Below are 57,671 nucleotides of genomic sequence, written 5' to 3'. Positions count from 1 at the left end.
CGTGTCGGCGGAGCCGCCGGGCGCGAAGCCCACCAGCAGGCGCACCGGCTTGGTCGGTTTCCAGGCGTCGGCGGCCAGGGCCGGCGCGGCCGCCAGGGCGCTGGCGGCGAACAGTGCGCCCACGGCGCGTTGCAAAGTACGGCTGAACATGAAGTCGATTCCCTTATTCCAATATTTGCGCGAGCGCCTGCGCGACCAGGCGGTTGGACAGCAGGACCGGGCGACCCGATGCCTGTGCCACCGCCTGCCGCATGCGTTCGGCGTAACCCATGCAGTGCATGACGACGAAATCACAGTCGGCCAGATCCTGGCCGGCCTGCGTGAAACGTTCGGCCGCGCGCCCGGCGTCGGCCTCGTAGGGGGAGGCGTGCACCACCGAGGTCGCGCATTCCAGCGGCACGGCCATGTGGAAGGCGTCGACCTGGGCTTCCAGCGGCACCACCAGGCCGACCTTGCGGCAGTGCTGCGCCAGGCCCGCGACCAGGTGGTCGACGACCTGCTGCGGCTCGACCACCAGCGTGCGCATCGGCGCGATCGCGGTGCCCGTGCACAGCGGCACCAGCACGTCGTAGCCGGCCGCATCGGCCTCGCGCATCACCTGCGCCAGCCGGGCCTCGGCGGCAGCGGCGTCCAGTTCGATCTGGCTGCCGTCGCGCATGCGCGTGGCGAAGCGATATTCGCCCGGGCGCGGCGCCAGCGCGGCCAGCCCGGCGGCATCCAGGCCGTCGAGCGCGCCGAACTCGTCGATGCGCACGTGTTCACCCAGCAGCGGCGCCATTTCCGGCACCACATCGCTGCGCGGCGACTGGCCGATAGTGAAGAACGCCACGCGGCGTGGGCGAAGCGCGCTCATTGCGCCGCCCCCGGCTCGCGCCCGGTGGTCTGCAGGTGCGCCATGGAGCCATAGCGGCCTTGCAGCGCCGCCCATTCGGCGGCGTCGAAGAATGTCATGGCGCCCTGCCCGAAGAGCTTGGCGATCTCGATGCAGAAACGCATCGCCACGTCGGCGTCGACGGCATTGGTCACGCCCGTGGCGCAACCGGGCACGGTGGTCTGCGCGGTCAGCGCCACGCCCACCACCGGCGCATCGGTGACGATGGCCGGCTGCATCAGCGAATTGACGTGCCACAAGCCATTTTCATAGGGCGTGATGTCCTGCGTGGTCAGCGGCAGCGTCGATGGCAGCTCGCCGCTGACCCAGCCCATCACGTCCAGCATGGTCTCGGGAATGCGCAACAGATAACCCTGTTTGGCAACGGGCGTCAGCGCCACGCCGCGCCGGTTCACCAGGCGGTTGCCCCGGGTCGTATCCACCGACAGGATCGCATCCATGCGCGGGTCGACTTCGTGCGACATCATTTCGCGCATCGGGAACGGCGACCGCATCATCGGCACCGGATGGTGCGGACGGGTGCCGGCGCGCGGGCAGATGTGGGTGCGGATGCGCACGGTGCCGGGCAGCACATCGCCCTGGCGCGCCATGGCCATGATCTTGAGCGCCGAGGCGATGGCGACCACCGCGCCATCGCTGTCGGACACCAGGCCAGTAACGGCCGGGCGCGCGCCGATGCCACCCAGGCGGCCGACGATGCCCAGTTGGGGCGCGGCCGGATCGGCGCCGGGAATGACGATGGACAGGAACTCCGTCGCCGCGCCGTCTCGCGCCAGCGGCGTGACTTCGACCTCGCAATCGCCGGCCGCGCGCAGTACCTGCGCCACCGCTTCGCCCGTGATATGCGCGGAGGACAGCAGCTCGATGGTGTCGATGACCTGCTTCATGCCGGGATCTCCAGCGGGCCGGGCGCGAACACGCGCGGCTCGGCGCTGCCGACGAACAGCGGCGCATCATGCGGACCGACCAGCGTGATGGCGGCATCGCGCACGCGCAGCGCGCTGCCTTCGGGCAGGCCGAGCACCGGGGTAGTCGGATTCAACGTGCAGAACTCGGCCAGGCGTTGTGCGCGGGTTTCGCCGCGATGGCCGGGCGGGTGGGCATTGGTGTAGTGCGGATTGATCTGGAAGGACAGCAGGCCGAGCGCGTCGAAGCCGCCGGGATCGGTGATCGGCATGTCGTTGGTGGTGCAGATGCTGGGACACGCCAGGTTCGAGCCCGCGCTCCAGCCCAGGTAGGCCGCGCCCTCGCGCACGCGGCGCGCCACCACGCTCAGCAGCCCCTGACGGCGCAGTTGACCGAGCAGGTTGAAGGTATTGCCGCCGCCGACAATGATGACGGCGGCCTTCTCCAGCGTGGCCGCCGGGTCGGCAGCGCGGTGCAGCGGCTGGATGTCCAGGCCGGTGTCGGCCAGCGCCGTGGTGACCAGCGTGGTGTAGTCATCCCAGTTGCGGGTGACACCCGCGTACGGCACGAACACCGCCGGCGCGCCGGCGGGCAGCGCGGCGATCAGTTCGCGGATATCGGGCAGGGCATGGACCAGGTAGCCGGCGTCGCTGCTGGAATTGCTGAGAAGCAGGAGATTCATGAGTGGGGTTCCGTGGAATCGGGAAAGTCGGAGCGCCGCGCGCAGGCGGCCGGATGGGGCAATAGGGTCAATCGGTGGGAAGCCGGGCCATCAGGCCAGCCAATAGGGATCGTTCAATTCGCGCCCCAGCGCCGCGACCTGTCGCATGAGCGAATCACGCAGCGCGGCCACACGGGCGGCGTCGACCTGGAAGGAAACGAAAGACAGGCACAGGCCGCGCAATTCGCCGCTGTCCGGATCGCGCACCGCCGCCGCCACGGCGCCGATGCCGGGCATGGCCTGGTCGATGGCGACGCCGTAGTGGTCGGCGCGGGTCTGGGCCACGCGCTGCGCCAGCTCGCCTACGGTGGCCGGGCAGTCCTTGCCCTCCACCGGCAGCGGCTGGGCCGGATCGGCACCGTACAGCGCGTCGAACTCATCCTGGGTCAGGCGCGACAGCAGGGCGCGGCCCATTGCCGTGCCCGAGGCGGCACGGCGCGAACCCGGCGGCGACAGCACCTGCACCGGATGCGAACCGTTCAAGCGCTGCAGCACCACCGTCTCACGCTGATTCAGGGTGGACAGGTACGCAGTCAGCCCGCTGTCGTCGGACAGGCGCGCAAGCACCTTGCGGCAGGCTTCATCCAGCGGCGTGGCGGCCTGGCTCGCGCGCACCGCTTGTGACAGCAAGGCGCCGGCGCGATAGCGGCGCGTGGCCGCGTCCTGGTCAAGCAGTCCGTAATGCTGCATCTGGTTCAGCAGGCGCGACGCGGTGCTCTTGGGCATCGCCAGGCGCTGCGCCACGTCGGTGAAGCTCAGTTCCACGGCGCCTTCCGCGTAAAGCGCCAGCACGCGCTGCACGCCATCGAGAATACTCATTTTGTTCCAATAAACGGAACTACTGTTCCTTAATATCGAACAAGAATAATGCAACGGCGGATTTATGGTCAATACGGGACGGCCCCAGGTCACGCCCCCCCGGCGACGACCGCGCCGCCCCTCGCCCACCTGGCTGGACGAAAAAAAAGCCCGCCGAAGCGGGCGGGCCTGCCAGACAGCGCCACGCGCCGCGGTCAGCGCGTCGCGGTCTGCGCCCATTGCGCCAGCGGCAGCGGCGGTTGCGCATGCAGGATGCGCGCCAGCACCAGCTTGAATTCGGCCCAGCCGCCCCGGGCGCCCGGCCAGCCCGACGGGGTCACGGGCCGCCAGCCGCCGTCGGCGTCGCGCTCGGCCATCTTGAAGCGAAAGTTGTAATGTCCCGCCACGCCCATTCGCAGGTCGGTCACCACCAGCGCGTCGCCCACGGCGTCATAGCGCAGCCAATCATCGGTGAACCAGCGCAGGCGCCGCAGCAGCGGCATGTCCGCCAACGCATGGCCCAGTTGCGGATTGAGCGGCAGGCGCAGCCATTCCGGCGGGTCACGGTCGAACCAGCTGCTGACGGCCTCGTAGTAATGGCCATCGGGCGTCTTGGCGATGACACGCCACAACAGCGTGTTCAGCGGCATGGGCACGGCGCGCAATTCGGTAACGGCGATGCCCTGCGCCTGCATGGCCTCGCGCACCCGATCCTCCGCGGCGATGCGGCCGGCCAGTCCGAAGCCAAGGTAGGCCGTGCTGAAGACCAGCGCGGCGGCCAGCAGGCGGCGAGCGCCCGGCGTCAAACCCGCGATCAGCGCGTAGACCGCCGCCAGCAGCAGCGGCACGGTATACACGGGATCGATGATGAAGATCGCCGACCAGCTTTCCGGAATCGACGGCAATGGCCAGAACAACTGCGTCCCATAGACCGTGAACGCGTCCAGCACGGGATGCGTCACCAGTACCAGCCACAACGTCAGGAAGAGGCGGCCCGCGCTGTACTGCGCCTGCGGCCAGTACTTGCGGATCAGCCAGGTCAGCAGCGCCGCCAGACCGGTCAGCACGAAGATCGAATGCGAGAAACCGCGGTGGTACGTCATCAGTGAGACGGGGTCGGGGTAGCGCATCAACACATCCAGGTCCGGCACCGTCGCCAGCGCCGCGCCGTAGATCAGCGCCCGCCGGCCCTGCACGCGCCCCAGCAGCGCCCCCTGTATGCCCGCGCCCAGCACGGCTTGTGTAACCGAATCCATAGAACTCCGACGATAGCCTTCGATAGAGCGCATGTTTCACGCGGCTCCACCATGCAGGCGTTAAGATACCCGATTACGTTCAGCTAATTTTCAACTTCCGCCTCATGGACCAATACATCGACAAGATCGGCGTGCTGATCGAAACCAACCAGGCGTGGGCCGGCCCCATCACTTTCCTGCTCACCCTGGGGGAATCGATGGTGTTGCTGGGCCTGTTCATCCCCGCGACCGCGCTGATGCTGCTGACTGGCGGCCTGATCGGCGCGGGCACGCTCGATCCGTGGAGCATCCTGGCCTGGGGCATCGCCGGCGCCATCGTCGGTGACGCCCTGTCGTACGCGCTGGGCCGCTGGGCCGGCCCCAGCGTGCTGCGCCGCTGGCCGCTCAAGCAGCAGCGCACCGCCGTCGCCCGCGCCCGGCTGTTCTTCTACCGCTATGGCTTCGCCTCGGTGCTGATCGGCCGCTTCCTGGGCCCGATCCGCTCGACCATTCCGACCGTGGCGGGCGTCATGGGCATGGCCCATGGCCGCTTCCAGATGGCCAACGTGCTGTCGGCCGTGTTGTGGATGCCACTGATGCTGGCGCCGGGCTACATCACCGCGCGCAGCCTGGGCGCCGCCGAGAACGCGCAGCAGATCGCCATGATGATCGGCGCGGGCTTCTCAGTGCTGCTAGGATGCGGACTTCTGGTCGCGATGATGCGCAAGCGCCGGCAGCCGGCGCGCATCCGTCGCGGCAACTAGCGGAGAACGGCATGGCCATCGACCTGGAGCCCAAAGACGGCGACTTCGCGCGCTACATCGAGAATCTGTCACGCGCGGGCGGGGCCACGCCCGGCCGGGTGCCGGGCAAGGCCGAGGCCAAGCGCCAGGGCGCCGCGCCAGTCGCCACGCCCGCGTCGACGCCCGCGCCCGTGGCGAGCCAGGGCTCCCTGAACGACCTGACCTGGGGCAAGACGGCCCCGCCGCCGCTGCAGTCGCGCCGCGCCGACAGCGTGGCGCCCACCGTCGCCCCCGGCCAGACCGACGCCGAGGCGGTCTCGCTGGCCAAGCGCGCGCGCCAGCGCAAGCAAGGCATCTTCCTGACCATCGCCGGCGCGGTGGCCGGCTGGGCCGCGGTCAACGTCGCTTTCAAGGCGCTGCACGCGCCGCGCTTCGACCTGGACGACTTCATGCCGGCGGTATTCCTGGGCTTCTTCGCGCTGATGCTGTTCAAGGCGGCCAGCGGCGCCCGCGACCCGCGCAAGCGGCCGCTGGAAAAGCTGCCGCCGCTCAAGACCTCGTCGTACCGCAAGGATGCGTGAGCGGACGCGGCAGCGGCGGCAATGGTGCTAACATTTCCGCCGCTGTCGAACAGACCCCACGAATACCGGAGTGAAAGTGAATAACGTTGTCGGATTGAACCAGGCCCAGGCGGCCACGATGCTGAAGCTGCAAGGCGACCTGAACAGCATGATCAATCCGGACTGGATCAACGGCGGCGCCCGCTTCCTGCGCGCCGCCTTCGTCGAATCGGCCGAGGCCCTGGAGCACTACGGCTGGAAGTGGTGGAAAAAGCAGACCATCGACCTGCCGCAGGTGCAGATGGAACTGGTCGACATCCTGCATTTCTACCTGTCGCACACCATCGTGCAGGCCAAGGGCGACGTCAACGCCGCCGCCGCCGCGCTGGTGGCCGACCTGGCCGGCCCCGCCTCGATCACGCTGGACGGCAAGAGCTACGCGCTGGCCAGCCTGAACGTGCCCGAACTGCTGGAACTGATCGGCGGCCTGGCGGTGTGCGGCCGCGCCAGCTTCAAGCTGCTCGAGCAGAGCATGACCGCCTGCGAGATGAGCTGGAACGATGCCTACACCCAGTACGTTTCCAAGAACGTGTTGAACATCTTCCGCCAGCAACATGGCTACAAGGAAGGCACCTACATCAAGATCTGGAACGGCGAAGAGGACAACGTGGTGCTAGCGCGCCTGCTGTCGCAGCACGACGCCGCCCGCGCCGACTTCGCGGAGATCCTGCATCGCGAACTGGAAGCGGCGTATTCGCGCCTGTAAGCGCGCACCGTCCGCCCATGAAAAACGCCGCGTCACGCGGCGTTTTTTGCTTGGACGACGGTCGCGCGCTAGCGCTGGCCGAAGCGCGTCTCGCCGAACAGTTCCTTCAGCTCGCGCGGCTGCGACCGCCAGTATTGGCGCGGCGCGGCGACCTGCCCGCCCAGTTGCGCGGCGGCATGCCAGGGCCAGCGCGGGTCGTACAGCATGCCACGCGCCAGCGCCACCATGTCGGCCTGGCCTTGCGCCAGGATGTCCTCGGCCTGTTGCGCCTCGGTGATCAGGCCCACCGTGATGGTGGGCAGGCCGACCGCGCGCTTGAGGGCGTCGGCGAACGGCACCTGGTAGTTCGGCCCCACCGGGATCTTCTGCAGCGGCGACACGCCGCCGCTGGAGACGTCGATGAACTCACAGCCCAATTCCTTGAGCCGCAGCGCGAACGCCTCGGTCTGCGCGGGGTCCCAGCCGCCCTCGACCCAGTCGGTGGCCGACACCCGCACGCCCAGCGCCACCGAGGACGGCGTCACTTCGCGCACCGCGCGGAACACTTCCAGCGGAAAGCGCATGCGGTTCTCCAGCGAACCGCCGTATTCGTCGTCGCGCTGGTTGGCCAGCGGCGACAGGAACTGATGCAGCAGATAGCCGTGGGCCGCGTGCAGTTCGATGGCATCGAAGCCCAGGCGGATGGCGCGGCGGGCGCTGTCGACGAAGGCGTCGCGCACCCGCGCCAGGCCGGCGGCGTCAAGCGCGCGTGGCGCCGGCTCGGAGGCATTGTGCGGCAGCGCCGACGGCGCCCAGCCCTGCCAGCCGCCCTGCTCCGGCGGCACCAGTTGGCCGCCCTCCCAGGGCGCATGGCTGGACGCCTTGCGGCCGGCGTGGCCCAGCTGGATGCCGAGCTTGATGGGCGAATAACGGCGCACCGCCTGCACCACGCGGCCCAGGGCGGCCTCGGTCTCGTCGGACCAGAGGCCCAGGTCACCCGGGGAGATGCGGCCGTCGGCCTCGACCGCGGTGGCTTCGGTAAACAGCAGCGCCGCGCCCGACAGCGCAAGATGGCCCAGGTGGATCATGTGCCAGTCGGTGGCGCGGCCCTCGTCGGCCGAGTACTCGCACATGGGCGCGATGACGATGCGGTTGGCCAGTTCGACATTGCCGACTGACGTGGGACTGAAAAGATGACTCATGCGTAAGGCTCCGGGCGATGGACGCGGATGCACAGCATAGCGCCGGCATCCGCCCGCGCGGCCAATCCCGACGCCCGCGTGGGGATTTAGGGCGGGACGAGGCCCGCCCTTTAGGCCCGTCCTTTAGGCCCGCCCCTTATTACCGCGGCTTATTGCCCCTCGATCACGCTGTCCAGGAATTGCCGGGTGCGCGCCTCCTTCGGATCGCTGAACAGCGTCTGCGATTCGGCGTCCTCAACGATGTTGCCCTGGTCGAAGAACAGCGTGCGGTCCGAGCTGCGCTCGGCGAACTTCATCTGGTGGGTGACGATGATCATGGTCATGCTCTTGCGCGCCGACAGGTCGCGCAGGATCTGCAGGATGCCGCCCACCAGTTCCGGGTCGAGCGCCGAGGTGACCTCGTCGAACAGCATGATCTCCGGGCACATCGCCAGCGCGCGGGCGATGCCGACGCGCTGCTTCTGGCCGCCCGACAGCTGCGCCGGATAGACGTCGAGCTTGTCGCCCAGGCCGACCATTTCCAGGTATTCCACCGCGCGCTCACGGGCCTGGTCGCGCGACAGCCCCAGCACGTGCACCGGCGCCTCCATGGCGTTGCCCAGCGCGGTCATGTGCGGGAACAGGTTGAAGTGCTGGAACACCATGCCGATCTTGCCGCGCACCTTGCGCAGGTGCTCGGAATTAGGGCCGGCCGGGCGGCCCTGGGCGTCGGTCCACATCGGCTCGCCGTCGATCTCGATCTCGCCGCTGCTGGGCTGGTCCAGCGTCATCAGTACGCGCAGCAGGGTCGATTTGCCGGAGCCGGACGGCCCGATCACGGCCACCGTCTGGCCCGCCGGGATCTCCAGGTTGATGCCTTTGAGCACCTCCAGCTCGCCATAGCGCTTGTGCAGGTTCTTGATGGTGATGCTGGAACTCATCGCTTTCCTCCATATCGTTGCAGGCGGGCCTCCAGGCCGCGCACGCCCCAGGCCGCGATCAGGCTCAACGCCAGGAACAGCACGCCGACCAGCGTCAGGGGCTCGGTGTAGCGGAAGGTGGTGGAGCCGATCATCTTGCTCTGCTGCAGCAGCTCGACCACCGTGATCGCCGACAGCAGCGGCGTGTCCTTGAACATGGCCACCAAGTAGTTGCCCAGCGCCGGCACCACCGGCGGGATCGCCTGCGGCAGCACCACGCCCACGGCCGTGCGCCACGGCGACATGTTCAGCGCCCGCGCCGCTTCCAGTTGGCCGCGCGGCACCGCCTCGATGCCGGCGCGGTAGACCTCGGCGCAATAGGTGGCGTAGTGCAGCCCGAGCGCCACGATGCCGGTCGCCAGGGGCGACATCTGCACCCCGGTCAGGGGCAGCACGTAGAACAGGAAATACATCTGCACCAGCAGCGGCGTGCTGCGCACGAACTCGATCACGAACGCCGTGGGCAAGGACAGCAGCGCCAGGCGCGAGCGCCGCAGCAGCGCCAGCGCCAGGCCAAGCGTCACGGCCACCAGCATGCCCAGCACCGTGGCCTGGATGGTGATGACCAGCGCCGAACCCAGCGTGGGCAGGATCTCCAGCGCGAAGGACCAGTCGAATATCGGTTTCATCGGACGCGGACCCTCCGTTCAAGCAGCCGCACGCCGGCCGTGATCAGCAGCGCCACCGCGAAATACAGCAGCAGCATGAGCGTGAAGATCTCGGTGGTGCGCAGGGTTTCGCTGCGCAGCAGCTGGCCGCGGAAGGTCAGGTCGGTGATGGTGATGAGCGACACCAGCGCGGTGTTCTTGAGCAGTTCGATCAGCAGGTTGCCGGCCGGCGGCAGCATGGCAGGAATGGCCTGCGGCACCACGATGCGGCGCATGATCTGGCCGCGCGTCAGGTTCAGGGCCACGCCAGCCTCGCGCTGGCCCGGCGGCACCGCGCGGATCGCGCCGCGCACCACCTCGGCGCCATAGGCGCCGGCATTGAGCGCCAGCACCACGATGCCCACCAGCATGGCCGGCAGCTGCACGCCGAACAGCGGCAGCACGAAATAGAACCAGAACAGTTGCACCAGCGCCGACGTGCCGCGGAACACCTCGACGTAGATGGACGCCAGCCAGCGCACGGGGCGCACGGTCGACAGGCGCCCCACCCCGGCCACTAGCGCCAGCGGCACCGCCAGCACCACGGCGCCCGCCATGATTTCCAGCGTCACCACCAGGCCCTCCAGCAGCGGCGGCACCAGCTCGGCGATATGTTCGGATATGAGCTGCATCGGCGCCCCCTATTGCCCGGCGCAGAGCTTGGCGGCCGTGACGTCCTTGGGCAGTTCCTCGGGCGTGAAGCCGAACGGCGCCACCAGTTTCTTGTGCTCGTCAGTGCCGATGAACTTGGCCAGTTCGGCATTGAAGGCATCGGCAAAGGCCTTGTCGTCCGTGCGGAAGGCATAGGCGCCGTAGCCGCGCACGCCCTTGCCGTCGATCACCGGATCGGTGAACGGTTCGGCTTTTTCCAGGCCGCTGCCGTCGTTGGTCTTGCCCATCAGGTCGTTGACCGTCAATGCCGTGGCCGCGTAGGCGTCGGCGCGGCCGGCCTGCACGCCGGACAGCGCGCTCACGGCATCCGGGAACACCACGATCTGGCCGGCCGGCACTTTCACCTTGGATGCGTATTCGGCTTCGATGGCGCCCACCACCACGCCCAGCCTGGCGTCCGGGTTCTTGACCACGTCCTCGTAGCTGTGCAGGTTCTTCGGGTTGCCCTGCTTGACCAGGAACGCCTGGCCCACGCCATAGGTCGGGTTCGAGAACGCCACCTGGCCGCAGCGCTCGGGCGTCACGTACATGCCGGCCGCGATGATGTCGAATCGCTTGGCCTGCAGGCCCGGGATCAGCGAGCCGAACTCGGTCAGCACCCCCTCGACCTCGTTGATGCCCATGCGCTTGAGCACCACCCGCGCGATTTCGACCGATTCACCGGTGACCTTGGCTTCCTTGCTGTCCATGAAGGCGAACGGCGCCTCGTTGGCGTAGCCGATGCGGATCTTGCCGGCGGCCTTGGCGGCGGCCAGCGTGTCGCCGCCAGCGGCGGGCGCGCTGGCCCCCTGTGCGGGCTTGTCCGAGCCGGAGTCGGAGCAGGCGGCCAGCAGGCCCAGGCTCAGGGCCAGCAGGACGCGGCGGGTGCGTTGGACGATCATGGTCTTATTTCTCCCGGATTTATTTCTAGGTACATGGCTTCGCTAAAAATGATACGACATTAAATCATTTCACCTCTAATGATATGGACGAAAAAAAGCAGGCCGAAGCCTGCTTTTCCCTGTCCCGCCCTATGGCGGGTGAGCACTCGTTACGAACCGTACGGGACTATGTCGTCCCTATTTTTTCTCCGCCGCGTCCGCGTAGGAGAACTTACCATTGCGCACCACGCCCATCACGCGGGCGCGCTCGTCGAAGCCCTGGTGGTTGTCCTTGGAGATGTTGAGCACACCGTTGGGCACGATCAGGTCGCGGGTGTTCTCCAGCGCGTCGCGCAGGGCGATGCGGAATTCGGGGGTGCCTGGCTTGGCGCCGGTCTTGAGGGCGCGCGCCACCGCCGAATCCAGCAGCATCCAGGCGCCATAGGCGTCGCCGGCGAACTGCGTCAGGGTGTTGGCGCCATACTGGCGCTCGTACTTGTCGGCGAATTCCACCGCGACCTTCTTGACCGGATTCGAATCCGGCAGCTCGCGCGCCACCACGCCGGGGCCGGTGGGGAACAACGTGCCTTCGACGTCGCGCCCGCCGACCTGCAGGAATTCCAGCGTGCCGATGCCGTGGGTCTGGTAGATGGCGCCGGTGTAGCCGCGCTCGAGCAGTGTCTTCTGGGGCAGCGCCGACGGCGTGCCGGCGCCGGCCACCAGCACCGCGTCCGGCTTGGCGGCGATCACCTTGAGCACCTGGCCCACCACCGACGCGTCGGTGCGCTGGAAGCGTTCCTGCGCCACGATCTTGATGTCATTGCCGGCGGCCGCGGAGAATTCCTTCCACCAACTGTCGCCGTAGGAATCGGCGAAACCGATGAAGGCGACATTCTTGAAGCCCTTCTTCTTCATGTCCTCGACCAGCACGGTCGCCATCAGCGAATCGTTCTGGGGCATCTTGAAGGCCCAGGCGCGCTTGGGATCGGACAGCGGTTCGACGATCACGCTGGAAGCCGCCAGCGCGATCATCGGCGTGCCGGTCTCGGCCAGCACATCCAACCCGGCCAGGGCGGCGGCGGTGGTGTTGGGGCCGACGATGGCGTCGACCTTGTCTTCCGAGGTCAGCTTGCGCAGGTTCTTGACCGCGCGGCTGACGTCCGTGCCGTCGTCCAGCACCACGTAGCGCGCCGGCTCGCCGCCCAGCGTATTGGGCCACAGGCGAATGGCGTTGTTGGTCTGGATACCGATCGCCGCGGCCGGGCCGGTGGTGGAGACATCCACCCCGATCACGATCTCGGCATGGACGGACAGGGCGGGAACGGCCAGCGCGAGCGCGCAGGCGTAGCGGACGAAGAAGCGGGACATGACGACAGCTCGCAAGAAAGAAAAACGGCGGATGGCGTTATTTTGCCTGACCGCCGCAGGCCTCGTAGACCAGCGCGGCCAGCGTCAGGTCCTCCAGCGCGCTGCCGACCGCCTTGAACACGGTCACTTCATCCGCCCGGGTGCGGCCCGGCGCCTGGCCGCGCACCAGGTCGGTGAGGTTGCCGCGGATGTCCTCGCGCGCCAGCACGCCGGCCTCGAACGCGGCCAGCAGGTCGCCGGCCTTGGTCGGCGCCTCGTCGGTATCCACGTAGACCGTGGTGCCGTCGAAGCACGCCGTGTCGGTCTCGATCATGTCGGGCTTGAAGCTGCCGATCAGGTCCAGGTGGGCGCCCGGGCGCAGCCAGTCGCCCCGCACCAGCGGCACGGTCGACAGCGTCGCGCAACTGACGATGTCGGCCTGGCGCACGGCCCGCTCCAGATCGAGGGTGCTGCTGGCGTCCAAGCCCTGCTCGCGCAGCGCCGCCGCCAGCGCCTCGGCGCCGGCCGGCCGCACGTTCCAGACCCACACCTTGTCGATCGGCCGCACCGTGCGCATGGCCTGCGCCACCAGTCCGGCAATGCGGCCCGCCCCCACGATGACCAGCACCCGCGCATCCTCGCGCGCCAGATAGGACGCGCCCAGCGCCGCCGCGCCGGCGGTGCGGAACACCGTCACCAGGTCGCCGTCCACCTGCGCCAGCGGCACGCCGGTGCGGGCGCTGTACAGGTTGTAGGTGGCGTGCAGGCCCGGCAGCGACTGGCGCGTGTTCTCGGGAAAGATGTTGATGACCTTGACGCCGAAGTAACCCTGCTCGTTCCAGGCCGGCATGATCAGCGTGGTCCCGTGCGCGCCGCCCGATTCGATCGCGTGGACATGGCGCGCGGGCACCTGGGCGCCCTGGCGGAACGCCTCGCGCAAGGCCGGAATCGCCGCGTCGAACGACAATGCGCGGCGGGTTTGTTCGGTGTCGATCACTACCATCTGTATCCAATGCCTGTTCGGGTTGAGCCAGGGGCGAAGTGTGACGGCGCCGCGCGGCGCTGGCAAGGCGCCGCAAGCGGCGGTTACATCGGCTTGCCGGATGCGGGCGGCCGACAGGCGACGCCCCGCCGCGCCCGCCGTATCATGGTCCATGCCCCTTCCGGCAACGCGCGCCGCCATCGGGCCGGCCGCGCGCTCCCCCAACCGGACGCGTCCGTTTCGGGCGCGTTCCCTCAACAGGAGTCACGCATGAAGAAAACCGCAACCGCCGCCTGGTCGGGCGATCTGAAGACGGGCAAGGGTACGATTTCCACGCAGAGCGGCGCCCTCAAGAACCAGCCCTACGGCTTCAACACGCGCTTCGGCGACACCCCCGGCACCAATCCCGAGGAGCTGCTCGGCGCCGCGCATGCCGGCTGCTTCACCATGGCGCTGTCCAACATCCTGGGCGAAGCCGGACTGACGGCGCAGAGCCTGGACACCAAGGCCGAGGTCACGCTCGACAAGGTCGAGGGCGGCTTCGCCATCACCGCCGTCCACCTGACCGTGGAAGCGGTGATTCCCGGCGCCAGCGCCCAGGCCTTCGAAGACGCCGCGCGCAAGGCCGAAAAGGGCTGCCCGGTCTCCAAGGTGCTGAACGCCAAGATCACCATGGACGCCAAGCTCAAGTCCTGATCCGGCGCGGCAAGCCCGGGCGAGATGGGGCGGCGCCATTGGCCCGCCCTATCCGGGCCTTGCCGAAAATCAATTTGACGGTCGCGCCGGAGCCATGGAAAATGAGAACCATTCTCATGGAGTTGACATGACCCGGTTCATCTACGCGATTTCAGGCGGCAAGGCGGCGTACCCTCAGGACGCCCAGGTCTCGGCCAACCTGCGCCGGGTGGTCGGCTCCGGCATCCTGGTGGCGGTGGGCTATATCGACCCGGGCAACTGGGCCACGGACATCGCCGGGGGCAGCGGCTTCGGCTACGGCCTGTTGCTGGTGGTGATCGCCTCGGCCATCCTGGCGCTGGGCTTCCAGGTGCTGGTGTCGCGCCTGGCACTGGCCACCGGCGAAGACCTGGCCACCCTCACCGCCCGTCACCTGTCGCCGCGCACCGCCAAGGCCGCCTGGCTCGCCGGCGAGGCCGCCATCCTGGCCACCGCGCTGGCCGAACTCATCGGCGGCGCCATCGCGCTGCGCCTGCTGTTCAACCTGCCGCTGCTGGGCGGCGTGGCCGTCACCGGCGTCGGCACCTTCGCCGTGCTGGCCCTGACGCGCGGCAACGCCGACCGCCACGAGCGCGTCATCGCCGTGCTGCTGTCAGTGGTGGCGGCGTCCTTCGTGTTCCTGCTGTTCAAGGCCAACCCTGCCTGGACCGACGTGGCCCATGGCATGACGCAGACCGGCCACGCGCTGCGCGACCCGCAAGGCTTCCTGATCGCGCTGGGCATCCTGGGCGCGACGTTGATGCCGCACAACCTCTACCTGCATTCCGGCTCGCTGGCGCAGCGCGCCCGCGTGCTGCCGGCCGACGCCCGCGACCTGGCCATGCGCGTGGCGCGCAACGACACCGTGGTGTCGCTGGGCGTGGCGATGTTGATCAATTCGGCCATCATGATCGTCGCCGCGGCCTCGTTGTCCGGCTCCGGCATCATCGTCTCCAGCCTGGACGACGCCCATGCCGTGATCGGCCAGACCTTCGGCATGGGCGCGGCCATCGTGTTCGCGGTGGCGCTGTACGCGGCCGGGCAAAGCTCCACCATCACCGGCGTGCTGGCCGGCCGCATGCTGTCGCAAGGCTTCCAGATCAACAGCGGCTGGTCCGATCGCCGCCGCGCGCTGGCCACGCGGCTGATCGCCGGCACCGTGGCCGCCGCCCTGCTGGCCTTCACCGGCGGCCAGGACCCCGACCAGCTGCTGGTGCTGAGCCAGGTCATCCTGAGCCTGGCCCTGCCGTTCGCGCTGGGGCCGCTGGTGGTGCTGGCCTGCCGCAAGCCCCTGATGGGCCCCCATGCGCTGCGCGGCGCCTGGGCCTGGGCAGCCGTGGTCGCCACCGTTGGCATCATCCTGCTGGACGGCTACCTGCTGGTCGACATGGTGGTGTGATCCGCGGCTTGCGCGGATGGCTCGTCCGGCCAGCCCGCGCCCAGGGACTTGTAGAGCGCGATCACCCCGCGCATTTCCTCCCATTGGCTCAGGGCCAGCGCGTCTCGCGCCTGGTTGACCGTGCGTTGCGCCACGAGGACCGGCAGATAGGCGCTCAGCCCGCGCGCATAGAGCCGGGTGGACTGGTCCAGCGCCTTGCCGCTGTCGGCAACGGCCTCCCGCAGCGAGGCCTGCCGCTGGCGCTCGCTGGTCAACGCCGTCAGGGCGTCTTCCACCTCGCGCAGCGCCACCCGCACGTCGCGCTCATAGGCCAGACGCGCCGCGTCGGCATTCGCCTGCGCCGCCGTCACGCCGGCGCGGGCCCGGCCGCCATCGTACAGGCGCTGGCTGGCCTGCGCCCCCACCGCCCAGGCCAGGCTGGCGCTCGAGAACAGGCTGTGAATGAGGCTGGCCGTGGTGTCGATGCCCAAGGGGATGCGGAACGTGGGCAGGCGTTCGGCCTCTGCCACGCCGATGCGCGCAGTCGCGGCCGCCAAGCGCCGTTCGTCCGCCCGCAGATCGGGCCGCTGGCGCAGCACCTCGGATGGCAGTGACAACGGCAGGCGGACCGGTTCGGGCAGGACGGCCGCGGACTCTGCCAGGGCGGCATGCCAATCGCCGGGAAAGCCCCCCGCCAGGACGCCGATGGCGTGGCTGAATCGGGCAATGTCGGCCTCCAGCAAGGGCGGCTGCGCCTCGGCTGTCTCGCGTTCGGTGCGCGCCTGCATCACCTCCGCCTGGCTGCCCAGGCCCCTGCGCCAAGACTGCTGCGCCAGTCGTTCCGCCTCGCGCAGGGTGCGCAGGTTGTCATGGGCGATGGCCAGGCGCATCTGCGTGGCGCGCAACCCCGCGTAGCGGGACACCAACTCGGCGACCAGGCTCACCCGCAACGCCCGATGGTCATCGGCCAGCGCCTGGATATCCGCATCGGCCGCTTCGACCGCCCTGCGCGTGCCGCCAAACAGATCCAGCTCCCAGCTCGCATCGAAGCCGACCTGCCAGGTGCGCGACTCACCGCCGGGCAGCGGACCGAGCGCCTTGCTGCCGCGCCGGGCCTCGCCCGCCGCGCCCACCCCGAGCGCCGGCAAGGACGCGGAGGCGATCTGGATGCGTTCGGCGCGCGCCTGCCGCAGGCGCGCCAGCGCGATATCGAGATCCTGGTTCCGTTCCAGCGCCTGATCGACCAGGCGGTCGAGCATCGGATCGTCGAACGCACGCCACCAGGCGCGCAGCCCCTCCGGGTCGCGCGGCCTCAGGGCGTTACCGGCCTCGACCCACTTGGCAGGCACCTCGACGGCGGGCGGGTGATAGTCGGGACCCACGGTCGTGCAGCCGGACGCCGCCATCACCAGCGAGGCCATCAGGGCCGCGCGGCGCAGGCCGGATCGCGGACGATTCGATTCTTGCTGCATCGTCGCCCCTCACATCCAGTGGTATAGCAGCGACAGGAGGCGGCCCTGGGCAGGCGCGTCGCCTCCCGCCGTCGCCACCTCGACACTGGCTGTCATGCCGGCGGCCAGCACCAGGTCCGGCGGCAGCTGCTCGAACGCGACGCGCACCGGAATGCGTTGCGCCAGGCGGACCCAGCTGAAGGTCGGGGCCACGCTGGGCAGGCCCTGGGCATCGGCCTGCTGGTTGGCATCGGCGATGCCGCGCCCGATGCTCACCACCCGGCCGGCAATGATGTCATCGGACCCCATCAGGCGGATGCGCGCCGCCGCGCCGGGCCGGATGCCACGCAGCTTGGTCTCCTCGAAATAGCCGATGATCCAGAAGCTGTGGGCGTCCACCAGCGCGATATTGGGCTGGCCCGCCACCGCGTAGTCGCCCTGGTTCAGCTTCAGCCGTGTCACATAGCCGTCCACCGGGGCGCGCAGGACGGTGCGCGCCACATCCAGTCTTGCCATGTCCACGGCGACCCGCGCGCCGCGCTGCTCGGCCTCGGCGATGGCCACCGCCTGGATCGCACGTTGGATTTCTTCGGCGGGCACCAGGTTCTCCATGCCCCGCCGGCGTCGCGCGTCCTCGGTTTTCTGCCGCAACGACGCATCAGCCGCCGCCAGCCGCGCCTCGGCCTGCGCCAGCGCCAGCTCGAAGCGGGCCGGATCGATGCGATAGAGCACTTCGCCCCGCTTCACGTACTGGTCATCCGTCACCGGCACTGCCAGGACCGTGCCGGTGACCTCCGGGGCGATGCGGACGCTCTGCGCGCTGACGCGGCCATCGCGCGTCCAGGGCGCCACGACGTAGGCGCGCCAAAGCGCGCCGACCAGCATGACGGCGGCGGCCACGGCGCACAGCGTAAGGCCGACGCGCGCCAGCAGCCTCAAGGGCCATAAACGATCGGGCAAGGAACGATCAGACATAGAGAATCAACACCGAAACGAGGCAAAGGGAAATGGCGAACTCGAACAGGCCGGGGTGCCAGACCCGGCGCAGCACGCCGCTGCGCGCGAGCGCCAGGCGAACGCCGAGATAGAGCGGCAGCGCCGCGCACGCGTAGACGAAAAATGGCGGCAGGTAGATGCCTGCCACCGCGAACTCACTGAGCATGAAAGGGCCTCCCGGGGCGTCGAGAAAAATAATCCGCGTGCGCTTCGAGCAGCGCCGCGATATCGAGCAGCATGGCCCGCGATCGCCCGATGTCGGCGGACGGGAGGCAATCCGCCATCGGCAAGCGCGACAGGGACTGCGCCGCCCGGCGGGCATGCCTGGCGGCCAACCGGGGATCGCCGGCCCGTCGCCGCATGTGGCGCAACGCCACCGCGAGCAGGCGGCGCGGCCTGGCGTCCGCGGGCATCCGCCGCCATCCCTCGCGCAGGCGCAGCAGCTCCCGGCCGAGATGGATACTGGCCAGGGCATCGGCGATGGCCCGGTCCATCGCGTCGGGCCGCGTCCTGAGCAGCGCGCCGAGTTGCGCCGTGCGATGCTGCTGCCGCCATTGCCACGCGCGCGCGTCGGCGCGGCCGCCCTGCAAGAGGGCCAGCGCGTCGTCGCGAATGGCCAGGCGCAGGCGCGCCATGTCGCGTGACGGATTGCGCGGCAGCACGATCCGGAACCCGAGCAGCGTGAAAAAGGCCACCAGTATCCAGGCCACCGCGCCATTCAGGAACGAGACGACGTCATAGCGCATGGGGTTGTCCGTCGCCACCAGCGTCGTGAAGGCGACGAGATAGGCGACGCCGGCCAATCCGTAGCGGGGCATGGCGCTGGCATAGACCCCGGGCAACCAGAACAGCGCCAGGACCGCCAGCAGCAGCGGCAGCCCCGAGACCTCGGGCAAGACCAGAAAGGCGCACAGGAACGCCATCACCACGGCGGCGACGGTGCCCTGGATCAAGGCCACGGCGCCGAGCGCCGGATTCGGCGCGGTGGACAGCAGCCCGCAGGCCGCCGCCAGTCCCGCCAGCATCAGGTTGCCGTTCGACCAGCCGGTCGCGATCCAGAAGGCGCCGCCCAGCGTCACGGTCAACAAGGCGCGCAGGCCGTTCTGCAGCGCGGCCCCCGTGTCGCGGTGGAACGGCACCAGGACCGGCGCCGCCGCCGGCAGCCCAGGCTGATGCAGAATCGCGATGCCATCGAGGACCTCGAGGTATTCGTCGAGCTGCTCGATCAGCCGGTCGCCCGCGATCATCAGGATGGCATGCGCCCGGGGATCGCCGGGCGTTGTCGCCGACAGGGTTTGCGCCAGTTGCGCACGCATCGCGGACAGGGACCGCGCCGCCAGCATCAATCCGCCGGGCCCCGGATCCCGCGCCAGCGCCTGGCTGGCTTGCCGCCACGCCTGCTCCCAGGCCGGCTGTAAGGCCGACAGGGCCTGCAGGCTGGCATCGCCCAGCCGCATCGACGCCACGCCGCCGACCAGCGCGGAAAACAAGGACACCATGGCGCGCCGCACCGCGGCGGCGCGTCGCGCCAGGTCGGCGGACTCGGCCTTGCCCAGCGCCAGCAGGTCATCCACGGCGTAGATGTCGACGATGAGGCCGCGCCTGTCCGCATCCAGCGCCTTGCCGCCCTGCCGGCCCGCGCCTTGATGCGCCTGGATATCCTGCGCCAGGACACTGGCGGCGGACGCCGCCAACCGGTGCAATTGGGCCGTCAGGCGGCCGCGTGCGCCGCGGCGGCTGAACAGCGCCGACACCACGCCCAGGCTCGCCACACCGATCAACACGGACGCGCCCCGCCCCATCACCTGATCGAAGGTCAGCTGCGGATTCTGCATGGCGCCATAGGCCGCCAGCCCCACGGTGTATCCCGCCAGCGTCGCGCCATAGGCCCGGAAATGGCGCAGTAACGTCATGGCGGCCACGCAGGCCCCGAGCCACAGGCCGAACCCCAGCAGGAACAACCAGGGCATCTGGCCAAAGGCGCTCATCAGGACGAAGGCGGCCAGCATGCCGACCAGCGTGCCGATCACCCGCCATATGCCTTTGCCGATCACCGCCCCCTGCACCGGATTGATGACGAGAAGCACGCTGGAGGCCGCCGCGTAGGGCGCGTGCAGATCCAGCAGAAAGGCCAGGACGAGCGCCAGCCAGGCCGCCAGGATCGAGCGCATCACGTAGGTGGCGCGGGGCGTCGTCAGGTCGAGGTATCGCAGCCCGCGCACCGCCCCTGCCCGGAGCGACTGGAGGCTGGGGTACGGCCGGGCTGACGCCGCGGCGGATACGTTCGTTGAACGCACGATGACACTCTTCAATGGTGATTCGGACGCACCACTGTAGAGACCGCCATGCATGCGGAAAAGTGAATTTATCGCACGGCCACGATTGCGTTCGGCGCACTTATCGACGCGCGCCGCCCGCCCCCGCAGCGAGAGGTCAGCGCCCCTGCCGCGCCTCGCCGCGGCACAGGGCGTGGATCGTCTGCCGCAACCACTGATGCGCGGGGTCGCCTTCCAGGCGCGGGTGCCAGGCCTGCGTCAACAGCGCGGTTTCCAGGGGCATCGGCAGGTCGAACAGGCGGATGCGCAGGCCCGCGGCAAGCGCGCCGCTGGCAAGGTGGCGGGGCAAGGGCAGCAGCAGATCCGAATCCTGCAGCGCGAACAGCGCCGTGTAGGGGCTCGACACGACCAGGGCCACATGACGGCGCAGGCCGTTCGCCTCCAGGGCGGTGTCGATCGGCGCCGCGGACTTGCCGCGCCGCGACACGTTGATGTGCTCCCAACGGGTCAGGCGCTCGGGCGTGATCTCATCGTCGAAAATCGGGTGATGCTCGCGGGCGACGCCAACAAAAGTGGTGGTGAACAGCGACTGCACGCGGATCTCCGGGCCAAGCTTGCGCGACCCGCTGATGAACAGATCGATGCGGCCGCTGCGCAGCGCTTCGTCATCGACGTCGTCCTCTTCCGGCGAAAAGCGCAGCGTGGCGCGCGGCATCTCGGTCGCCATGGCGTCCAGCAACTGCCCCAGATGAACGCTGACGAACTCGTCGGTGGCGCGGACGTTGAAACGCCGGTCGAGGGATTTGAGGTCGATCGCGGCGCCGGCCGCGAACACCTGGGTGGCCTGATCGAGCGCCGCGCGCACCTGCTCGCGCAGCGCGAGCGCCCTGGGCGTTGGCATGAGCTTTCGGCCCACCTGCACGAACACCGGATCGCCCAGGGCTTCGCGGATGCGGCCCAGCGTGCGGCTCATGGCCGGCGGGCTCAGGTTCATGCGGCGCGCCGCGCCAATGACACTGCCCTCATCCAGCAACGCATCCAACGCCAACAGCAGGTTGAGATCCGGACGCGCCATGACGGCTCCCGATGAATGATCAAGACGCAATCATAGGGCAGGATCCCATGATGCCCGCATCAATGAAAAACGCCAGCAATCGCTGGCGTTTTTTTCTGGCGCATGGCCCGGGTTCAGCGGTGGGCGGAAATCACAGGATGCTGGCGGCGGCCGGCGTCCATGTCGTGCAGCACCTCGCCGACAGCGCCGCCGAACCGGCGCAGGCGCAGCTTCAGCCGACGCCAGCCCATGCGCGAGAACGGGCCGGACAGGGTTTCCGCCTTGATGGCCTCGCGGATCAGGGACCGCTCCAGCGCATCCGACATGCGGGCATTTTTCAACGCGGTATCGCTCATGATTCTCTCCTTGAGAAAGCGCGATGGGGGAACAGCACGAGTCCATCTTAGACCCGCGCATGCTGCGTTGCAATAAAAACGCCTAGCATTATTTTTGCCGTTGCGGAATGGGTACAAACACCACCATAACGGTGCATCCGGCACCACATCTGGCACCAGTATTGTGCGGCGCAAAAAACCTATCGCCGCCCGAGATGTGCGTCAATCAGCAGGTCGGCCATGTCGGCCACCCGGGCGGCCGGACCGCCCTCGCCGAACAACTGGCTGGAGACGAAGGCGCCCTCGATCAGCAGCAACAACCCATCGCCCAGCTTGGCGGGATCGGGCGCGCCCATCTCGGCGGCCATGGCGGCCAGGCGCCGGCGCAGCTCGACCTTGTGCTCGACCGCGACCACGCGGGCCGGATGGCCGGCCTCGGGATATTCCACCGCGGCATTGGTCAATCCGCAGCCGCGATAGCCGTTCTGCACCGCCCGCACGCTCAGGCCCGACAGATAGGCCCGCAACCCCGCCTGGGGATCGCCGGGATGCGCGTCGCAGGCGGCGTTGAAGCGCCCCCAGAACTCGGCGTCGTAGTCGCGCAGGTAGACCGCGGCCAGTTCGTCCTTGGACGAAAAGCTGCGGTACAGGCTGGGCTTGGTGACGCCGGCCTGGTTGACGATGGCGTCCACGCCCACCGCCCGGATGCCGTCGCGGTAGAACATCTCGCGCGCCGTCTTGCGGATGCGATCGGCCGCCAGGAGCGGCTTCGCGGGCGTATCGGCGGCGGCGGTCTTGCCACCCTCCGGGGATTTGCTGGCCATGACTGGAACTCCTCACTGAGACCGGCCGGCAAGGCCGACCGCCCTGAAAACAGGGACGTCAAAAATACCTCTTGACGATGTTACTAACCGGTACGTACTATTCGCAAACCAAATTACGTACCGGTCAGTAACATGAGTATAGCCCAACCCCCCATCCCTTTCCGCCGCGCCGGCCAGAAGTACGCGTTCGTCGTGGTCGCGGTCGTGTTCCTGGCCCTGCTGGTATCGGCCGGCCTGCGCTCCTCGCCCAGCGTGCTGCTGGTGCCGCTGGAGGAAAGCTTCGGCTGGAACCGCGGCACCACCTCATTCGCCGCCGCCGTCGGCATCTTCCTGTATGGCCTGGTCGGGCCGTTCGCCGCGGCCGCCATGGAACGCTTCGGCCTGCGCCGCGTGCTGATCGCCGCCCTGTCGTTGATGGCCGCCTCCAGCGCCATCAGCGCCTATATGACCCAGCCGTGGCACCTGCTGATGACGTGGGGCGTGTTCTCGGGCATCGGCTCGGGCGCGGTCGCCGTGGTCATGGGCGCGACCGTGGTCAACCGCTGGTTCAGCAAGCATCGCGGCCTGATGATGGGCCTGCTGACGGCCAGCACCGCCACCGGCACGCTGATCTTCCTGCCGCTGCTGGCGGCGCTGGCGTCGTCGGGCGACTGGACCCGGGTGGTGTGGACCGTGGCCGGCGCCGCCGCCGCGCTGGTGCCGCTGGCCTGGTGGCTGGTGCCCGACCGCCCCGCCAGCGTCGGCCTGGTGCCGTTCGGCAGCGATCCGCATGCGCCGCCCGCGCCCGTCGCGCCGCGCACCGGCATGATCGCCGCCACCTTCGGCGCCCTGGGCCGCGCCGCCAAGACCCGCACCTTCTGGTTCCTGTTCGCCACCTTCTTCATCTGCGGTTTCACCACCAACGGCCTGGTCGGCACGCACCTGATCGCGCTCTGCGGCGACCATGGCATGCCCGAAGTGCAGGCGGCCGGCCTGCTGGCGATCATGGGCATCTTCGACCTGTTCGGCACCACCGCCTCCGGCTGGCTGACCGACCGCTACGATCCGCGCAAGCTGCTGTTCGTCTATTACGGACTGCGCGGCCTGGCGCTGATCTACCTGCCCTACTCCGACTTCTCGTTCTACAGCCTGGCGATCTTCGCGGTGTTCTTCGGCCTGGACTGGATCGCCACCGTGCCGCCCACGCTGCGCCTGGCCACCGAAGCCTTCGGCGACCGGGAGGCGCCCATCGTGTTCGGCTGGATCGTTGCCGGCCACCAGCTGGGCGCGGCCAGCGCGGCCTGGATGGCGGGCGTGGTGCGCCAGTCGCAAGGCAGCTACCTGATGGCCTTCGTCGCGGCCGGCGCCACCGGCCTGATCGCCGCCATCATCGCGCTGCTGATCGGCCGCGAGCGGGCCGTGCCGCTGCCGGCCTGAGCCGGCCTTCCCGCCAGCGCACCGGCGGCGACGCCGCCCCGTTGACGCCCGCGCCGCCGATTTGATAGGATGGCGGCGCTTTGAAAACGCCCTCCCGGTCCGCCGGGAGGGCGTTTCGTTTTCGTTCCCCTCACACAAGGAAACCTGGAATGAAGACGTCCCTTGAAATCCATCCCGGCTCGCCGGCCGGTCTCGGCTATGCGCGCCTGGGCCACGGCCCGATCCCCGTGCTGGTCCTGCACGACTGGCTCGGCGACCACGGCAGCTACGATGCCGTCATGCCCTGGCTCGACGGCCAGGCCTTCACCTACGTGTTCGCCGACCTGCGCGGCTACGGCCAATCCATCGCGCTGACCGGCGCCTGCACGGTCGAGGAAATCGCCGCCGACTGCCTCGCGCTCGCGGACCGGCTCGGCTGGCAGCGGTTCCACATCGTCGGCCATTCGATGACTGGCATGATCACGCAACGCCTGGCGGCGGACGCGCCGTCACGCATCGCCAGCGCCATCGCGGTATGCCCCGTCTCCGCCGCCGGCAACCGCCTGGGGCCGGAGGCCCTGGCGTTCTTCGCCAGCACCACCGAAGACGACGAGGCCTTGCGGCGGCTGTTCCGGCATGTCTCCAGCGGCCTGTCCGACGGCTGGGCCGACGCCAAGGTCCGCCACAACCGCGCGACCGTGGCGCCCGCCTGCCGGCGCAAGTACCTCGACATGCTGGTGACGGCGGACTTCGTCGACGCCGTGCGTGGAATCGAGACGCCGTTCCTGGTCGTAGTCGGCGATCGAGACCCGGGAATCGACGCGCAAGCGATGCAAGGCAGCTTCCTGGCCTGGCATCCCAACGCGACGCTGCACGTCATTGCGCATTGCGGCCATTACCCGATGCAGGAATGTCCGCCCGCCTTCGCCGCCCTGATCGAGGGCTTCCTCAAGCGCCAGACCGGCTGAGCCCGACGCGCATGAAAAAAGCCCGGCATGGCCGGGCTTTTTCATTGCGGCAAATGGACGGGCCTACGCCTCTTCCACTTCCCCCAGGTACGCGGCGCGCACCTTGGGGTCGTGCAGCATGTCGCGCGCCGGCCCCGACAGGGTGATCTCGCCGGACTCCATCACGTAGCCGCGATGGCTGTTCTCCAGCGCCAGGCGGGCGTTCTGCTCGATCAAGAGGATCGTCACACCTTCGCTGGCGATGGTGCGCACCACTTCAAAGACCTTCTCGACCATCAGCGGCGCCAGTCCCATCGAGGGTTCGTCCAGCAACAGCAGCTTCGGACGCGCGATCATCGCGCGGCCCATCGCCACCATCTGCTGCTCGCCGCCCGAAAGCGTGCCGGCCGCCTGCTTGCGGCGCTCGGCCAGGCGCGGGAACAGCGTGAACACGCGGTCGGTGTCCTGCCGCACCTGCGCGGCGTCGCGCCGGATGTAGGCGCCCATCGCCAGGTTTTCCTCGATGGTGAGCTGGCCGAAGATGCCGCGGCCCTCGGGCACCATCACCAGGCCCTGGCGCACCAGCTCGTGCGACTTCTGGCCGCCGATGGACTGGCCGCCGTAGACCACTTCGCCGCCGGCCAGCGGCACCAGGCCGCAGATGGCGCGCAGGGTCGTGCTCTTGCCGGCGCCGTTGGCGCCGATCAGGCACACCAGTTCGCCTTCGTCCACGCGCAGGTCGATGCCGCGCACCGCGCGGATGCCGCCGTACGCGACCTGCAGGCCGCGCAGTTCCAGTAGGGGTTTGCTTGCCGTCGTCATGCCGGGCGCTCCTGATGAATCAGCGGATCCTGGGCGGCGCCCGCGCCCAGATACGCCTCAATGACCTTGGGGTCGCGCTGCACCTGGGCGGGTTTGCCCATGGCCAGCACCTTGCCGTATTCCAGCACCAGCACGCGATCGCACAGGCCCATGACCAGCTTCATGTCGTGCTCGATCAGCAGCACCGTGACGCCGTCGTCGCGGATCTTCTCGATCAGCTTGCGCAGCACCACGGTTTCCGAGGCGTTCATGCCGGCGGCCGGCTCGTCCAGCGCCAGCAGCTTGGGATCGGTGGCCAAGGCGCGCGCGATTTCCAGGCGGCGCTGGTCGCCGTAGGGCAGCGAACGCGCCACATCGTTGGCGCGGTGGCCGATGCCGACGTAGTCCAGCAGCTCCTGGGCGCGGGCCTCGATGGCGGCTTCCTCGGCGCGGGTGCCGCGGGTGCGGAACACCGCGCCCAGCACGCCGGCGCGGGTGCGCATGTGGCGGCCGATCATGACGTTCTCGATCGCGCTCAGGTTGGCGAACAGGCGGATGTTCTGGAAGGTGCGCGCCAGACCGGCGTGCGCCACCTCGTGCGGCTTCTTGCCCGACATCGAGGCGCCGTTGAAGGTGCAGCTGCCGTCTTCCGGGATGTAGAGGCCCGTGAGCACGTTGAACAGCGTGGTCTTGCCGGCGCCGTTGGGGCCGATCAGGCCGTAGATCTCGCCCTGCTCGATGTCGAAGCTGACATCCGACAAGGCCTGCAGGCCGCCGAAGCGTTTGCCCAGTCCCTGGGCTTGCAGCAGTTTGCTCATGCCGCGCCTCCCTGGGTCTTGGTCGACAGTTCGCGCTTGCGCACGGCCGACGGCCACAGGCCGGCGGGACGGAACAGCATCACGCACACCATCGCCAGGCCGAACAGCAGCATGCGGATGCCCTCGGGATCCAGCACCACCGCGCCGAACACCATCTGCTGCACCGGCTCGACCACCGCGCGCAGGAATTCCGGCAGCGCGGCCAGGATCAGCGCGCCCAGGATCACGCCCGGGATGTGGCCCATGCCGCCCAGCACCACCATGCACAGGATCGAGATCGATTCCATCAGCGAGAAGCTCTCGGGGCTGACGAAGCCCTGCATCGACGCGAACAGCGCGCCCGCCACGCCGCCGAACGAGGCGCCCATGGCGAAGGCCAGCAGCTTGATGTTGCGGGTGTTGATGCCCATGGCCTTGGCGGCGATCTCGTCTTCGCGGATGGCTTCCCAGGCGCGGCCGATGCGCGAGTTCTGCAGGCGCACGCACACCAGGATGATGATCAGCGTCAGCGCCAGCAGCAGGTAGTAGTACTTCTCCGGCCCGGTCACGCGGAGGCCCAGCAGGCTCTCGGTGCGGCCAAAGGCGAACTCGCCCACCTTGAAGGTATCGATGCGGTTAATGCCCTGCGGGCCGTTGGTGATGTTGACCGGCGCGTTCAGGTTGTTCAGGAAGATGCGGATGATCTCACCGAAGCCCAGCGTCACGATGGCCAGGTAGTCGCCGCGCAACTTGAGCGTCGGCGCCCCCAGCAGCACGCCGAACAGGCACGCCACCGCCAGCGCGATCGGCAGGATCGCCCAGAACGGCAGATGCAGCCCGAAGTGTGGCGAGGCCAGCAGCGCCCAGGTGTAGGCGCCCACCGCGTAGAACGCGATGTAGCCCAGGTCCAGCAGGCCAGCGAAGCCCACCACGATGTTCAGGCCCAGCGACAGCATCACGTACAGCAGCGCGAAGTTCAGGATGCGGACCCAGCTCTGGCCGGCCATGCCGATCACGAACGGCAGCACCGCCAGCACGATGCCGATCAGCGCGATGCCGATCAGGTTGCGGGTCGACAGCCCGCTGTGTTTCAGGGTGGTGCTCATGCGCGGTCCCCCACACGCTCGCCCAGCAGGCCGGACGGACGGAAAATCAGCACCAGCACCAGCACGAAGAACGCGAACACATCCTGGTAGTGGCTGCCCAGGAAGCCGCCGGTCAGGTCGCCGATGTAGCCGGCGCCCAGCGATTCGATGATACCCAGCAGCAGGCCGCCCGCCATGGCGCCGACCAGGTTGCCGATACCACCCAGCACCGCGGCCGTGAAGGCCTTCAGGCCCAGCATGAAGCCCATGGTGTATTGCGACACGCCGTAGTAGGTGGCAACCATCATGCCGGCCACGGCGGCCAGCGCCGAGCCGATCAGGAACGCCGCCGAGATCACGGTGTTGATGTTCACGCCCATCAGGCCGGCCACCTCGCGGTTCTGCGCGGTGGCGCGCATGGCGGTGCCCAGGCGCGTCTTGTGCACCACGGCCAGCAGCCCGCCCATGATGAGCGCGGCGATCGCGACGATGGCGATCTGCAGCGTGCTCATGCGCGCGCCGAAGATCTCGAACACCCGCGGCGACAGCACCTGCGGGAAGTTCAGGTAGTTGCGGCCCCAGCCCATCATCGCCACGTTCTGCAGGATGATGGACACGCCGATGGCGGTGATCAGGGCGGCCAGGCGCGGCGCGCGGCGCAGCGGCCGGTAGGCCACGCGCTCGGCGGTCCAGCCGACGGCCATGCACAGCGGCACGGACACCAGCAGGCCCAGGCCCAGCACCATGAAGGCGGACGCGGACGGGTCGCCGCCGACCAGCGAGATGGCGATCGTGGTGGCCGCCATCGCGCCGATCATGACGACGTCGCCATGCGCGAAGTTGATCAGCCCGATGATGCCGTACACCATGGTGTAGCCAAGGGCGACCAGGGCGTACACGCTGCCGAGCGTGACGCCGTTAATCAGTTGTTGAATGAAGATATCCATAGGGGCCGTGGAAATAAGCCTGGAAAAATCGCGCGAGGATCGGATGCGGCGCGGCCCCTGGGGCCGCCTTCGCGCAAATCGCCGCCGCGCCCGGCGGCGCGCGCGGGGTCAATCAAGTTGGCCAGGCGCGGCGGCGCCGCGTCCTGGCCGGATCAGGCAGCCTTAGTTGGCCTGGCTGACCATCGTTTCAACCATCTCCCACTTGCCATTCTTGACTTCGTAGATGGTGACGGAGATTTCCTTCAGGTCGCCGTTCTTGTCGTAGGCGATGTGCTCGCTGGTCGCGCCCTTGCGGTTCAGCTTGGCCAGTTCCGGCAGGTACTTCTCGGGCTTGGCCGAGCCGGCCGCTTCGATCGCGGCGATCATGTTCCAGGCGCCGTCATAGGCGTAGGGCGCGTAGACGCCGGGGGCCTTCTTGAAGCGCTCTTGGTAGCGCTTTTCGAAGTCCTTGCCCGCGGCCATCTTGTCCAGCGGCACGCCGGCCAGCGAGGCAAAGGTGCCGTCGGCGGCGTCGCCGGCCAGCTTGATGAAGGTGTCGCTGCGGGTCATTTCGCCCGAAACCAGCGGCGACTTCAGGCCCAACGTGGCCAACTGGCGCTTCATCGGGCCGGACTGGGCGTCCAGGCCGCCGTAGAAGATGGCGTCGGGCGCCGAGCCCTTGATGTTGGTCAGGATGGCCGTGAAGTCGTTGGCCTTGTCGGTCGTGTACTCGCGGCGCACCACCTGGCCGCCAGCGGCCTTGACGGCCTTCTCGACCTCGTCGGCCAGGCCCTGGCCGTAGGCGGTGCGGTCATCGATGATGGCGACCTTCTTGGCCTTCAGGCTCTGCACCATGAACTTGCCGACCGCGGCGCCCTGCTGGGTGTCGCTGGTCATCATGCGGAAGGTGGTTTCGTAGCCCTGCTTGGTGTACTCGGGCGACGTGGCCATGGCGATCTGCGGCAGGCCGGCTTCGTGGTAGACGCGCGAGGCGGGGATCGTGGTGCCGGAGTTGAAGTGGCCCAGGATGCCGACGACGTTCTCGTCGACCAGTTGCTGCGCCACCTGCACGCCGACGCGCGGATCGGCCTGGTCATCGCGCGACACCAGCACGAACTTGGCGGGCTGGCCGTCGACCTTGATGCCCTTCTTGTTGGCTTCTTCCAGGGCCAGGTTCAGGCCGTTCTGCATGTCCTCGCCGTAGTGCGACTGGGGACCGGTCAGGGGCGCGGCAAAGCCGAACTTGACGTCGGCGGCCTGCGCGGCGGCGGCCATGCCGACGGCGGCGATGCTGGCGGCGACAAGCTTCAAAGTGGTGCGAAACTTCATGGGAATCCTCCGGTATGTCGGATGTGGCTTTGTTATACCTGGGCTTTTGGGCCAGGTGATCTATTTGAGTGCGATTGCCGGGTTGCCACAATCGAACTTCAGGTGCGACCGGATTTTGCTTCCAGTGCAACCTCGCGAGATATTGGAGATAACCCTTGGTTTCCCAAGGGTTACCCCTCGGTCACGTTCAACCGATGGTCATGAGGCTGGCATTGCCGCCGGCCGCGGCCGTATTGACGCTGATGGAACGTTCGGTGAGCAGGCGTTCCGGCACATACGCGGCGCCGGCCGCCAAGGCGTCCGAGGTCAGCCCGTGCACCGCCAGGATCGCGCCCGGCCGCTGCGCGATGCGCTGATTCAGGGCGCGCAGCGTGTCGCCGTCGCCCTCGAACAGCACCGCATGATAGTCGGCCTGGTCGACCTCGGCATCCGCCAGGATGCCCGCCTGGCCCTGCTGCTCGGCATCCAGCGTGGCCAGCAGCGCGTGCGCCGCCGGCGTGTCGGCGAACCAGGCGTGGTTGCCGGTCAGCCGCGCCGCCGCCCATTGGGCACGCGCGCCGGCCTCCGTGGCCGCCACACAATAGACCGCGCCGCGCGGCTCGACCATATAGGTGTTGGTCTCGCCCGTGGGACCCGGCAATGCAATGCGCTGCGGCAACGGCGCGGCCGCGTCCAGCGCCGGCGGCAACCCCTCGGGGCGCGTGCCCAGCAGGCGGTACATATATAGCGGGCCGCCAGCCTTGGGACCGGTGCCCGACAGGCACTCGCCGCCGAACGGCTGCACGCCGACCACCGCGCCGACGATGTTGCGGTTGACGTAGACATTGCCGGCATGGACCTGTCCCGTCACGTGGGCGATGGTCTCGTCGATGCGGGTATGCACGCCGAAGGTCAGGCCATAGCCGGTGCCGTTGATGGCGTCCAGCAGCCCGTCCAGTTCGTCGCGGGCGTAGCGCACCACGTGCAGCACCGGACCGAACACCTCGCGCGTCAGCTCGCTGATGTGGTCGATCTCGATGATGGTGGGCGCCACGAAGGTGCCGTGGCGGCATTCGCCATTCAGTTCGACCTGGTCCACGCGGTGGCCGGCCGTGCGCATCGCATCGATGTGGCGCTGGATATTGTTGCGCGCCTCCGTATCGATGACCGGGCCGACGTCGACCGACAGGCGGTCGGGATTGCCCACGCTGAGCTCGCGCATGGCGCCGCGCAGCATGGTCAGAACGTGATCGGCATTGTCTTCCTGCACGCACAGCACGCGCAGCGCGGAACAGCGCTGGCCGGCCGAATCGAAGGCCGAGCTGAGGACGTCGAATACCACTTGCTCGGCCAACGCGGACGAGTCGACCACCATGGCGTTCTGGCCGCCGGTCTCGGCGATCAGCGGAATGGTGTGGCCGTCGTCGTCCAGGCGGTCGGCCAGCGTGCGCGCGATGATGCGCGCCACGTCGGTCGAGCCGGTGAACATCACGCCGCGCACGCCAGGGCTGGCCACCAGTTGCGCGCCCACGGTTTCGCCGCGGCCGGGCAGCAGTTGGACGGCGCCAGCCGGCACGCCGGCGGCGCGCAGGATCGCCACCGCCTGCGCCGCGATCAGCGGCGTCTGCTCGGCGGGCTTGGCCAGCACGGTATTGCCGGCCGCCAGCGCGGCCGCGACCTGGCCGGTGAAAATGGCCAGCGGGAAATTCCAGGGGCTGATGCACAGCACCGTCCCGAGCGGACGATGGGTGTCGTTGCTGAACTCGCGGTCGGCCTGGTCGGCGTAGTAGCGCAGGAAGTCCACCGCCTCGCGCACTTCGGCGATGGCGTTGGGCAGCGACTTGCCGGCCTCGCGCACGATCAGGCCCAGCAGGGTCTGCATCTGCTCCTCCAGCAATTGCGCGGCGCGGCGCAGGCATTGCGCGCGCTCGGCCACCGGGGTCGATTGCCAGATGGGCGCGGCATTGGCGGCGGCGCGCAGGGCGGCCTCGGCTTCCTCGCCATTGGCTTCGATGACATGGCCGACCACGTCGCGCAGGTTGGCGGGATTGCGCACCTCGATGGCGCGCGCCGCGTCCCAGGCGCCGTCGCCTTCGCCCAGCATCGGACCGGCGCGCCAGGGCGTGGCGGCGCTGGTCAGCAGCGCGGCCGACAACGAGCCCAGGCGATGTTCGTTGCTCAGGTCCAGGCCGGCGGAGTTGGCGCGCGCGCCCTGCTGCGCGCTGCCGTACAACTCGCGCGGCAGCGGGATCTTCTCGTGCGGCGCGCCCAGCGGCACGATGCGCGAGGCGGCCTCGACCGGATCGGCCACCAGCGTCTCGACCGGGATGCTCTCGTCGCCGATCAGGTTGACGAACGAGGTGTTGGCGCCGTTTTCCAGCAGGCGGCGCACCAGGTAGGCCAGCAGCGTTTCGTGCGTGCCGACCGGCGCGTAGATGCGGCAGGGGCGGTTCAGCTTGCCCTGCGCCAGCGGTCCGACCACTTCGTCGTACAGCGGCTCGCCCATGCCATGCAGGCACTGGAATTCATACTGGCCCGGGTAGTAGTTCTGGCCGGCCAGTTGGTAGATCGCCGACAGCGTGTAGGCGTTGTGGGTGGCGAACTGCGGGTACACGGCTTCCGGCGCGCCCAGCAGCTTGCGGGCGCAGGCCAGGTAGGCCACGTCGGTGTAGACCTTGCGGGTGTAGACCGGATAGCCCTCCAGGCCGTCGACCTGGGCGCGCTTGATCTCGCTGTCCCAGTAGGCGCCCTTGACCAGGCGCACCATCACACGGTGGCGGCTGCGGCGGGCCAGGTCGATCACGTAGTCGATCACGAATGGCGCGCGCTTCTGGTAGGCCTGGATGACGAAGCCGATGCCGTTCCAGCCCTCCAGCTCGGGCGTGAAGCACAGCGCCTCCAGCAGATCCAGCGAAATCTCCAGGCGGTCGGCTTCCTCGGCATCGATGTTCAGGCCGATGTCGTAGCTGCGCGCCAGGATGGTCAGCGCCTTCACGCGCGGCAGCAGCTCGGCCATGACGCGTTCGCGCTGGGCGCGCGAATAGCGCGGATGCAGCGCCGACAGCTTGATGGAGATGCCGGGGCCTTCATAGATGCCGCGGCCAGCGGCGGCCTTGCCAATGGCGTGGATGGCCTGTTCGTACGAGGCGTAATAGCGGTCGGCGTCCTCGGCCGTGGTAGCCGCTTCGCCCAGCATGTCGTACGAATAGCGGAAGCCGCGGCTTTCCATCTTGCGGTTGTTGGCCAGCGCCTCGGAAATGGTCTGGCCCGACACGAACTGCTCGCCCATCATGCGCATGGCGATGTTCACGCCCTTGCGCACCAGCGGTTCGCCGCCCTTGCCAATCAGGCGCGTCAGCGCCTTGGACAGCGACTGCTCGCTGCTCACGGCCACCAGCTTGCCGGTGATCATCAGGCCCCAGGTGGCGGCGTTGACGAACAACGATTGCGAGCCGCCCATGTGCGACTTCCAGTCGCCGCGCGCGACCTTGTCGCGGATCAGCGCGTCGCGCGTGGCGCGGTCGGGAATGCGCAGCAGCGCCTCGGCCAGGCACATCAGCGCCACGCCTTCCTGGCTCGACAGCGAGAATTCCTGGATAAGCCCTTCCACCCCGCCACCGGTGCGCTTGCCGCGCAGCTTCTTGACCAGGTCAGTGGCCATCGCATGCACTTTTTCCAGGTTGGGCATGCGCGCCTGGCCCAGCAGCAGCGGCACGCATTCCGGCTCGGGGCGGCGGTAGGCGGCGGTAATGGCGGCGCGCAGCACCGATTGCGGTTGCACGTCCTGGCCGAATTCGTAGAACGGCGGCGTGGCGGCGGCTTGCTGCTCGCCGCTCTCTTCGTCGCCCCCCTCTTCCCCGCCCAGGTGGGACATTTCGGCGGGCAGGTGGCCGCGCTCGATCTTGTCCAGGTAGGCAAGGATCGCCTGCTTGTGCAGCCAGTGCGGCGTGCAATTGAGTTTTTGCGCGGCGGCCTTCAGGCGGTCGCGTAGCGCGTCATCGACCTTGACGCCGAGGGTGGTGCTGGCCATAAGAGATTGCTTCCTGTCGCATGGCAAAGGTCACACCGGGCCCGCAGGGGGGCCCGGCATCGGTAGGACCGTATGCTAGTCAGGTTGCAACCGGGTTTGTATTAAGGTTAACCCTAGAGTTAACCGATTGAGATCGCGGCAGGTTTTGGCGCCCTGCCCGTCCCTTTTTATGACTTGTCGGCGTCGGGCAGCGGCGAGCAGCCCAGCATCCGCACCGCGCCGTTGCTATCGGGCGTCTGCCCGCGGATGGCGGACGCCATGGCGCCCGCCAGCGCCGCCACCGCGCGCTGCTGCGCGGCGACCAGCGCGGGGATGCCGGCCCCGGACACGGTTTCGGTGACGACGCTGCGGCACAGCAGGCCGTTGCCCTTGAGATTGACCGGCCGCACCCGCCAGGTGGCGTCCAGTTGCGCCATGCTGCCGGACACCAGGTCAAACCGCTGCACGTCGGTCTGCACCCGCCAGACCGGCGCGGTGGGCGCGGGCTTGACCACCTGCACGTCCAGCGCGCCCAGGTCGTGCTTGAGCGCGTCGGACAGCGCACCGCGGATCTCGTCCCCCAAGGGCGAACTCCAGCGCTCGGAATACATCGCCGCCACGCTGCCGTCGCCGGTGCGGACCATCAATTGCGGCTGGTCGGCCTGGGCCGCCACATTGACGCCCTGCACTTCCAGCAGGAACGGCGCGGCGGCGCGCGGCACGGCCGGGGGCTGGGGCGCCGGCCCTTGCAGCGTGTAGTAATGCACGGGCGGCGACGAGGCGCAGGCGGCCAGCAGCAGCGGCAGCGCCAACAGCGCCAGGCCGCGCCCGAACGGGCCGGGTCGGGAGGTCGGGAAGGGGCGGAAACGGAGTCGGGTCATGGGTTCAGTTCCTGACGGGGCCGGCGCCCGGAATCGGGTCCTGGCCGCGGCCGCGCAACAGCGCTTCGGGGTTGGACTGCAGGAAATCCGCCAACGCGCGCAGCGAGCGGGCAGCGCGGCTCAGTTCCTGCATGGCCTTCTCGGCATTGACCGGCAACGACGCATCCGACGCCACCAGGGCGTTGAGGCTGGCCATGGACTCGCGCGCCTGCTTGAGCACGCCTTGCGCCTCGGGCGCCACCTGCTTGTCCAGGCGGTTCATCAGCTTGGACGTGCTGGCCAGCGTGGTGCGCAGGTCCTCGCCGATCTTGTCGAACGGAATCTTGTCGATCTTGGCGACGATATTGCTGACCTGCTGCTGCAGCTGATCGAGCTGCCCCGGCACGGTCGGGATCATCGCCGGCGTGGTCATCTTGAATTCCACCGGCTTGACGTTGGGGAACTCGTCCAGCACCACGTACAACTGGCCGGTCAACAGGTTGGCGGTGCGCAACTGGGCGCGCAGGCCATGCTTGATCATGATGCCCAGCAGGCGCCCGCCGGCCTCGTCGCCGTCCTTGATGGCGTGTTCGCGCACTTCGTCGTAGACACGGCCCAGGCGTTCCGGATACAGCGTCGCGTCCACCAGCGCGAAGAAGCGCTTGCTGACGGGATCGAAGTCCATGTTGATCTGCGTGACGTTGCCCAGCGTGATGCCCGAGAAGTCGATCGCCGCGCCCACGGCCAGGCCGCGGATCGACTGATCGAAGCGCATGCGGATCGGGAAGGCTTCGCCGTCGGGGTTGGCCTTGGCGGCCGCCTCGGTGGCGTATAGCTCGAAATGCGAATCGGCCGCCGCCGGCGTGTTGGCGTCACGCGCGCTGTAGACCGGCTCGAACGCCACGCCGCCCACGGCCATCGACACCAGCGACTGGGTCCGCACCTTCAGGCCCTCGGCGTTGACGCTGAAATCCACGCCGCTGGCGTTCCAGAAGCGGGTACCGTTGGTCACGAACTTGTCGTTGGGCGCGTCGACGAATACCTCGACGTTGACGGCATTGCCGGTCTTGTCCAGTGCGTAACCGATCACGCGGCCGACGTTGATGCGGCGGAAATACACCGGCGACCCGATATCCAGCGACCCCAGGTCCGCGGCCCTCAGCTTGAAGCGTTTTCCGGCGCGATCGTGCGTCACGGCGGGCGGGGTTTCCAGGCCGACGAAGTGCAGCTTGGTCGCCTTCTTGGACGAGTCCTTGCCCTCGACCGCGTCCACGCCGATGTAGGCGCCGGACAACAGGGTGCCCAGGCCGGACACGCCGCTGACGTCCAGGCGCGGGCGCACCACCCAGAAATTGGTGCCCTCGCGCGCCAGGTCCGCCACGTCCTTGGACAGCTCGGCCTGCACCACCACCTTGCTGCGGTCGGCGTTGAAGCCGATCGACCTGACCGTGCCGACATTCACGTCCTTGTAGCGCAGCTGGGTCTTGCCGACCTCCAGCCCCTCGGCCGTGTTGAACTCGATCGACAAGTCAGGGCCGGCCTGCATCCAGGTGCGCACCACCAGCGACAGGCCCATCAGCGCCGCGACGACGGGCACCAGCCAGATCCATGAAATCCGGCTCTTGCGCTTGCGCGAGATCGTCGGTGACGCGTACTTCTCTTCACCAGATCCAGGTGCTTGGTCGGACATCGATTTTTCCTTTTCTTCTTGAACAACGCCTGGCGGCTGCCGCAGCGGCGCCGGACTCAGCCCGCTTCCACGCCGACGGACGCCGGGTGCCGGCGCCGCGGCGGTTCCGGTTCGTCCAATTCACTTTCCGTTTCCAGGTCCCAGCTGCGACGCAGGTCGAAGCTCATGGCCGACAGCATGGTCAGGATGACGACCACGCCGAACGCCGCCGCGCCCGCGCCGGCGCTGATTTCCATCAGGCCCTTGAAATCGGCCAGGGCGGCCAGCAGGATCACCACGAACACATCCAGCATCGACCACTGGCCGATGAACTCGACCATCTGGTACAGCCGGGTACGCGGGCGCAGGTTGGTGGTGCTGCGCCACTGTTCGGTCAACAATAACAGGATCAGCGCCAGCAATTTGGTCAGCGGCACCGCCACGCTGGCAATGAAGACGATCAGCGCGATGTCCCAGGACCCCATGTCCCACAGCTCCACCACGCCGCCCAGGATGGTGTGGGCGCTGTCGCCCAGCACCGAATTGACTTTCATCACCGGCAGCACGTTGGCGGGAATATAGAACACCACGGCGGCCAGCAACAGCGCCCAGGTGCGGTTCAGGTGATCGGGCTTGCGGTAATGGACCACCGCGTGGCAGCGCACGCAATGGTGATCTTCCTCGGGATCGGCGGCGCGCGACACCGCCTGCACCTGCCCGCAGACATGGCAGCCCGTCAACACCTCACCGGGACCGGCCTCGGGCACGTGCACCGGCACCACGCCGTCGCTTTCGGCATAGCGCCACAGCACGTGCGGCGTCAGGCGGCCGAGCATGGTCAGGAAAATCGTAAGGACGCCAAAGGCGAACAGGCCGATGCCGGGCGATACCGCCGCCATGCCGGCCAGCTTGACCACCGCCACCAGCACGCCCAGCAGGAACACCGGCACCATGCACCACGGGCGCAGCAGGCCCAGCAGTCGCATCGCGCCGCGAAAGCCCGCGGGCTCGGCGCCGCGCGACAGGGGCCCCAGCACCCACAACAGCACCGCCAGCTGGAACAGCGGCAGCACGAAACCCGCCAGCCCGGTCATGACGGCGACGGTGTAATGCCCCTGGCGCCAGGTGATGCCGACGGCATCCAGCAGCGAAGCCTGCTGCACCATGCCCTGCACCGACATCGAGGCGACCGGGTAGGCGTTGGCCACGCCGAAGATGATCAGGGCGGAAATGGCGAGCGCCAGCCAATTGGACAAAGTAAGCCCGCTGTAGCGCCAGAGTATGGTGCCGCAGCGGGCGCAATTGGCGGTCTCGCCAGGTTCGAGCGGATGTCGGCGATAGATGCTTGCGCAGTGTTCGCACTCGATCAGCGGCTGGCTCTCCGCGCTACTCATGGGCCTATTCGACGAGCTCGACTTCCTGCTTGTCGGGCGCGGCCGACGGCGGCTTGCCGTGGTCGTCGAAGTCCAGCGTGACCTTGCCGGCCTCGTCCAGGTCCACCGTGACGGTGCCGCCATCGACCAGCTTGCCGAACAGCAGCTCGTCGGCCAGCGCGCGCCGGATGGTGTCCTGGATCAGGCGCTGCATCGGCCGCGCGCCCATCAGCGGATCGAAGCCTTCCTTGGCCAGGTGCTCGCGCAGGGCCGTGGTGAACACGGCTTCGACGCGGCGCTCGTGCAACTGGTCTTCGAGCTGCATCAGGAACTTGTCGACCACGCGCAGGATGATCTCGCGGTCCAGCGGCGCGAACGGGATGATCGCGTCCAGCCGGTTGCGGAACTCGGGCGTGAACATGCGGCGAATTTCCGCCATTTCGTCGCCCACCACGCGCGAATTGGCAAAACCGATGGACGGACGGTTCAAGGTTTCGGCGCCCGCGTTCGTCGTCATGATGAGGATGACGTTGCGGAAGTCCGCCTTGCGGCCGTTGTTGTCCGTCAGCGTGCCGTGGTCCATGACCTGCAGCAGGATGTTGAAGACGTCCGGGTGGGCCTTTTCGATTTCATCGAGCAGCAGCACGCAGTGCGGCTGCTTGGTGATGGCCTCGGTCAGCAGGCCGCCCTGGTCGAAGCCGACGTATCCCGGCGGCGCGCCGATCAGGCGCGAAACGGCGTGGCGTTCCATGTATTCGGACATGTCGAAGCGCAGCAGCTCCACGCCCAGCGTGAAGGCCAGCTGGCGCGCGACTTCGGTCTTGCCGACGCCGGTGGGGCCGGAGAACAGGAAGGCGCCGATCGGCTTTTCCGGCTTGCCCAGGCCCGAGCGCGCCATCTTGATGGCGGCGGACAAGGCCTCGATGGCGTTGTCCTGGCCGAACACCACGGTCTTGAGGTCGCGGTCCAGCGTGGCGAGCTTGCTGCGGTCGTCGTTGGAGACTGACTGCGGCGGAATGCGCGCGATCTTGGAAACGATGTTCTCGATGTCGACCTTGCCGATCACCTTCTTCTGGCGCGAACGCGGCAGCAGGCGCTGCGCGGCGCCGGCCTCGTCGATCACGTCGATGGCCTTGTCCGGCAGGTGGCGGTCGTTGATGAAGCGCGCCGACAGTTCCGCGGCGGCCGACAGCGCGGCGGCGGAGTAACGGACGTTGTGGTGTTCCTCGAAGCGGCTCTTCAGGCCGCGCAGGATCTGCACGGTCTGCTCGACGCTGGGTTCGGGCACGTCGATCTTCTGGAAGCGGCGCGACAGCGCGTGGTCTTTCTCGAAGACGCCACGGTATTCCGTATACGTGGTCGCGCCGATGCACTTGAGCTGGCCCGAGGACAGGGCCGGCTTGAGCAGGTTGGACGCGTCCAGCGTGCCGCCCGAAGCCGAACCGGCGCCGATCAGCGTATGGATTTCGTCGATGAACAGGATCGCGTCGGGATTGCCGCGAATCTGCTTGAGCACGCCCTTCAGGCGCTGCTCGAAATCGCCACGGTATTTGGTGCCCGCCAGCAGCGCGCCCATGTCCAGCGCGAACACTTGCGCGGCCTGCAGGATCTCGGGCACTTCGCCGCGCGTGATGCGCCAGGCCAGGCCCTCGGCGATGGCGGTCTTGCCCACGCCGGCCTCGCCGACCAGCAGCGGGTTGTTCTTGCGGCGGCGGCACAGCACCTGGATCACGCGTTCGACTTCGTGCTCGCGACCGATCAGCGGATCGATGCGGCCGGCCAACGCCGCGGCGTTCAGGTCGGTCGCATACTGGTCCAGCGGCGACTGGCGCGATTCGCCCTGTTCTTCACCATTGGTTTGCTGCTCTTTCTGCACGGCGGCGGACTCCACCTGTGGCTGTTTGGTAATGCCATGCGACAGGAAATTCACCACGTCCAGCCGCGTCACGCCCTGCTGTTGCAGGTAGTACACGGCGTGCGAATCCTTTTCGCCGAAAATGGCCACGAGCACGTTCGCGCCGGTGACCGGCTTCTTGCCGGTGCCGCCCGCGGACACGTGCATGATCGCGCGCTGGATGACGCGCTGGAAACCCAGCGTGGGCTGGGTGTCCACTTCCGCGCCGCTGGGGATCACCGGCGTGTTTTCCGAAACGAACTGACGCAGGTTGCGGCGCAGGTCATCCAGATTGGCGGCGCAGGCGCGCAACACTTCAACCGCGGAAGCGTTATCGAGCAGCGCGAGCAGCAGGTGCTCGACGGTAATAAATTCGTGCCGGGCCGAACGGGCCTCGACAAAAGCCATATGCAGGCTGACTTCAAGCTCTTGGGAAATCACGCTTCCTCCGTAACGCATCGAAGCGGGCAAATACACGATTCATATTCTATGCCGATCAGGGCGTAACGCCAGCGATTTCAAAAACCACGCTGTCATGACGGCCTTGCGCGTCCATGACGGTAAGCGTATACCGTCCGTCCCGCGTCAGCACCAGATTAAACGGACGACCCGACGCGGCATGACCCACCACGCGACCATCGAGCATCCACCAAACTTCGCCTTCGGCGCCCTGCACATCCACATCCACCGCCACCTGCGCACTGCCAGGCACGGGCCGCAATACCGATCCGGTGGCCACGCCCCCCAGGCGCAACGGCCCCTGTCTGGCATCGGCATAACCGGCAAACGACGGCGGCACCGTGTCATTCAGGGCCCAGGCCGCGCGCTGCTCGGGGCACTCCCCCGACGGCACGCTGCCCAGGCGGTAGCCCAGCGGCCAGCAGGTCACGACCGGCTGCACCGTGGCGGGCCGCACGCGCACTTGCTGGGCGCCTTCCGGCAGGGCCGCGACGATATCCTGCAGTAGCGGCGCCGCCACATTCGCCCCGAAAAACCCGGGGTTGGGCGTGCCGTCCGGCCGGCCCACCCACACGCCGATCGTCCAGCTGTCGGTCACCCCCACCGCCCAGGCGTCCCGGAACCCGAAACTCGTCCCGGTTTTCCAGGCCAGTTGCCTGGCCGGGCTGCCCGACTGGTAAAAGGGCCGATCCGGGTGGCCGCCGCCCTCCAGGATGTCGCGGACAATCCAGGCCGCGCCAGCACTCATCATACGGGACTCGACCCGGGGCTGCTCCGGCCGCAGGCGCGGACGCCCGGAAATCCCCCCACGGGCCAGGGCTCGATATGCCCCCACCAGTTCTTCCAATGTGGTGCCGCCCCCGCCCAAAATCAAGCTCAGATTCGGCTCGGCGCCGGCGGGCATGCGCAACCAGACCCCGCCCGTCAGCATAACCGAGGCGAAACGGCTGGGTCCGACCCGGTCCAGCAGGTCCACCGCCGGCACGTTGAGCGAGCGCTGCAGCGCCTGCGCCACACTGACCGGCCCCGAGAACGACGCCTGGAAATTGCCCGGGGCGTAGCCGCCGAACGACAGCGGCGCGTCGATCAGCAGGCTTTCCGAGTGGATCAGGCCATCGTCCAGCGCCTGGGCGTACAGGAACGGCTTCAGCGTCGAGCCGGGCGAACGCACGCCCCGCACCATATCCACGTGGGCGTAGCGGGAATCATCGGAGAAATCGGCGGAACCGGCGTAGGCCTTGACCTCCAGCGTATCGTTGTCCATCACCAGCACCGCCATCGAGACCTTGGGCGGCAGGTTGTCGACCCGGTCCAGCAGCATGCGCTCGACCGCCGCCTGCATGTCGGCGTCCAGGGTCGAGGTCAACAGGGGGGGACGGCTGCCGGGGCGGCGCGTCCCCGCCTGCGGCCGGCCCGCCTCCTGCAGCAGCCGCTGCGCGGCCAGCGGCGCCAGCCAGCGGGCTCGCAACGGCGGCGCCACCACCTGCTCGATCTTGGCGTCGGCCACCTCGGCGGGGGTCCAGCGGCCCAGTTCCACCATGCGGTCCAGCACCTTGTCGCGCGCGGCCTGCGCGGCCTCGGGATGGCGGTCCGGCCGCAGGCGCGACGGGGCCTGCGGCAAGGCGGTCAGCATGGCGGACTCGGCCGGACTGAGATCGCGCGCCGGCTTGCCCAGCCACAGGCGCGAGCCCATTTCAACACCTTCGACGATGCCGCCCATGGGCGCGTGGGTCAGGTACAGCGACAGGATCTCGTCCTTGCTGTAATGCATTTCCAGCTGCACCGCGCGCCAGGCCTGGCGCAGCTTGGCGCTCATCGAGCGCGACGGCTTGCCGGCCAGCTGCGGGTCGATCAGGCGGGCCACCTGCATCGTCAGGGTCGAACCGCCCGAGACGATGCGGCGGTTGGTGGCCCATTGCCAGCCGGCGCGCGCCAGCGACACCGGATTGACGCCGGGGTGCCAGTAGAACCAGCGGTCCTCGTAGGTCAGCAGCGTATCGAGATAGTGCGGCGACACCTGGTCGGGCTTGACCGGGTAGCGCCAGATGCCGTCGCGGCTGGGATAGTTGCGCAGCGGCGTGCCGTCGGCGGCGACCACCACGGCCGCGCCGCCGGAATCGATGGGAGGCAGGGGATAGAGGCGGTCGAACACGAATAACAACGCGGCCAGCGCGAGAAGCACGCTGGCCGCGAAGAGTCCGCGCCGCCGCCAGCGGCGGGCGCGCGAGGCGCCCGCCGGCGGGGTGGCGGCGGTGTTCAAGGACGCTGCTTGGCGCTGCGATCGCGGATTTCGACCGTGCTCCATTGCTCGCCTACGCCACGGATCTCGGGCCGGTACATGTCTTCGGCCACCGTCGACGGCACCGAATAACGGCCCGGCGTCACGACCCGCACCAGGTAGAACACGTCCACCTTGCCGCGGCCCAGCGAAACCGCCGCAACATAGCGGTCATCGCGGAATTCGCGGTGCTTGATGTTGGGGTCGGCCATCGCGTCGGCCACGCGGCGCCCGCCAATGCTCCATTCCTGCATTTCGGGGCTCTGCGACAGGTTCAGGTTCTCCACCTCGAAACCAGCCGGGACACGGTCCACCAGCAGGCCATCCGGAATGTTCTGGTTGGCGCTGGCCTGGACCCACACCACCAGCATGTCGCCGGTCTGCAACGAACCGCCGTCCCAGGGCCGGCCGTCCGGACGGTACCAGCCGCGCTTGAGCTGGATCACGTCGTTGCGCGGCGCGGGCACCGTGGTCGGGCTGCCCTGGATGTCGTACTCGAGGAACAGCGACTGGCTGCCGGTGTTGGTCAGCTGGGTGCCGGCCAGTTCGGCCGCGGTCAGCGACACGGTACGGTCGGACCTGCCGCCTTCCAGCTCCTTGCGCACGCCATTGACGGTCAGCGCGGCCTGCCACGGGGTCGACTTGTCGCCGCCGGCGGCGCGCGCGGCCATCAGCAGGGCCATCTGTTCCTGGGTCGACAGGTACGAACGGTTGCCCATGCGCGCGGCCAGCTGCGTCATCAGATTCTCGACGCGGTCGTGGCGCAGCTCGTACTGGTTGGCCAGCGCATAGGACAGCGCATAGTCGCGCACCGCGCTGCCGTAGTCGCCGAGCCAGTCGTCGTAGTAGCTGTTGGCGCGGCGGGTGATGCCGTATTCGCGCGTCATGGCCAGGTCGAGCGCGCTCTTCATGCGCCCTTCATCGCCCATCAGCTTGAACGCGGCGGCCAGCTGGATCAGGGGCAGCGGCGAACGCGCGCGGTCCTGATAGTTGTCGAACAGCTGGCGCACCGTGGACAGCGGCGCCTTCTTGTCGCGCGCCAGCGCCAGGGCGGCCGTGGCCAGGCCGGCAAAGCGGCGGTGGTCCTCGCGCAGCACGTTCAGCCCGCTGCTGTCCAGGCGGCCCGACTCGAAGTCGCGCTTCAGGTTGGCCGACCACGTGCCGAACGAGCCGCTGCTCTGCTGCACCTGCTCCAGCAGCCACTGGCGCGAACGGTCCAGCGAGGCCTCGGGGATCGTGAAGCCCTTGTCGCGCGCATCCTGCAGGAAGCCCACGGCATAGGCCGTCAGCCACACGTCGCGCGCCGACGAACTGCTCCACAGGTTGTAGGAGCCGACTGCGTTGCGCATGCCCGACAGGCGGCCGATGGCGCCCGCGACCTTGGCTTCACGCTCGGCCTGGGTGCGCGGCTTGAGGCCGAACTGCTTGGCCGCTTCTTCGTCGATCAGCACCCACGGCAGGGTCGCGCTGATGGTCTGCTCGGTGCAACCATAGGGGTAGTTGAGCAGGCCTTCGACCACGCGGTTGACGTTGATCGGCGGACGGTTCGAGATCGTCATGCTGACCGTGGTCGAATCCGGGTAATACGAGGCCACCCACGATGCCTGCGGCGTGTTGGACTCGCCCGGATTCAGGCGCAGGCGACGCACCTGGCGCTCGGCCGCGTAGGCGGGCTGCACCTGCAGCACCGATTCGCGCACGATGTGGATCGGCTTGGGACCGCCCTGCCCGTCCACGGTCAGGCGCATCAGGCCCAGGCCATACGAACCGGTGGTGCCGGCGGTGAAGCGCAGCGTGGTGCGTTGCTTGTCCTTGAGCGTCACCGTGCGGGTGCCGTCGACGATGCCGACCGGATCCAGCGCTTCCAGCTTGACCGTCACCTTCTGGTCGGAACCGCTCAGGTTGGTCACGTCCAGCGCGATGGCGGCCTGGTCGCCCGGGGTGATGAAGCGCGGCGTGTTCAGCTCGGCCACGATCGGCGCCGCCACCACCATTTCGGCGTCGGTGCTGCCGAAGTTGTCGGCGGTGAACGCGACGGCCATCAGGCGCAGCGTGCCATTGAAGTCGGGCAGGTCCAGGGAAATGTCGGCCTCGCCCTTGTCGTTGAGCTTGACCGGACCCGAGAACAGGTCGACCAGCTTGACCTTCTTGGGCAGGCTCTTGCTGTCGCCGCGCATGGCGGCATCGCCGCCCCACTTCAGCTTGCCCTTGGTGCCGTCCATCTTCTCGATCAGCTTGCCGTACATGTCCAGCAGTTCGGGCGCGTAGCGGTGCTTGCCGAAGAAGAAGTCGAGCGGATCGGGCGTGCGGTACTGGTTGATGTTGAGGATGCCGACGTCGACCGCCGACAGCGTCACCATGGCCTGCTTGCCCTGGGCGCCGTCGACCTTGACGCGGACCGTGGTCTTGGTCTCGGGTTCGGTCTTGGCGGCGGCCGTCAGCTTGACGTCGAGCTTGCGGTCGGCGCTGGCGATTGGCAGGAACGTCAGGCCCAGCGCGCGCGCCGGCGTCACGCGGTCGCCTTCGCTGCCGGGGCGGAACACCGCCGCGGCCACGTACAGGTCATGGCGCTTCCAGCTCTTGTCGATCGGGATTTCCACCTGCGTGCCGGTCGCCTTCACGGCCACCCAGGTCGACCACAGCATGCGGTCGCCTTCGACGGTGATCAGCGCCTGGCCGTCGTGCGGCGGCGTCAGGGTCAGCTTGACGCTGTCCCCCGGCTTGGCCGGCACGCCTTCCAGCTTCATCTGCACGCGGTCGGGGCGGTTGCCCATGGCGTCGGCGTCCTGCGCGTCCCAGCCCGCATAGAAGCGGTAGCGCAGGGTTTCGCCGGTCTCCGGATCGGCGATTTCCAGGCGGTAGCGGCCCCACTTGACCGGCACCGTGAACTGGCTGCGGTCCGTCAGCGCGATCGCGCGCGAATCGAGCAGTTCCTCGGTTTCGGTGTAGCCACTGTTCCAGCCGCGCTGGTCATCAAAGCGCCAGTAGTACTGGCGTTCCTCGCGGTACAGGCGCATCTGCGCCTGCGCCAGCGGCGCGATCTTGCCCTGCGCGTCCACGCGCAGCACTTCGAACGAGGCCGGCGCGCCTTCGCGGGCGACATCATTGTCGAACTGCGGACGCACGGCGATCAGCTTGTCGGCGGGCCAGACACTGCGCTCGATCGAGCGCACCACCGGGCGGCCGCCCGATTCCAGCAGGCTGGCCGAGACCCGCACCTTCATCGGCGAATGGGTGCCTTCGGTGCGCGGTTCGACTTCCAGTTGCGCGGCGCCGGTCGAATCCAGCGCGGCCTCCGGCAATTCCTCGAAATGGCGGCGCGAATCGTCGTCCACGTCGCCGAAGATGAAGCCGGGCCATTGCTGCGGCAGCGCATAGCGGTCGCGCTTGACCTGGAAGCTGGACAGCAGGCGGTTGCCGGCGGCGGGCGCGCCATACAGATAGTCGCCCTGCACGTCCACGGTAAGGGTGTCGTCCGGCGACAACACATCCTGGTCGGAGGTCAGCGCCATCTTCATGCGTTCGGGCAGGAATTCCTCGACCTGGAACTTCCAGGATGCGTCCGGCGCGCGCGAAGCGGGATCGACGCGCAGCTCCAGCATCCAGGCGCCGGTCTGGGCATCGGGCGGCAGATCGATGGCGCGCTCGACGTAGCCCTGCAGGTCCTTGGCGGGCTGCCACAGGTTGGTCGAGACCACGCGGCCGTCGGGGCGCTTGAGCGTGGCGGTCAGCGGCGCGGGCGGCATGACACGGCCGTCGAGGTCGCGCGGCAGCACCGACACATGGAAGGTTTCGCCGGGGCGGTAGAGGTTGCGGCCGGCGTACACGAACAGGTTGTTGGGGCGGGAGATATGGCCGCCGGTATCGAATTCGGACAGGTCCAGCGCCGGCTCGGCCAGCGCCAGCACGGTCATTTCCTTGTCGCGCGAGGCTCGGATCACGCGGGCGTTGGTGAAGCTGCCATCAAAACGCACGTGGCCCTGGCCGTCGGCCTGGGCCTTGGCCAGCACCTTGCCGGCGCCGTCCACCAGTTCGAACAGCGCGCCGGAGATCGCCTGGCCGCTCTTGAGCGACACCGAATAGGCCTCGATGCGGTCGCTGTAGCGGCGCGCATGCAGGCCGATGTCGCTGACGTAGAAATAGGTGACCTGGTATTCATAGCGGAAACGGCCGGGCTGGCTCATCACCGCGACATAGATGCCGGGCTCCTGCAGTTCCTTGATGCCTTCGACCGGCAGGAAGGTGACGTGGCGACGATTCGGCTTGTCATCCGTCAGGAAACGGCCCTGGTAGACGCTGGTGGTCAGCGTGTTCAGGCGGTCCAGGTCCCAGTTGCTGACCGAACCCTTCAGGCTGCGGTTGCCCGAGTAGCGCCAGCCGTCTTCGTCGTCGTAGCCGCCGGATTCGTCATCGTCCGACGCGGCGGTGTTGCGGCCGATGCCCAGCACCGATTCGAACAGTTCCGGCACGCGCTCGGGCGCGACGCGCAGGAATTGCACGTCGACCTCGGGCATGTTGACGGTCGCCACCGGCAGGCCGCCATTCTGGCCGGCGGGCAGCACCACGCCGCGGCTGGCGAAATAGAACGAAGGCGGCATGGCGTCGGTCACCACGTCGCAGTGCGAGGCGCTGGCCAGGGCGACCTTGTCGCCCGCGCCCGGCAAGCCCGCGCGCACGCTCACGGAATACGAGCGTTGCGGCTGCACGTAGGGGAAATACACCATGCGCGGATTGGAGCCGACCACCCAGTTACCCTGGACGATCTTGCCCTTGGGCGCGGCGTCGCCCGGCTGGACCGAAGCCGGCTGCTGGCCATTGGCGCTGCGCTCGGTGTCCTGGTCGGCCTTGCCCGAAGCGGCGCCGGTGTCGGTGACCTGCAGGAATTTGGTCAGGTCGGCCTTGGCTTCGACCGGCTGCGTGAAGGTGACCGCCAGCGCCAGCGTATCGTTGTACTGGCGCGGCTGGCAATTGAGGACCGCGAACGGATCGGCGGTACCGATGGTGGCCGCGGCTGGCAAGGCCTCTGGCTTGGCGCCGCCGCCCGCCGCAACGGGCGGCGGCGAGGACGTCGCCGGCGTGGCCGTCTGCGGCGTCGCGGGCGCTGACGGTTGTCCGCCCTTGCCCATCCACCAGCCCACGCCGATGGCGCCGGCCACCACGATCGCGCCGGCTACCGCCAGCCAGGTCTTGCTGTTCTTTCCACTCACGGCAAACCTCCCCGCCTACTCGAATGCGATGCTCCTTTGCGGCGGAGCTACCGACCTGATAGTGCCGCGCGCTTCTCGGTGCGCGGTTCCTGCTTTGCAACGCTGACAGTAGAACGCCGCCTGTCGCGGCGGCGCTTTTTCTTATGAGTTCAAACCGGTTCCATCACGCACTGCAACGGATGTTGTCGCGCCCGCGCGTACTGCGCCACCTGGGCAATCCGGGTGGCGGCGAGATCGCGCGGATAGACGCCGCAGACCCCGCGGCCCTCGTGATGCACCTGCAACATGATGCGCGTGGCCTCTTCGTGGTTCTTGTTGAAGAACTTCTGCAGCACCTTCACGACGAACTCCATCGGGGTGTAGTCGTCATTGAGCAACAGGACCTGGTACATCGGCGGCGGCGCAACGCGGGCCGGCGCCTTTTCGACGACCAAATCATGCTGGGTATCCAAGGTAGAACTCATAGGGCGGCTATTCTATTTAATCAGGGGACGGCTTGCATGTAACTTACGCAAAATTACACGTAGAAATGCGTAGTTTCCATACTTGACTCCGCAAAGAAAAGCGGCGCATTATCCACGCATTCTGGGGTTTTCAACTCATCGAAAACCTGCCAGGAGGCCGGAGGGGGGACAGGGGTCTAGGCCGCGATGCCCTTCTGTCAACATACGATTCAATGAGGCAGTCCGCATGTCTGATACGACCGCAACCGCCGTCCAAGGGGACAATCCCAAATCGACGGGTACCGTCAAATGGTTCAACGATGCAAAGGGTTTCGGCTTCATTACGCCCGATGACGGCGGTGAAGATCTGTTCGCCCACTTCTCGTCCATCCAGATGAATGGTTTTAAAACCCTGAAGGAAGGCCAGAAAGTGGCTTTCGAGATTATCCAGGGGCCCAAAGGCAAACAGGCGCTCAATATCACGGCTGCCTGAGTTACCCTTTACAGCGCAACGGTAAGGTTGCGCCATTATCAGGCGGGGCTTTCGGGTCCCGCCTTGTTATTTTCTTATTACTGCGATTATTGCGTCTGGTTATGCTGAAGAATGCTGCGTTGTTTCAGGTAGGTCGTACGTTGTTCAAGACAGCGTTCATTCAGGCGACAGCGCGCGCAACGGCAACCGCGCTGCTGGGCGCCGCCGCGCTGGCCCTGCCGCTGGCGGCCGGCGCGCAAAGCGGCCCGCAGGCGCCCCTGTCCACCACGCAACTGGCGGCCGGTATCCATATTATCCGCGCAGAAGTCGCCAATACGGAAGCCACCCGCCGCGACGGGCTCATGTTCCGCAAGGAACTGGCCGGCAACGACGGCATGCTGTTCGTCTTCGAACAACCCGACGTGCAGTGTTTCTGGATGCGCAATACGCTGCTGCCGCTGTCGATCGCCTTTATCGCCGACGACGGCACGATCGTCAACATCGAGGACATGGCGCCGCAGACCGACGACGCGCACTGCTCCAAGAAGCCCGTGCGCTACGCGCTGGAAATGGCGCAGGGGTGGTACGAAAGCCACGGCATGAAGGCCGGCCGCAAGATCGACGGCCTGCCCTGAGCCGACACCCGCCTGGCCGTGACGGCATGAGAAAGGGAGCCCGCGGGCTCCCTTTTGCGTGGCCGTCCGGCCTGGCGATGCGCGGCCCGGGCCGCGCATGAGATCAGACGCGCTCTATGATCAGGGCGATGCCCTGGCCCACGCCGATGCACATGGTGCACAGCGCGTAGCGGCCGCCGGTGCGGTGCAACTGGTTGATCGCGGTGGTGGCCAGGCGGGCGCCGCTGGCGCCCAGCGGGTGGCCCAGGGCGATGGCGCCGCCGTTGGGATTGACGCGCGGATCGTTGTCGGCGATGCCCAACTGGCGCAGCACGGCCAGGCCCTGGGCGGCGAACGCCTCGTTCAGTTCGATCACGTCCATCTGGTCCAGCGTCAGGCCGGTCTGGGCCAGCACCTTGCGGGTGGCCGGCGCCGGGCCGATACCCATGATGCGCGGCGCGACACCGGCGGTGGCCATGCCGACCACGCGGGCGCGCGGGGTCAGGCCGTGGCGGGCGGCGCCCTTTTCGTCAGCCAGCAACAGCGCGGCGGCGCCGTCGTTCACGCCCGAGGCGTTGCCGGCCGTGACCGTGCCGCCTTCGCGCACCACGCCCTTGAGCTTGGCCAGGGCCTCGATGCTGGTTTCACGCGGATGCTCGTCCTTGGCCACGATGATCGGGTCGCCCTTCTTCTGCGCGATCGAGACCGGCACGATCTCGGCGTCGAAGAAGCCTTCCTGTTGGGCGCGGGCCGTCTTCTGCTGGCTCGCCAGCGCGAACAGGTCCTGGTCTTCGCGGTTGATCTTGAAGTCGTCGGCGACGTTCTCGGCGGTTTCGGGCATCGAGTCGACGCCGTACTGGGCCTTCATCAGCTTGTTGATGAAGCGCCAGCCGATGGTGGTGTCGTAGATGGCGGCGCTGCGCGAGAAGGCGCTGTCGGCCTTGCCCATGACGAACGGCGCGCGGCTCATGCTTTCGACGCCGCCAGCCAGCATCAGGCCGGCTTCGCCGGCGCGGATGGCGCGCGCGGCGCTGCCGATGGCGTCCAGGCCCGAGCCGCACAGGCGGTTGACGGTGGCGCCGGGCACTTCGACCGGCAGGCCCGCCAGCAGCGTGGCCATGCGCGCGACGTTGCGGTTGTCTTCGCCGGCCTGGTTGGCGCAACCCATGATGGCGTCGTCCAGTTCCTCCCAGCGCACGCCGGGGTTGCGCGCCACCAGCGCCTTGATGGCGACGGCCGCGAGGTCGTCGGGGCGCACGGAAGCCAGCGCGCCGCCATAGCGGCCGAAGGGGGTGCGGATCGCGTCACAGATAAAGGCATGCACGGTCATGGGATGCTCGGATTGAAGTGGTGAAATGGAATGCGGTCGATCTTAACGCAGCGGTTTTCGCGCCAAGTTGGTGCATTCCCGGGATGTCCGCTGCACGGACGGTGTCCAACAGCTGTTCACTCACCGTACGGCGGACGCGCCCGTCGACGCCCCGGACCGTGCCGCGCGCCCGGCCTCGACAATGGCCTGGCGCCGGAAGCGGCCGGCGGCCAGATGGTAGAACGGCTGCGGGCAGAACTGGCGCGACACGCCCGAAGCCAGCAGCGATCCGACCAGCAACCAGAACAGCATGGGCTGGCTGCCGGTCATTTCCATCACCACCACGCTGGCCGTGAGCGGCGCCTGGGTGGCCGCCGCCAGGAACGCGGCCATCGACACCAGCACCAGCACCCGCTGATCCACGCCCTCGCCCGCCAATGCCCAGATGTGATGGCCGATGCCGGCGCCGGTGGTGAGCGCGGGCGTGAAGATGCCGCCGGGGATGCCGGCCCAGTACGAGGCCACGGTGGCGGCCAGCTTGGCCAGGCCGAAGCCGGCCGGCAGCGCATGCTGGGTTTCGCCCGACAGCAGGTCGGCCGCCGCGCCGTAGCCGGTGCCGTAGACGCTGCCGGCGGTGGCCAGGCCGATCAGCGCCAGCGCCACGCCCATGGCGAAGGCGGTCCAGATGGGATGCGCCCGGATCCAGGCGCGCCACGAGGCCGGCGCCATCGCCGCCGGCCCCTTGCCCAGCAGGCGCGCGAAGATGCCGCCCAGCGCGCCGTTGAGCGCCGCGCAGATCAGCACCCACCACAACATGCCGTGGGCCAGCGGCGCGCCGGCGAAGGTGCCGAAGTATGGGTTGTTGCCCTGCACCGCGACCACCAGGAAGCCCGCCGCCAGCACGCCGATCAGCACCAGCCGCTGCCAGCGCAGCACGGTGCCGCGGCCGAGTTCCTCGATGGCGAAGATGACGCCGGCCAGCGGCGCGTTGAAGGCCGCGGCCAGGCCGCCCGCCGCGCCCGCGGCAAGCAGCTCGTTGGCATGGAAGCCGCGCAGTTGGAGGCCGCGGCGCTTCCAGAAATCGCCCCATGCCAGCATAACGGCGGCGCCGACCTGCACCGACGGCCCTTCGCGTCCGATCGAGGCGCCGGCCAGCATGCCGAAGAAGGCCAGCGGGATCTTCCACAGCACTTGCGCCAGCGACACCAGGCTGCGCTGGCTGGGGCCCGGCGGCAGCGACAGGGCGCCGATGACCTGTGGAATGCCGCTACCCGCGGCGTTGGGCGCGAACCGCAGGGTGGCCCAGCGCAAGGCGGCCAGCGCGCAGGGCAGCACCAGCAGCGCCAGCCAGCCAGCGCGGCCGACCCATTCGCGGTTCCATTCCAGCGCCAGGTCCGCCAGATAGGCGAATCCCAGCGACACCAATGCCACCAGCGCCGCGCCGCCCAGCAGCAAGGCCATCGGCAGGCTCTTGCGCGACAGGCGATTGGTTTGGCGCAGCTTGCGGCGCAGCAGGTGGCGCGAGCGGGTGGCGACACCGCGCAATGGAGTAAGCAGGGGCATGAGCGAGGCCGCGCGACGAGGCGCGGGGGGAACCAGACGTGGCTACACCTTACCATCGCCGCCTGACGGCCAGCCCACAACGGGCCGCTTGCTTCAGAATGACGACCAGTCGTCCTCGTCGGCCGCGTGATTGAGAACCGGGCGGGCCACGGCGGGTTCCTGGCGCGGCGCCGCGATCGGCGGATGCGGCGTGGCGCGTCCGGCCTGGATCAGGCGCGCCTGCGGCCCGGCGCCCAGCGACACCGCGCCGGCATCGAGCTTGAAGCGGCGCACCTGCTGCGACAGGCGGCTGGCCTGGTCCTGCATGCTGCCCGCCGCGGCGGCGGCCTGTTCCACCAGCGCGGCGTTCTGCTGGGTCACCGTGTCCATCTGCGCCACGGCCTGGTTAACCTGGCCGATGCCGGTGGACTGCTCAGCCGAGGCGCTAGCGATTTCATGCACCAGGACCGCGGCCTGGCGCACGCTGTCGACCACCTCGCGCATGGTGCTGCCGGCGTCGTCCGCCTGGCGCGTGCCGCCTTCGACGCGATGGACGGATTCGTCGATCAGCGCCTTGATTTCCTTGGCCGCGACCGCCGAGCGTTGCGCCAGGGTGCGGACCTCGCCCGCCACCACGGCGAAGCCACGGCCCTGTTCGCCGGCGCGCGCGGCCTCGACCGCCGCATTCAGCGCCAGGATGTTGGTCTGGAACGCAATACCGTCGATCACGCTGGTGATGTCGGCGATGCGACGCGAGCTTTCGGAGATCGCGCTCATGGTCTGCACCACGACATTGACGACCTCGCCGCCGCGGGCCGCCACGGCCGAGGCCTGGGTGACGAGCTTTTCGGCTTCGCCGGCATTGCTGGCGTTCTGCTGCACCGTGCTGGTGAGCTGCTCCATCGACGCCGCGGTCTGTTCCAGCGACGCGGCCTGCTCTTCGGTGCGCTGCGACAGGTCGGCGTTGCCCTGCGCGATCTGCGACGAGGCCGAGGCGATGCTTTCGCAGCCATCGCGCACGTCGCGCACAATGCGCGACAGGTTCTCGTTCATGGCCTTGAGCGCGGCCATCAGGTCGCCGGTTTCGTCGCGCGAGGTGACCTGGATGTTGCCGCTGAGGTCGCCGTTGGCGACGCGGCGCGCGGCCTCCACCGCTTGCCCGAGGGGCCGCACGATGCCGCGCGTCACCCACCAGCCCAGCAGCAGGCCGATGACCACGCCGGCCACCGACAGCAGGATCACCAGCAGGCGAGTGCTGCGGTAAAGCTCGGTGACTTCCCGCACCGCCTCGTCGGCGGCCTGCTCCTTGACCTGCGCCAGTTCGGACATCAAGTGTTCGGCCTTGTCCGAGGTATCGGCGGCGCGCTTGTTGATGCCGGCGATGGCGGGATCGAGCTGCGCCAGCGGCTGGCGCGCCGCTTCGTCGAAGAAGGCGGCGGCTTCCCGTTTCCAGGCCGTTTCGGCCTCGCCGAAGGCCGCCAGCAGGCGCTGGCCATTATCACGCGTGAAGTTCTGCGCGGCCTGGGCCCGCAGGCGTTCGAGGTTCTGGACATCCCGGTCGAATTCGCGCCGCAGCGCCGCGCGCTCTTCGTCGGTGGCGGCCAGCAGGAAGCTCTTGCGCGCCCTGCCCGCGGCGATCAGGCTGATGTTGGCTTCCTTGATGTCGGACAGCCCGCGAAACTCGATCTGGGCGATCTGGTCGTTCATGTCGTTGATGCGGGCCAGCCCCCACACCCCGAACGCGCCGATGGTGCCACCCAGCAGCGCCACCAGCAGGAACGCGCCCGACAGGCGCACGCCAATGCGCGCACCGATATGCAACCTCGAAAAAAACCGCAACATGCTTCCCTTTCCGTCAGACACCACGGTACCGGGCGGCCATGCCGCGGTCGTTGGCCCCGTGGCTCAGCCGCAGACTGCGTCAACAATAGCGGCAGCCCTGCCCCGGGTTAGCCCGGAGGAAGGGGAGATTCATTCTCATTTTCAACAAAATGGATTCGACAATATACAAAATTTGACCATGCAATACAGCATTGCATGACGCTCGACCGCACCGCGCAAAACAAAAGGCCCCTCGCGACGCGAGGGGCCTCTGGCTTGCGTTGCGCGCCGGGCGCGCCGCGGAATCAGGCGAAATTCTTGGCCGCGAAGTCCCAGTTCACCAGGGCCCAGAAGTTTTCCAGGTACTTGGGACGGGCATTGCGGTAGTCGATGTAGTACGCGTGTTCCCAGACATCACAGGTCAGCAGCGGCTTGTCGGCCGTGGTCAGCGGGGTCGCGGCGTTGCTGGTGTTGACGATGTCGACGGAACCGTCGGCCTTCTTGACCAGCCAGGTCCAGCCCGAACCGAAGTTGCCGGCGGCCGACTTGTTGAAGGCTTCCTTGAAGGCGTCGAAGCTGCCCCACTTGGCATTGATGGCGTCGGCCAGCTTGCCGCTCGGCGCGCCGCCGGCCTTGGGAGCCAGGCTGTTCCAGTAGAAGGTGTGGTTCCAGATCTGCGCGGCGTTGTTGAAGATGCCACCCGAGGACTTCTTGACGATGTCTTCCAGCGACAGGTTCTCGAACTCGGTGCCCGGGATCAGGTTGTTCAGGTTCGTGACGTAGGTCTGGTGGTGCTTGCCGTAGTGGTACTCCAGCGTCTCTTTCGAGATGTGCGGAGCCAGCGCGTCCAGTTCGTAAGGCAGGGGGGGAAGAGTATGTGCCATGTGTCGGTTCCTTCTGTTGAGTGCACGATCAAGCCGTTCAATTGTATCGGCAACTCTGCGAGGATACCGCGTTAACCCCGCGGCGGCGCGGGGTTAACGGGCATGTGTTTATGCCCTGCGCGCGTAAACGCTACTCTTTCTCATAGCGCAGCTCGCGCCTGCCCTGCGTGGCCACCAGCGCGCCGTCCGCTTGCAATGCCAATGTCATATGCAACGGTGTGCGACCGGCGGATTCCGGCAGCTCCAGATCAATGCGCAGGGCGCGCGCCGTAATATCGGACTTGCTCACATCCACGCTGTGCCAGCGCGCGCCGGAAGGCAGCGGCACGAACACGGCCAACGCCTTGAGCTCACCCGGCGCGATCGGCGCGCTGACGCCGTCCGCCCCTTCCGATTGCTTCGGCGTGCCGGCGTAATCGGCGCTGGCCGACGACATGGCCACGTCGACCTTCACCGGCCGGCCCTGGTAATACACACGCACCGTCAGCAGGTCGCCCTCGGCCGCGCGCGTATCCGCGCCGACCTTGCCGATGGCCGAGAACGGCTGGATCGGCGGCGTGTCCAGGATCACCTGCTTGCCATCGCTGCGCCATGCGCCGCTAGCCTGGATGTCCGTGGCGCCGTAGCTCATCAGATAATCGAAGCGGCCATCGGCCGACAGCAGCAGCTCGCTGCCCACTTCGCGCACGCCGCGCAGGTAGTAATGGCCGGCGAGGCGCGTGGCCGCCTTGGCGGCCGTCTTGCCGGCGGCCGGCGCGCGCGGGCAGGCCTGCTTGAGCGTGACACCGGCCGCCTGCAATGCGGCCGCGAAATCCGGCGACGCCTGGCAGGCCAGCGTCTGGCCGAAGGACTGGCCCGACGGCGCGGCCGCGCCGTCAAAGCGCGCCTGGTGCCGCGCCAGCAGCGCCAGCATGTCGGGCTGGCCGCTGGCCAGCGCCACCCAGGCGGGGCTGCGGCCCTGGGCATCGGCCGCGTCCGGCTTGGCGCCGGCGGCCAGCATGGCATCGGCCAGGTCGGCGCGGCCAAGCTCGATGGCCGTGCCCAGCGGCGTGGCGCCGCTTTCGCCCTGCGGCGCGTCCAGGTCGGCGCCCATTTCCTTCACGCGCCGCAGCACGTCGACCACGGTGTCGCGACGCGCGACCGCCAGTTGCCGGTCGCGCAGCAATGCCGACAGCAGGCGCTGCGGCAAGGCCACTTCCTGGCGCGCGCAATCGGCGTGCGCGCCGCGATAGCCGGCCGCCTGCAATTGCGCGAAATAACCCGGCTTGTCGAGCAGGACGTACTCGCCGCCCGGCGGTAGGCAGGCGGCCTCGGGCGTTTGCCCGCTGCCCTGCGCCACGCGGGCGACCCGCGCCATGTCGCCCGAGGCCAGCGCCGCGTTCAACAATGCATAGGGGGCCGGCGCGCGCGGCAGGCGCGGGTCGTCCAGCCTGGCGCCGGCGCGCAACAGGCGCTCCAGCATGGCATCATCGCCGGCGCCGATGGCCCAATACAAGGTACTGCGGCCGTCCGGCGCCAGGCCGAGCGGGTCGGCGCCCCTGGCCAGCAAAGCGTCGACCATCGCGGCCTGCTCAGAGGTCACCGCCACCAGCAGCGGCGGCACGCCCTTGCGGTCGAACGCGTCGTCCGACGCGGCGGCGGGCGCCGGATTGACCGGCACGCCCGCGTCGATCAGATACGTGGCCATCGCCGTGTCGCGGTTGTCCAGCGCCTGGCGGATGGCATCGGCATCGAGGGTCTTCAAGTCCAGGCCGGCATCGGCCAATTGCCGCAGCATGGCCGCGCCCTGCTTGCCGGGCTGGCGCAGGGCCAGCGCCAGCGGCGAATGCGCGGGATCGGCCAGCAGCGCCTGCAGGGCCGGGGGCGCAGTGGCGGCGAGCAACTCGCGCAGCAGCGCCGCGTCATCCGCCTCCACCGCGCGCTCGATCGCCGACTTGCGGTCGTACCCCTGGCGCACCGCAGCCGGGTTGGCGCCCCCGGCGATCAACGCGCGCGCGGCGTCGGCCTGGCGCGCCCGCACCGCGTCCGCCAGCGGCGTGTCGCCATATTGGTCGTTGGCATCGCCGTCCACGGGCGCGCCCAACGCCAGCAGGCGCCGCAGCGTTGCCGTGTCGCCCTTGGCGGCGGCCAGGTTCAGGATGGGCCGTTCCTCGGCCTCCATCCGGACGAACACCGCGGGATCGGTGCCGGTGCGCGGGCCGCGCTGGTTGAACGGCATGCCGGCCCGCAGCAGCGGCGCGGCGATGTCACCGTGTCCGGCCACCACCGCGGCCTGGGCCGCGTCCAGCCACAGGTCGAGGTCGCCGGCGGCGCCGTAGGCCTTGTCCGGCGTGGTGCGCGGTCCCAGTTCGGCCAGCGCCGACACCGCGCCAGCGTTGCCGGTGTAGGCGGCCAGCGCCAACGGACTGGCGCCGTCGTCGTAGGCGGGCCGGGTGCCGGTGGCGGCCAGGGCGCGCACGACCTCGGCGCCTTCGGTCAGCTCGACCAGCGGCCCCCAGGCAAGATAGTCCGCGGCCTTGCGCGGCTGGCCCTGGGCGTCCTTGAAGGCCTGGCGCGTGGCATCGTCGGCATGCTCGTCGATATAGGCGAAGGGCCGCGCGGCGCCGGCCTTGAGCAGCGCCAGCACCATGCGGGTGGTTTCCTGGCGGTCGGGCAGCCGGGGCAGATAGGTCATGCGCACCGCGAATTCGAAATCGCGGTTGAGCAGGAATTCCAACGGGGTCTTGTTCTCGTCGCCGCGCTGGTCGGGCCGTGCGCCCGCGGCCAGCAGCATATCCAGCATCTCGGGCGAGCCATACAGCAGCGCCAGCTGCAATGAGGGGCGGCGCGACTCGTAGGTGATGTCATCGAGCGCCGGCTTGGTGGCCAGCAGGGACGCCAGCATGCGGGTGCGCGCCGGCAACGCGGCGCGATACGCCTGGCGCAGGCGCGCGGCCTCATCCGCCGGCATGTCCCAATACACGTGCTTGCCGCGTTGCCCGGCCGGCATCAGCAGCGCATGCAGCAGCGGCACGCCTTCAAGCGCGTAGTCCCCCGGCCGCGACACTTTTGCCAGGGCCGCGCTGAACGCGGCTTCGTCGCCGGCCTCCACCGCGCTGAACAGCGCGCGGGTGTCGGGCGTGTCGGCCGCCAGGTAATCGCGATAGGGCGAGGCGCAATCGCAATCGGCATTGGCGCCGGGCTTGGCGGCGGGCGGCGCCGGCGGCTCGACCGGCGTATCGGCCGGCGCCGCCTGCGCGGCGGCGGGCGCCTCGGCCCGGCTCTTGCTTTGCGCCTTGGTC

Annotated in this window: 47 protein-coding genes (1 of these 47 running past the window's edge); 9 read left to right on the top strand and 38 right to left on the bottom strand. The window is 68.5% G+C overall.

All coding sequences use genetic code 11. The features are described 5' to 3' along the window. The 6 genes from HV742_RS02580 to HV742_RS02555 all read right to left on the bottom strand — a co-directional run. Window positions 1–150: the 5' end (the start) of a Bug family tripartite tricarboxylate transporter substrate binding protein gene (locus tag HV742_RS02580; RefSeq protein ID WP_049073136.1), read on the bottom strand. 840 nt of this gene lie to the left of the window's left edge; only the first 150 of its 990 coding nucleotides appear in the window; its start codon is at window positions 148–150; its stop codon lies beyond the left edge, outside the window. Window positions 151–163: 13 nt separating this feature from the next. Beyond that, the gene (locus HV742_RS02575) at window positions 164–853 is read right to left on the bottom strand and encodes an AroM family protein (protein ID WP_054415845.1); all 690 of its coding nucleotides are present in this window, start codon (window positions 851–853) and stop codon (window positions 164–166) included. Further along, a complete protein-coding gene (locus HV742_RS02570) occupies window positions 850–1,779 on the bottom strand; it encodes a DUF1177 domain-containing protein (RefSeq protein ID WP_169537779.1) in 930 nt (309 codons plus the stop codon). Before HV742_RS02570 ends, HV742_RS02575 begins: the two co-directional genes overlap by 4 nt. Beyond that, the gene (gene pepE, locus HV742_RS02565) at window positions 1,776–2,480 is read right to left on the bottom strand and encodes a dipeptidase PepE (protein WP_068980364.1); all 705 of its coding nucleotides are present in this window, start codon (window positions 2,478–2,480) and stop codon (window positions 1,776–1,778) included. The genes HV742_RS02570 and pepE overlap by 4 nt, the downstream gene beginning before the upstream one ends. A 90-nt stretch (window positions 2,481–2,570) precedes the next feature. After that, window positions 2,571–3,338 (bottom strand): IclR family transcriptional regulator, encoded by a 768-nt coding sequence (locus HV742_RS02560; RefSeq protein WP_049073132.1) that lies wholly within the window; start codon window positions 3,336–3,338, stop codon window positions 2,571–2,573. 194 nt (window positions 3,339–3,532) lie between these two features. Next, a complete protein-coding gene (locus tag HV742_RS02555) occupies window positions 3,533–4,573 on the bottom strand; it encodes a metal-dependent hydrolase (RefSeq protein WP_175144397.1) in 1,041 nt (346 codons plus the stop codon). 104 nt (window positions 4,574–4,677) lie between these two features. Here HV742_RS02555 and HV742_RS02550 point away from each other — a divergent pair, with 104 nt between their 5' ends. The 3 genes from HV742_RS02550 to HV742_RS02540 all read left to right on the top strand — a co-directional run bounded on the left by HV742_RS02550 (window position 4,678) and on the right by HV742_RS02540 (window position 6,621). After that, window positions 4,678–5,316 (top strand): DedA family protein, encoded by a 639-nt coding sequence (locus HV742_RS02550; RefSeq protein WP_049073130.1) that lies wholly within the window; start codon window positions 4,678–4,680, stop codon window positions 5,314–5,316. 11 nt (window positions 5,317–5,327) lie between these two features. Continuing rightward, entirely contained in the window at window positions 5,328–5,876 is a 549-nt protein-coding gene (locus HV742_RS02545) for a hypothetical protein (protein WP_175144396.1), read from the top strand. A gap of 118 nt (window positions 5,877–5,994) precedes the next feature. After that, window positions 5,995–6,621, top strand: a complete 627-nt coding sequence (locus HV742_RS02540) for a dUTPase (protein ID WP_174655167.1) — start codon at window positions 5,995–5,997, stop codon at window positions 6,619–6,621. Between the two features lie 68 nt (window positions 6,622–6,689). Here the strand turns inward: HV742_RS02540 and HV742_RS02535 are convergent, their stop codons facing one another. The 7 genes from HV742_RS02535 to lhpI all read right to left on the bottom strand — a co-directional run bounded on the left by HV742_RS02535 (window position 6,690) and on the right by lhpI (window position 13,290). Then, on the bottom strand, window positions 6,690–7,802 hold the full coding sequence (locus HV742_RS02535) for an NADH:flavin oxidoreductase/NADH oxidase (protein ID WP_049073127.1): 1,113 nt from the start codon (window positions 7,800–7,802) through the stop codon (window positions 6,690–6,692). Window positions 7,803–7,951: 149 nt separating this feature from the next. Further along, the gene (ehuA, locus tag HV742_RS02530; RefSeq protein ID WP_049073126.1) at window positions 7,952–8,722 is read right to left on the bottom strand and encodes an ectoine/hydroxyectoine ABC transporter ATP-binding protein EhuA; all 771 of its coding nucleotides are present in this window, start codon (window positions 8,720–8,722) and stop codon (window positions 7,952–7,954) included. Continuing rightward, window positions 8,719–9,390 (bottom strand): ectoine/hydroxyectoine ABC transporter permease subunit EhuD, encoded by a 672-nt coding sequence (gene ehuD / locus HV742_RS02525; RefSeq protein WP_006383962.1) that lies wholly within the window; start codon window positions 9,388–9,390, stop codon window positions 8,719–8,721. The genes ehuA and ehuD overlap by 4 nt, the downstream gene beginning before the upstream one ends. Then, window positions 9,387–10,040 carry an ectoine/hydroxyectoine ABC transporter permease subunit EhuC gene (gene ehuC / locus HV742_RS02520; protein WP_110134638.1) on the bottom strand — a complete coding sequence of 218 codons (654 nt, stop codon included), beginning with the start codon at window positions 10,038–10,040 and terminating at the stop codon, window positions 9,387–9,389. The genes ehuD and ehuC overlap by 4 nt, the downstream gene beginning before the upstream one ends. 9 nt (window positions 10,041–10,049) lie before the next feature. Further along, window positions 10,050–10,961 (bottom strand): ectoine/hydroxyectoine ABC transporter substrate-binding protein EhuB, encoded by a 912-nt coding sequence (gene ehuB, locus HV742_RS02515; RefSeq protein ID WP_175144395.1) that lies wholly within the window; start codon window positions 10,959–10,961, stop codon window positions 10,050–10,052. Window positions 10,962–11,138: 177 nt separating this feature from the next. Then, window positions 11,139–12,308 (bottom strand): ABC transporter substrate-binding protein, encoded by a 1,170-nt coding sequence (locus HV742_RS02510; RefSeq protein ID WP_063581231.1) that lies wholly within the window; start codon window positions 12,306–12,308, stop codon window positions 11,139–11,141. A 37-nt stretch (window positions 12,309–12,345) separates the two neighbouring features. Continuing rightward, window positions 12,346–13,290 carry a bifunctional Delta(1)-pyrroline-2-carboxylate/Delta(1)-piperideine-2-carboxylate reductase gene (lhpI, locus tag HV742_RS02505; protein ID WP_175144394.1) on the bottom strand — a complete coding sequence of 315 codons (945 nt, stop codon included), beginning with the start codon at window positions 13,288–13,290 and terminating at the stop codon, window positions 12,346–12,348. 249 nt (window positions 13,291–13,539) lie between these two features. On the opposite strand from lhpI, the gene HV742_RS02500 reads away from it, so the two are divergent. Both HV742_RS02500 and HV742_RS02495 read left to right on the top strand, forming a co-directional pair. Continuing rightward, complete coding sequence (locus tag HV742_RS02500; RefSeq protein ID WP_049073122.1) at window positions 13,540–13,965, top strand: OsmC family protein; 426 nt, start codon at window positions 13,540–13,542, stop codon at window positions 13,963–13,965. 127 nt (window positions 13,966–14,092) lie between these two features. Then, complete coding sequence (locus HV742_RS02495; protein WP_175144393.1) at window positions 14,093–15,382, top strand: Nramp family divalent metal transporter; 1,290 nt, start codon at window positions 14,093–14,095, stop codon at window positions 15,380–15,382. On the opposite strand, the gene HV742_RS02490 is transcribed toward HV742_RS02495, so the two are convergent. The 7 genes from HV742_RS02490 to HV742_RS02460 all read right to left on the bottom strand — a co-directional run bounded on the left by HV742_RS02490 (window position 15,355) and on the right by HV742_RS02460 (window position 22,297). Further along, window positions 15,355–16,833: an efflux transporter outer membrane subunit gene (locus HV742_RS02490; RefSeq protein WP_175144392.1), complete on the bottom strand. Its 1,479-nt coding sequence runs from the start codon at window positions 16,831–16,833 to the stop codon at window positions 15,355–15,357. The genes HV742_RS02495 and HV742_RS02490 overlap by 28 nt on opposite strands. 9 nt (window positions 16,834–16,842) lie before the next feature. Beyond that, window positions 16,843–17,772, bottom strand: a complete 930-nt coding sequence (locus HV742_RS02485; RefSeq protein ID WP_367647916.1) for an HlyD family secretion protein — start codon at window positions 17,770–17,772, stop codon at window positions 16,843–16,845. A 7-nt stretch (window positions 17,773–17,779) separates the two neighbouring features. Further along, entirely contained in the window at window positions 17,780–17,974 is a 195-nt protein-coding gene (locus HV742_RS02480; RefSeq protein WP_049073118.1) for a DUF1656 domain-containing protein, read from the bottom strand. Beyond that, window positions 17,964–20,159, bottom strand: a complete 2,196-nt coding sequence (locus HV742_RS02475; RefSeq protein WP_254600920.1) for an FUSC family protein — start codon at window positions 20,157–20,159, stop codon at window positions 17,964–17,966. The genes HV742_RS02480 and HV742_RS02475 overlap by 11 nt, the downstream gene beginning before the upstream one ends. Before the next feature lie 82 nt (window positions 20,160–20,241). Continuing rightward, entirely contained in the window at window positions 20,242–21,159 is a 918-nt protein-coding gene (locus HV742_RS02470; RefSeq protein ID WP_175144390.1) for a LysR family transcriptional regulator, read from the bottom strand. 113 nt (window positions 21,160–21,272) lie between these two features. Beyond that, entirely contained in the window at window positions 21,273–21,494 is a 222-nt protein-coding gene (locus HV742_RS02465; RefSeq protein ID WP_054415856.1) for a hypothetical protein, read from the bottom strand. A gap of 179 nt (window positions 21,495–21,673) precedes the next feature. Continuing rightward, window positions 21,674–22,297 (bottom strand): TetR/AcrR family transcriptional regulator, encoded by a 624-nt coding sequence (locus HV742_RS02460; protein WP_100509206.1) that lies wholly within the window; start codon window positions 22,295–22,297, stop codon window positions 21,674–21,676. 132 nt (window positions 22,298–22,429) lie between these two features. On the opposite strand from HV742_RS02460, the gene HV742_RS02455 reads away from it, so the two are divergent. Then, a complete protein-coding gene (locus HV742_RS02455) occupies window positions 22,430–23,713 on the top strand; it encodes an MFS transporter (protein WP_059271470.1) in 1,284 nt (427 codons plus the stop codon). 149 nt (window positions 23,714–23,862) lie between these two features. Further along, entirely contained in the window at window positions 23,863–24,660 is a 798-nt protein-coding gene (locus tag HV742_RS02450; RefSeq protein ID WP_059271472.1) for an alpha/beta fold hydrolase, read from the top strand. A gap of 63 nt (window positions 24,661–24,723) precedes the next feature. On the opposite strand, the gene HV742_RS02445 is transcribed toward HV742_RS02450, so the two are convergent. The 13 genes from HV742_RS02445 to clpS form a co-directional block, all read right to left on the bottom strand. Further along, the gene (locus tag HV742_RS02445; protein ID WP_054430083.1) at window positions 24,724–25,461 is read right to left on the bottom strand and encodes an ABC transporter ATP-binding protein; all 738 of its coding nucleotides are present in this window, start codon (window positions 25,459–25,461) and stop codon (window positions 24,724–24,726) included. Beyond that, on the bottom strand, window positions 25,458–26,258 hold the full coding sequence (locus HV742_RS02440) for an ABC transporter ATP-binding protein (protein ID WP_006383977.1): 801 nt from the start codon (window positions 26,256–26,258) through the stop codon (window positions 25,458–25,460). Before HV742_RS02440 ends, HV742_RS02445 begins: the two co-directional genes overlap by 4 nt. Then, window positions 26,255–27,343, bottom strand: a complete 1,089-nt coding sequence (locus HV742_RS02435) for an ABC transporter permease subunit (RefSeq protein ID WP_175144389.1) — start codon at window positions 27,341–27,343, stop codon at window positions 26,255–26,257. Before HV742_RS02435 ends, HV742_RS02440 begins: the two co-directional genes overlap by 4 nt. Then, the gene (locus tag HV742_RS02430) at window positions 27,340–28,191 is read right to left on the bottom strand and encodes a branched-chain amino acid ABC transporter permease (protein WP_374700484.1); all 852 of its coding nucleotides are present in this window, start codon (window positions 28,189–28,191) and stop codon (window positions 27,340–27,342) included. Before HV742_RS02430 ends, HV742_RS02435 begins: the two co-directional genes overlap by 4 nt. A 240-nt stretch (window positions 28,192–28,431) precedes the next feature. Then, window positions 28,432–29,577, bottom strand: a complete 1,146-nt coding sequence (locus tag HV742_RS02425) for a branched-chain amino acid ABC transporter substrate-binding protein (protein WP_049073109.1) — start codon at window positions 29,575–29,577, stop codon at window positions 28,432–28,434. 187 nt (window positions 29,578–29,764) lie between these two features. Next, window positions 29,765–33,586, bottom strand: coding sequence for a trifunctional transcriptional regulator/proline dehydrogenase/L-glutamate gamma-semialdehyde dehydrogenase (gene putA / locus HV742_RS02420; RefSeq protein ID WP_059271474.1), 3,822 nt, complete (start codon window positions 33,584–33,586; stop codon window positions 29,765–29,767). A gap of 167 nt (window positions 33,587–33,753) precedes the next feature. Then, a complete protein-coding gene (locus tag HV742_RS02415; protein ID WP_254600918.1) occupies window positions 33,754–34,446 on the bottom strand; it encodes a PqiC family protein in 693 nt (230 codons plus the stop codon). Between the two features lie 4 nt (window positions 34,447–34,450). After that, a complete protein-coding gene (locus tag HV742_RS02410) occupies window positions 34,451–36,115 on the bottom strand; it encodes a PqiB family protein (protein ID WP_175144388.1) in 1,665 nt (554 codons plus the stop codon). A gap of 56 nt (window positions 36,116–36,171) precedes the next feature. After that, the gene (locus tag HV742_RS02405; RefSeq protein WP_175144387.1) at window positions 36,172–37,488 is read right to left on the bottom strand and encodes a PqiA/YebS family transporter subunit; all 1,317 of its coding nucleotides are present in this window, start codon (window positions 37,486–37,488) and stop codon (window positions 36,172–36,174) included. 4 nt (window positions 37,489–37,492) lie between these two features. Next, window positions 37,493–39,802 (bottom strand): ATP-dependent Clp protease ATP-binding subunit ClpA, encoded by a 2,310-nt coding sequence (gene clpA / locus HV742_RS02400; protein ID WP_054415980.1) that lies wholly within the window; start codon window positions 39,800–39,802, stop codon window positions 37,493–37,495. Window positions 39,803–39,857: 55 nt separating this feature from the next. Continuing rightward, a complete protein-coding gene (gene pbpC / locus HV742_RS02395; RefSeq protein WP_175144386.1) occupies window positions 39,858–42,080 on the bottom strand; it encodes a penicillin-binding protein 1C in 2,223 nt (740 codons plus the stop codon). Further along, window positions 42,077–47,305, bottom strand: coding sequence for an alpha-2-macroglobulin family protein (locus HV742_RS02390; RefSeq protein WP_082707194.1), 5,229 nt, complete (start codon window positions 47,303–47,305; stop codon window positions 42,077–42,079). Before HV742_RS02390 ends, pbpC begins: the two co-directional genes overlap by 4 nt. 149 nt (window positions 47,306–47,454) lie before the next feature. Beyond that, on the bottom strand, window positions 47,455–47,769 hold the full coding sequence (gene clpS, locus HV742_RS02385) for an ATP-dependent Clp protease adapter ClpS (RefSeq protein ID WP_049073105.1): 315 nt from the start codon (window positions 47,767–47,769) through the stop codon (window positions 47,455–47,457). Window positions 47,770–47,995: 226 nt separating this feature from the next. Here clpS and HV742_RS02380 point away from each other — a divergent pair, with 226 nt between their 5' ends. Next, window positions 47,996–48,241, top strand: a complete 246-nt coding sequence (locus HV742_RS02380) for a cold-shock protein (RefSeq protein ID WP_006220277.1) — start codon at window positions 47,996–47,998, stop codon at window positions 48,239–48,241. A gap of 101 nt (window positions 48,242–48,342) precedes the next feature. Further along, the gene (locus HV742_RS02375; protein ID WP_175144385.1) at window positions 48,343–48,855 is read left to right on the top strand and encodes a DUF192 domain-containing protein; all 513 of its coding nucleotides are present in this window, start codon (window positions 48,343–48,345) and stop codon (window positions 48,853–48,855) included. Between the two features lie 103 nt (window positions 48,856–48,958). Here HV742_RS02375 and pcaF read toward each other — a convergent pair whose 3' ends face one another. The 5 genes from pcaF to HV742_RS02350 all read right to left on the bottom strand — a co-directional run. Then, entirely contained in the window at window positions 48,959–50,164 is a 1,206-nt protein-coding gene (gene pcaF, locus HV742_RS02370) for a 3-oxoadipyl-CoA thiolase (RefSeq protein WP_049073104.1), read from the bottom strand. A gap of 120 nt (window positions 50,165–50,284) precedes the next feature. Then, window positions 50,285–51,706 carry a chloride channel protein gene (locus HV742_RS02365; protein ID WP_049073103.1) on the bottom strand — a complete coding sequence of 474 codons (1,422 nt, stop codon included), beginning with the start codon at window positions 51,704–51,706 and terminating at the stop codon, window positions 50,285–50,287. A gap of 93 nt (window positions 51,707–51,799) precedes the next feature. Beyond that, window positions 51,800–53,527, bottom strand: coding sequence for a methyl-accepting chemotaxis protein (locus HV742_RS02360; RefSeq protein WP_175144384.1), 1,728 nt, complete (start codon window positions 53,525–53,527; stop codon window positions 51,800–51,802). Between the two features lie 284 nt (window positions 53,528–53,811). Further along, window positions 53,812–54,390: a superoxide dismutase [Fe] gene (gene sodB, locus HV742_RS02355; protein ID WP_049073101.1), complete on the bottom strand. Its 579-nt coding sequence runs from the start codon at window positions 54,388–54,390 to the stop codon at window positions 53,812–53,814. Between the two features lie 130 nt (window positions 54,391–54,520). Continuing rightward, window positions 54,521–57,671 (bottom strand): ankyrin repeat domain-containing protein (locus tag HV742_RS02350; RefSeq protein WP_254600917.1); only part of this gene is annotated, 3,151 nt, incomplete at its 5' end.

Source organism: Achromobacter ruhlandii, from assembly GCF_902859695.1.
Lineage (GTDB): Bacteria > Pseudomonadota > Gammaproteobacteria > Burkholderiales > Burkholderiaceae_B > Achromobacter > Achromobacter ruhlandii.
This window is presented reverse-complemented; position numbering and strand designations above follow the sequence as displayed.

Excerpts from the sequence above, each read along its gene's own strand:
- HV742_RS02575 (WP_054415845.1), bottom strand. The coding sequence starts at position 853 with ATGAGCGCGCTTCGCCCACGCCGCGTGGCGTTCTTCACTATCGGCCAG.
- HV742_RS02570 (WP_169537779.1), bottom strand. The coding sequence starts at position 1,779 with ATGAAGCAGGTCATCGACACCATCGAGCTGCTGTCCTCCGCGCATATC.
- pepE (WP_068980364.1), bottom strand. The coding sequence starts at position 2,480 with ATGAATCTCCTGCTTCTCAGCAATTCCAGCAGCGACGCCGGCTACCTG.
- HV742_RS02560 (WP_049073132.1), bottom strand. The coding sequence starts at position 3,338 with ATGAGTATTCTCGATGGCGTGCAGCGCGTGCTGGCGCTTTACGCGGAA.
- HV742_RS02555 (WP_175144397.1), bottom strand. The coding sequence starts at position 4,573 with ATGGATTCGGTTACACAAGCCGTGCTGGGCGCGGGCATACAGGGGGCG.
- HV742_RS02550 (WP_049073130.1), top strand. The coding sequence starts at position 4,678 with ATGGACCAATACATCGACAAGATCGGCGTGCTGATCGAAACCAACCAG.
- HV742_RS02545 (WP_175144396.1), top strand. The coding sequence starts at position 5,328 with ATGGCCATCGACCTGGAGCCCAAAGACGGCGACTTCGCGCGCTACATC.
- HV742_RS02540 (WP_174655167.1), top strand. The coding sequence starts at position 5,995 with ATGCTGAAGCTGCAAGGCGACCTGAACAGCATGATCAATCCGGACTGG.
- HV742_RS02535 (WP_049073127.1), bottom strand. The coding sequence starts at position 7,802 with ATGAGTCATCTTTTCAGTCCCACGTCAGTCGGCAATGTCGAACTGGCC.
- ehuA (WP_049073126.1), bottom strand. The coding sequence starts at position 8,722 with ATGAGTTCCAGCATCACCATCAAGAACCTGCACAAGCGCTATGGCGAG.
- ehuD (WP_006383962.1), bottom strand. The coding sequence starts at position 9,390 with ATGAAACCGATATTCGACTGGTCCTTCGCGCTGGAGATCCTGCCCACG.
- ehuC (WP_110134638.1), bottom strand. The coding sequence starts at position 10,040 with ATGCAGCTCATATCCGAACATATCGCCGAGCTGGTGCCGCCGCTGCTG.
- ehuB (WP_175144395.1), bottom strand. The coding sequence starts at position 10,961 with ATGATCGTCCAACGCACCCGCCGCGTCCTGCTGGCCCTGAGCCTGGGC.
- HV742_RS02510 (WP_063581231.1), bottom strand. The coding sequence starts at position 12,308 with ATGTCCCGCTTCTTCGTCCGCTACGCCTGCGCGCTCGCGCTGGCCGTT.
- lhpI (WP_175144394.1), bottom strand. The coding sequence starts at position 13,290 with ATGGTAGTGATCGACACCGAACAAACCCGCCGCGCATTGTCGTTCGAC.
- HV742_RS02500 (WP_049073122.1), top strand. The coding sequence starts at position 13,540 with ATGAAGAAAACCGCAACCGCCGCCTGGTCGGGCGATCTGAAGACGGGC.
- HV742_RS02495 (WP_175144393.1), top strand. The coding sequence starts at position 14,093 with ATGACCCGGTTCATCTACGCGATTTCAGGCGGCAAGGCGGCGTACCCT.
- HV742_RS02490 (WP_175144392.1), bottom strand. The coding sequence starts at position 16,833 with ATGCAGCAAGAATCGAATCGTCCGCGATCCGGCCTGCGCCGCGCGGCC.
- HV742_RS02480 (WP_049073118.1), bottom strand. The coding sequence starts at position 17,974 with ATGCTCAGTGAGTTCGCGGTGGCAGGCATCTACCTGCCGCCATTTTTC.
- HV742_RS02475 (WP_254600920.1), bottom strand. The coding sequence starts at position 20,159 with ATGCATGGCGGTCTCTACAGTGGTGCGTCCGAATCACCATTGAAGAGT.
- HV742_RS02470 (WP_175144390.1), bottom strand. The coding sequence starts at position 21,159 with ATGGCGCGTCCGGATCTCAACCTGCTGTTGGCGTTGGATGCGTTGCTG.
- HV742_RS02465 (WP_054415856.1), bottom strand. The coding sequence starts at position 21,494 with ATGAGCGATACCGCGTTGAAAAATGCCCGCATGTCGGATGCGCTGGAG.
- HV742_RS02460 (WP_100509206.1), bottom strand. The coding sequence starts at position 22,297 with ATGGCCAGCAAATCCCCGGAGGGTGGCAAGACCGCCGCCGCCGATACG.
- HV742_RS02455 (WP_059271470.1), top strand. The coding sequence starts at position 22,430 with ATGAGTATAGCCCAACCCCCCATCCCTTTCCGCCGCGCCGGCCAGAAG.
- HV742_RS02450 (WP_059271472.1), top strand. The coding sequence starts at position 23,863 with ATGAAGACGTCCCTTGAAATCCATCCCGGCTCGCCGGCCGGTCTCGGC.
- HV742_RS02445 (WP_054430083.1), bottom strand. The coding sequence starts at position 25,461 with ATGACGACGGCAAGCAAACCCCTACTGGAACTGCGCGGCCTGCAGGTC.
- HV742_RS02440 (WP_006383977.1), bottom strand. The coding sequence starts at position 26,258 with ATGAGCAAACTGCTGCAAGCCCAGGGACTGGGCAAACGCTTCGGCGGC.
- HV742_RS02435 (WP_175144389.1), bottom strand. The coding sequence starts at position 27,343 with ATGAGCACCACCCTGAAACACAGCGGGCTGTCGACCCGCAACCTGATC.
- HV742_RS02430 (WP_374700484.1), bottom strand. The coding sequence starts at position 28,191 with ATGGTGTACGGCATCATCGGGCTGATCAACTTCGCGCATGGCGACGTC.
- HV742_RS02425 (WP_049073109.1), bottom strand. The coding sequence starts at position 29,577 with ATGAAGTTTCGCACCACTTTGAAGCTTGTCGCCGCCAGCATCGCCGCC.
- putA (WP_059271474.1), bottom strand. The coding sequence starts at position 33,586 with ATGGCCAGCACCACCCTCGGCGTCAAGGTCGATGACGCGCTACGCGAC.
- HV742_RS02415 (WP_254600918.1), bottom strand. The coding sequence starts at position 34,446 with ATGACCCGACTCCGTTTCCGCCCCTTCCCGACCTCCCGACCCGGCCCG.
- HV742_RS02410 (WP_175144388.1), bottom strand. The coding sequence starts at position 36,115 with ATGTCCGACCAAGCACCTGGATCTGGTGAAGAGAAGTACGCGTCACCG.
- HV742_RS02405 (WP_175144387.1), bottom strand. The coding sequence starts at position 37,488 with ATGAGTAGCGCGGAGAGCCAGCCGCTGATCGAGTGCGAACACTGCGCA.
- clpS (WP_049073105.1), bottom strand. The coding sequence starts at position 47,769 with ATGAGTTCTACCTTGGATACCCAGCATGATTTGGTCGTCGAAAAGGCG.
- HV742_RS02380 (WP_006220277.1), top strand. The coding sequence starts at position 47,996 with ATGTCTGATACGACCGCAACCGCCGTCCAAGGGGACAATCCCAAATCG.
- HV742_RS02375 (WP_175144385.1), top strand. The coding sequence starts at position 48,343 with ATGCTGAAGAATGCTGCGTTGTTTCAGGTAGGTCGTACGTTGTTCAAG.
- pcaF (WP_049073104.1), bottom strand. The coding sequence starts at position 50,164 with ATGACCGTGCATGCCTTTATCTGTGACGCGATCCGCACCCCCTTCGGC.
- HV742_RS02365 (WP_049073103.1), bottom strand. The coding sequence starts at position 51,706 with ATGCCCCTGCTTACTCCATTGCGCGGTGTCGCCACCCGCTCGCGCCAC.
- HV742_RS02360 (WP_175144384.1), bottom strand. The coding sequence starts at position 53,527 with ATGTTGCGGTTTTTTTCGAGGTTGCATATCGGTGCGCGCATTGGCGTG.
- sodB (WP_049073101.1), bottom strand. The coding sequence starts at position 54,390 with ATGGCACATACTCTTCCCCCCCTGCCTTACGAACTGGACGCGCTGGCT.